At 58.6% G+C, this 57671-nt stretch carries 42 protein-coding genes (2 of these 42 cut by a window edge); 18 read left to right on the top strand and 24 right to left on the bottom strand.

What is annotated here, in order from left to right; all coding sequences use genetic code 11:
• The 3 genes from EC9_RS10115 to EC9_RS10105 form a co-directional block, all read left to right on the top strand.
• Nucleotides 1-1313, top strand: partial view of a pyruvate carboxylase gene (locus EC9_RS10115; protein WP_145344652.1) — the 3' portion only. The gene continues 2131 nt to the left of window position 1, outside the view; the window shows 1313 of its 3444 coding nt (coding positions 2132-3444); its start codon lies beyond the left edge, outside the window; it ends in the stop codon at nt 1311-1313.
• Between the two features lie 385 nt (nt 1314-1698).
• Nucleotides 1699-2265, top strand: a complete 567-nt coding sequence (locus EC9_RS10110; protein WP_145344650.1) for an ECF-type sigma factor — start codon at nt 1699-1701, stop codon at nt 2263-2265.
• The gene (locus tag EC9_RS10105) at nt 2262-4583 is read left to right on the top strand and encodes a serine/threonine-protein kinase (protein WP_145344648.1); all 2322 of its coding nucleotides are present in this window, start codon (nt 2262-2264) and stop codon (nt 4581-4583) included. The genes EC9_RS10110 and EC9_RS10105 overlap by 4 nt, the downstream gene beginning before the upstream one ends.
• Before the next feature lie 72 nt (nt 4584-4655).
• Here the strand turns inward: EC9_RS10105 and rsmH are convergent, their stop codons facing one another.
• Entirely contained in the window at nt 4656-5579 is a 924-nt protein-coding gene (gene rsmH, locus EC9_RS10100; RefSeq protein ID WP_246106049.1) for a 16S rRNA (cytosine(1402)-N(4))-methyltransferase RsmH, read from the bottom strand.
• A 744-nt stretch (nt 5580-6323) separates the two neighbouring features.
• A complete protein-coding gene (locus EC9_RS10095) occupies nt 6324-7436 on the bottom strand; it encodes a glycosyltransferase (RefSeq protein ID WP_145344646.1) in 1113 nt (370 codons plus the stop codon).
• A 219-nt stretch (nt 7437-7655) separates the two neighbouring features.
• Between EC9_RS10095 and EC9_RS10090 the strand changes: the two genes are divergently transcribed.
• The 3 genes from EC9_RS10090 to EC9_RS10080 all read left to right on the top strand — a co-directional run bounded on the left by EC9_RS10090 (nt 7656) and on the right by EC9_RS10080 (nt 10925).
• A complete protein-coding gene (locus EC9_RS10090; protein ID WP_145344644.1) occupies nt 7656-8444 on the top strand; it encodes a DUF5077 domain-containing protein in 789 nt (262 codons plus the stop codon).
• Between the two features lie 173 nt (nt 8445-8617).
• The gene (gene pyrE, locus EC9_RS10085) at nt 8618-9181 is read left to right on the top strand and encodes an orotate phosphoribosyltransferase (protein WP_145344641.1); all 564 of its coding nucleotides are present in this window, start codon (nt 8618-8620) and stop codon (nt 9179-9181) included.
• A gap of 1075 nt (nt 9182-10256) precedes the next feature.
• The gene (locus EC9_RS10080; protein WP_246106048.1) at nt 10257-10925 is read left to right on the top strand and encodes a hypothetical protein; all 669 of its coding nucleotides are present in this window, start codon (nt 10257-10259) and stop codon (nt 10923-10925) included.
• Between the two features lie 422 nt (nt 10926-11347).
• Here EC9_RS10080 and EC9_RS10075 read toward each other — a convergent pair whose 3' ends face one another.
• The 3 genes from EC9_RS10075 to ilvN all read right to left on the bottom strand — a co-directional run bounded on the left by EC9_RS10075 (nt 11348) and on the right by ilvN (nt 14526).
• A complete protein-coding gene (locus EC9_RS10075) occupies nt 11348-12343 on the bottom strand; it encodes a DUF1573 domain-containing protein (protein WP_145344638.1) in 996 nt (331 codons plus the stop codon).
• Nucleotides 12344-12874: 531 nt separating this feature from the next.
• Nucleotides 12875-13879, bottom strand: coding sequence for a ketol-acid reductoisomerase (ilvC, locus tag EC9_RS10070; protein WP_145344636.1), 1005 nt, complete (start codon nt 13877-13879; stop codon nt 12875-12877).
• A 143-nt stretch (nt 13880-14022) separates the two neighbouring features.
• On the bottom strand, nt 14023-14526 hold the full coding sequence (ilvN, locus tag EC9_RS10065) for an acetolactate synthase small subunit (RefSeq protein ID WP_145344632.1): 504 nt from the start codon (nt 14524-14526) through the stop codon (nt 14023-14025).
• Between the two features lie 433 nt (nt 14527-14959).
• Between ilvN and EC9_RS10060 the strand changes: the two genes are divergently transcribed.
• The 3 genes from EC9_RS10060 to hemW are packed head-to-tail and all read left to right on the top strand — an operon-like array spanning nt 14960 to nt 17777.
• Entirely contained in the window at nt 14960-15769 is an 810-nt protein-coding gene (locus EC9_RS10060; RefSeq protein ID WP_145344629.1) for a segregation and condensation protein A, read from the top strand.
• Nucleotides 15770-15777: 8 nt separating this feature from the next.
• Complete coding sequence (locus EC9_RS10055; protein WP_145344626.1) at nt 15778-16617, top strand: MBL fold metallo-hydrolase; 840 nt, start codon at nt 15778-15780, stop codon at nt 16615-16617.
• Nucleotides 16608-17777 carry a radical SAM family heme chaperone HemW gene (gene hemW / locus EC9_RS10050; protein WP_246106047.1) on the top strand — a complete coding sequence of 390 codons (1170 nt, stop codon included), beginning with the start codon at nt 16608-16610 and terminating at the stop codon, nt 17775-17777. Before EC9_RS10055 ends, hemW begins: the two co-directional genes overlap by 10 nt.
• Nucleotides 17778-17798: 21 nt before the next feature.
• Here the strand turns inward: hemW and EC9_RS10045 are convergent, their stop codons facing one another.
• From EC9_RS10045 to EC9_RS27155, 6 genes are all read right to left on the bottom strand, one after another.
• Nucleotides 17799-19109 (bottom strand): HEAT repeat domain-containing protein, encoded by a 1311-nt coding sequence (locus EC9_RS10045; protein WP_145344623.1) that lies wholly within the window; start codon nt 19107-19109, stop codon nt 17799-17801.
• Between the two features lie 68 nt (nt 19110-19177).
• On the bottom strand, nt 19178-19663 hold the full coding sequence (locus EC9_RS10040; RefSeq protein WP_145344620.1) for an FKBP-type peptidyl-prolyl cis-trans isomerase: 486 nt from the start codon (nt 19661-19663) through the stop codon (nt 19178-19180).
• Nucleotides 19664-19938: 275 nt separating this feature from the next.
• Nucleotides 19939-22599: a pyruvate, phosphate dikinase gene (gene ppdK, locus EC9_RS10035; RefSeq protein ID WP_145344617.1), complete on the bottom strand. Its 2661-nt coding sequence runs from the start codon at nt 22597-22599 to the stop codon at nt 19939-19941.
• A 358-nt stretch (nt 22600-22957) separates the two neighbouring features.
• Nucleotides 22958-23803, bottom strand: a complete 846-nt coding sequence (locus EC9_RS10030) for an NAD(P)-dependent methylenetetrahydromethanopterin dehydrogenase (RefSeq protein WP_145344614.1) — start codon at nt 23801-23803, stop codon at nt 22958-22960.
• 246 nt (nt 23804-24049) lie between these two features.
• Nucleotides 24050-24544: a formaldehyde-activating enzyme gene (gene fae, locus EC9_RS10025; RefSeq protein ID WP_145120827.1), complete on the bottom strand. Its 495-nt coding sequence runs from the start codon at nt 24542-24544 to the stop codon at nt 24050-24052.
• A gap of 63 nt (nt 24545-24607) precedes the next feature.
• The gene (locus EC9_RS27155) at nt 24608-24742 is read right to left on the bottom strand and encodes a hypothetical protein (RefSeq protein ID WP_261342925.1); all 135 of its coding nucleotides are present in this window, start codon (nt 24740-24742) and stop codon (nt 24608-24610) included.
• A gap of 132 nt (nt 24743-24874) precedes the next feature.
• Here EC9_RS27155 and EC9_RS10020 point away from each other — a divergent pair, with 132 nt between their 5' ends.
• Nucleotides 24875-25984 carry an ATP-grasp domain-containing protein gene (locus EC9_RS10020; RefSeq protein WP_218934709.1) on the top strand — a complete coding sequence of 370 codons (1110 nt, stop codon included), beginning with the start codon at nt 24875-24877 and terminating at the stop codon, nt 25982-25984.
• A 15-nt stretch (nt 25985-25999) separates the two neighbouring features.
• Here the strand turns inward: EC9_RS10020 and EC9_RS10015 are convergent, their stop codons facing one another.
• From EC9_RS10015 to EC9_RS09995, 5 genes are all read right to left on the bottom strand, one after another.
• On the bottom strand, nt 26000-26443 hold the full coding sequence (locus tag EC9_RS10015) for a GNAT family N-acetyltransferase (RefSeq protein WP_145344610.1): 444 nt from the start codon (nt 26441-26443) through the stop codon (nt 26000-26002).
• A 52-nt stretch (nt 26444-26495) separates the two neighbouring features.
• Nucleotides 26496-32393 carry an FG-GAP-like repeat-containing protein gene (locus tag EC9_RS10010; protein WP_218934708.1) on the bottom strand — a complete coding sequence of 1966 codons (5898 nt, stop codon included), beginning with the start codon at nt 32391-32393 and terminating at the stop codon, nt 26496-26498.
• A gap of 270 nt (nt 32394-32663) precedes the next feature.
• Nucleotides 32664-34154: an arylsulfatase gene (locus EC9_RS10005; RefSeq protein WP_145344604.1), complete on the bottom strand. Its 1491-nt coding sequence runs from the start codon at nt 34152-34154 to the stop codon at nt 32664-32666.
• 365 nt (nt 34155-34519) lie between these two features.
• On the bottom strand, nt 34520-36682 hold the full coding sequence (gene ligA, locus EC9_RS10000; protein ID WP_218934707.1) for an NAD-dependent DNA ligase LigA: 2163 nt from the start codon (nt 36680-36682) through the stop codon (nt 34520-34522).
• 48 nt (nt 36683-36730) lie between these two features.
• Nucleotides 36731-38095, bottom strand: a complete 1365-nt coding sequence (locus EC9_RS09995) for a Gfo/Idh/MocA family protein (protein ID WP_145344599.1) — start codon at nt 38093-38095, stop codon at nt 36731-36733.
• A gap of 201 nt (nt 38096-38296) precedes the next feature.
• On the opposite strand from EC9_RS09995, the gene hpt reads away from it, so the two are divergent.
• The 3 genes from hpt to EC9_RS09980 are packed head-to-tail and all read left to right on the top strand — an operon-like array spanning nt 38297 to nt 41156.
• Complete coding sequence (hpt, locus tag EC9_RS09990; RefSeq protein WP_145094715.1) at nt 38297-38851, top strand: hypoxanthine phosphoribosyltransferase; 555 nt, start codon at nt 38297-38299, stop codon at nt 38849-38851.
• On the top strand, nt 38848-40053 hold the full coding sequence (locus EC9_RS09985) for a glycosyltransferase family 4 protein (RefSeq protein WP_145344596.1): 1206 nt from the start codon (nt 38848-38850) through the stop codon (nt 40051-40053). Before hpt ends, EC9_RS09985 begins: the two co-directional genes overlap by 4 nt.
• The gene (locus EC9_RS09980) at nt 40050-41156 is read left to right on the top strand and encodes a glycosyltransferase (RefSeq protein WP_145344593.1); all 1107 of its coding nucleotides are present in this window, start codon (nt 40050-40052) and stop codon (nt 41154-41156) included. Before EC9_RS09985 ends, EC9_RS09980 begins: the two co-directional genes overlap by 4 nt.
• Here the strand turns inward: EC9_RS09980 and dnaB are convergent.
• The 4 genes from dnaB to EC9_RS09960 all read right to left on the bottom strand — a co-directional run bounded on the left by dnaB (nt 41150) and on the right by EC9_RS09960 (nt 46848).
• Complete coding sequence (gene dnaB / locus EC9_RS09975) at nt 41150-42610, bottom strand: replicative DNA helicase (protein ID WP_145120936.1); 1461 nt, start codon at nt 42608-42610, stop codon at nt 41150-41152. The genes EC9_RS09980 and dnaB overlap by 7 nt on opposite strands.
• Nucleotides 42611-42928: 318 nt before the next feature.
• The gene (locus EC9_RS09970) at nt 42929-43801 is read right to left on the bottom strand and encodes a DUF72 domain-containing protein (protein WP_145344591.1); all 873 of its coding nucleotides are present in this window, start codon (nt 43799-43801) and stop codon (nt 42929-42931) included.
• 6 nt (nt 43802-43807) lie between these two features.
• The gene (locus tag EC9_RS09965) at nt 43808-45307 is read right to left on the bottom strand and encodes a sulfatase family protein (protein WP_145344588.1); all 1500 of its coding nucleotides are present in this window, start codon (nt 45305-45307) and stop codon (nt 43808-43810) included.
• Between the two features lie 107 nt (nt 45308-45414).
• The gene (locus EC9_RS09960) at nt 45415-46848 is read right to left on the bottom strand and encodes a hypothetical protein (protein ID WP_145344585.1); all 1434 of its coding nucleotides are present in this window, start codon (nt 46846-46848) and stop codon (nt 45415-45417) included.
• A 144-nt stretch (nt 46849-46992) separates the two neighbouring features.
• Between EC9_RS09960 and EC9_RS09955 the strand changes: the two genes are divergently transcribed.
• The 3 genes from EC9_RS09955 to EC9_RS09945 all read left to right on the top strand — a co-directional run bounded on the left by EC9_RS09955 (nt 46993) and on the right by EC9_RS09945 (nt 50546).
• The gene (locus EC9_RS09955) at nt 46993-48222 is read left to right on the top strand and encodes a lactate racemase domain-containing protein (RefSeq protein ID WP_145120927.1); all 1230 of its coding nucleotides are present in this window, start codon (nt 46993-46995) and stop codon (nt 48220-48222) included.
• A 16-nt stretch (nt 48223-48238) separates the two neighbouring features.
• On the top strand, nt 48239-49180 hold the full coding sequence (gene ygfZ, locus EC9_RS09950; protein ID WP_145344582.1) for a CAF17-like 4Fe-4S cluster assembly/insertion protein YgfZ: 942 nt from the start codon (nt 48239-48241) through the stop codon (nt 49178-49180).
• Between the two features lie 250 nt (nt 49181-49430).
• Nucleotides 49431-50546, top strand: coding sequence for a polysaccharide deacetylase family protein (locus EC9_RS09945; protein WP_145344579.1), 1116 nt, complete (start codon nt 49431-49433; stop codon nt 50544-50546).
• Between the two features lie 118 nt (nt 50547-50664).
• Here EC9_RS09945 and EC9_RS09940 read toward each other — a convergent pair whose 3' ends face one another.
• The 4 genes from EC9_RS09940 to EC9_RS09925 all read right to left on the bottom strand — a co-directional run bounded on the left by EC9_RS09940 (nt 50665) and on the right by EC9_RS09925 (nt 55591).
• Complete coding sequence (locus tag EC9_RS09940; protein ID WP_145344575.1) at nt 50665-51330, bottom strand: hypothetical protein; 666 nt, start codon at nt 51328-51330, stop codon at nt 50665-50667.
• A gap of 8 nt (nt 51331-51338) precedes the next feature.
• Nucleotides 51339-53654 (bottom strand): ExeA family protein, encoded by a 2316-nt coding sequence (locus tag EC9_RS09935; protein WP_145344573.1) that lies wholly within the window; start codon nt 53652-53654, stop codon nt 51339-51341.
• Nucleotides 53655-53906: 252 nt separating this feature from the next.
• Nucleotides 53907-54749 (bottom strand): hypothetical protein, encoded by an 843-nt coding sequence (locus EC9_RS09930; RefSeq protein ID WP_145344571.1) that lies wholly within the window; start codon nt 54747-54749, stop codon nt 53907-53909.
• A 281-nt stretch (nt 54750-55030) separates the two neighbouring features.
• Entirely contained in the window at nt 55031-55591 is a 561-nt protein-coding gene (locus tag EC9_RS09925) for a glutathione peroxidase (RefSeq protein WP_449314241.1), read from the bottom strand.
• 283 nt (nt 55592-55874) lie between these two features.
• On the opposite strand from EC9_RS09925, the gene EC9_RS09920 reads away from it, so the two are divergent.
• Together EC9_RS09920 and EC9_RS09915 are read left to right on the top strand one after the other, a co-directional pair.
• Entirely contained in the window at nt 55875-57470 is a 1596-nt protein-coding gene (locus EC9_RS09920; protein WP_145344568.1) for an MFS transporter, read from the top strand.
• Between the two features lie 111 nt (nt 57471-57581).
• Nucleotides 57582-57671, top strand: the start of a protein-coding gene (locus EC9_RS09915; protein ID WP_218934706.1) for a methylated-DNA--[protein]-cysteine S-methyltransferase. 450 nt of this gene lie beyond the right edge of the window; 90 of the gene's 540 nt are visible here — the first part of the coding sequence; its start codon is at nt 57582-57584; its stop codon lies beyond the right edge, outside the window.

Genomic DNA, 57671 nt, shown 5'->3' with positions numbered 1-57671 from the left:
CGATCAAAGACATGGCGGGGCTGCTGAAACCCCAAGCGGCCCGCACGCTCGTCAAAGCGTTGAAAGAGAACGTCGGTATTCCGATCCATTTCCACACCCATGACACCGGCGGGATTCAAGGGGCTTCGATTCTGGCGGCTGCCGACGAAGGCCTGCAGATCGCCGACGCGGCCCTTGCGCCACTGTCGGGGGGAACTTCGCAGGTCAACCTGAACACGCTGGTCGAAGCGTTGCGAAACACACCGCGAGCCAGCAAGCTGTCGACCGAAGCGTTGACCTCGTTGGCCACCTACTGGCAAGCGGCTCGCGAGTTCTACACACCGTTTGAAAGTTTGGTCCTACCCGCCACCGGCGATCTGTACGAACACGAGATGCCGGGGGGCCAATACACCAACCTGTTCCAACAGGCCCGCGCCCTGGGGCTCAGCGACCGCTGGGCCGAAGTCTGTAAAACCTACGCGTCGTGCAACACGTTGTTAGGGGATATCGTCAAAGTCACGCCAACATCCAAGGCGGTCGGCGACCTGGCACTCTTCATGGTCGCCAATGAATTGACCGCTGACGATGTGCTGCAAGCGGAAAAACCGATCGCGTTCCCCGCATCGGTCGTCGATTTGGTCGGTGGCCGGATGGGACAACCACCGGGTGGTTTCCCCGAACGGATGCTCGAAGTCGTGCTGCAAGGCGAGACGCCGGTGACTGGCCGTCCGGGTGAATCGATGCCCCCCGCGGATATCGCAGCGGCTAAAGCGGAAGCGAAGGAATTGGTCGGCAGCGACGCCGATCGCTACGCCGCATCGATCCTGTTGTATCCCAAGGTGTTCCGCGATTACGCCGATTATCGCCGCGAATTCGGTGACGTCAGCCACATCCCAACCCCAAACTTCTTCTACGGCCAACAACCGGGCGAAGAGATCGCTGTCGATATCGAGCCAGGAAAACGCTTGATCGTCAAATATTTGGCGACCGGGCAACCCCATCCCGATGGACACCGGACCGTCTTCTTTGAACTCAACGGCCAGCCCCGCGAAATCGAAGTGATCGACAAGGCGTTGGAGCCAGAGAACGCCAAAGCGGTTAAGGCCGACCCGAGCGATCCCGCCCACATCGCAGCGAACATGCCCGGCATGGTCGTCAGCGTTGCGGTCTGCGAGGGTGATAAGGTTCAGGCCGGGCAAAAGCTGCTGGTATTGGAAGCGATGAAGATGGAAACGACCATCGCTGCCCCCCACAAAGGTACGGTTGGGAAGTTAGTTGTGAAGCCCGGTAGCCAGGTGGACACGGGAGATCTTGTGGTTATTTTGGACAGTTAAAACAACTGGATATTGACGGGGACGTCGATTGGCACCATCTTGGCGGTGCGGGTTGTTGGGATTGTGACGATAACACCCAGTCCAGCGGGATGGCTTCGCGTCCCGCTGGCGAGCGGGGTCGGTCTTCGCAAATGCTGTTTTTTTCCACGTCCAACGTTGGTGTCGTGGAGCTGATTTGTCGCAGCAGCTGAATCTGTCGATTCAATTCGGCAAGTTTTGATCGCTTCGTTGGATCGAGATAGTGAATTTTCGACAATTCGGGTAGAATAGGTGGAGTTTTCAAAGGTATCGATCGGCGGACATGGTGTTCGCAGTAGCGGCTTGGGAAATTGAGTTCGCGATTCGAAATTATGGGCCCGCAACAGGCAATCGTCCCCAAGAACTGATGGAAAATGCAACCGACGAACTTCTGAAGTCGCAGCGTGCCAAGGGTAACCCCAAAGCGGAAGGCCTGTTTACGCTGGTATACGAAGACTTGATTCGTCTGGCGGGCAGCTATCTGCGCGATGAACCCGATCGGGACAAGCTTAGCGCCACCTCGTTGGTGCATGAAGCCTATTTTCGGATGATCGATCAGAACCGCGTCGATTGGGCCGGCAAGACCCACTTTTTTGCGATCGGAGCGCGGGTCATGCGGCGAATCCTTGTCGATCACGCCCGCCGCGTCCATGCACAGAAGCGGGGGGGCGAATGGTCGCGGATCGAACTGGATGATGTTTCCACCTTTTCGATGGAACGCGATGCCGACGTGTTGGCGCTGGACGACCTGCTGGAAACCCTGGCAGGCCTCGACCCCACCCAAGCGCGGATCGTCGAGATGCGGTTCTTTGGCGGGATGACGATGAAGGAGATTGCCGGAGCGCTTCAGATGGGGCTTCGGACAGTTGAGAAGGAGTGGGCGATGGCCCGAGCCTGGCTGCGCAACACGCTCGACGAGGATGCTCAAGAATGACGCCGGAGCATTATGCACGCGTCAAGGAAATTTTTCTTGCTGTCGAAAGCGTGCCGACCGAACGCCAGCAGGATCAACTCGAATCACTCTGCGGTGACGATGCGGCGCTGCGACATGACGTCCTGAAGCTGTTGAAGCATCACGATTCCGAAGCGGCAACGCAGGAAGGACAGACACCGTTCCAGCAGCAAGCATCACAAACCATCATCAACGATTCATCGGTCCTCGCTCGCTTGCGTCCCGACAAACCAACGGTCTCGAGTTGGTTGAAGTCGCGTCTGCAAGCCGACACACGGGGGATCGTGTTTGCGTTGGTCTGCATCACGTCCCTGCTGCTCGCTTGGCTCGTCGACCGACGCGTTCGAGAATATTCGATCGATTCCGAACGGGCAGCGCTGCGGTCGAACGTTAAATCGGCAGCGTCCGAGGTGAAACTGTGGGCGACGCAGTTGGAGACCCAGGCGAAACAGTGGGGACGCGACCCAAAACTTTTGGCCTTGGCACAACAATATCTCGCCATGAGGCCAACTCCCGACAAGGATCAACTCCTCGATTCCGACCTGGCGCAGCAGACGCGAGAACGGGCCGACGAGCTATTTGGTGCCGGTGTTCCTTATATGTTATGGACCCCTCAAGGCCTGACCCTGGCTAGCGGACCATCCGACCAATCCGATGTCGGGACGCATTTGCCCCCCGAGGCGATGGTCGAATTGGCGAGGGCTGCCAATGGCGCGGTGCAGTTACAATTCCCAACTCATCCGAAACAGAGTTCCGATAGCGTTTCGCCCGAAGCGCCGAAACAGATGTGGGTATCGTTTCCGATCCACTCCACTGGTTCCGCTCCCGTGGCGGTGATGCGGGTGCGAGACACGGCATGGCTGCAGCACTTCCAAGCTTTTTTCGAAAAGCAAAACGTGGGCACGCTGGCCGATACGTTCTGCATCGATCGCGATGCCCATGTCTTGATGCGCACCCGCCATGCGGCGCTGTGGCCCGACCTGGGGATCGTTGACGCCACCGATCGGCCCGATTCCGAAGACGGTTTTGTCCGCGTGGTCGATCCGGGAGGTCCGCTGGCGGATGGCTATCGCCCCGACCGGTCGCGGCGGATGCTGCCCCTGACCGAAGCCGCGGCTCGGGTGACCGTTGGCGAAGACGGAACAAACATAGTTGGGTATCGCGATATTCGCGGCGAGCGGGTAGTGGGAGCATGGCGTTGGCTTCCAGAATTGGAACTGGGGATCGTCAGCGAAGTGAGCTTTGACAGCGCTTACGCATTCCCCCGAAGGATGCGGTACGGGCTGGCGGCGGTGCTGTTGTTGCCGTTGGGGCTGACGGGGCTAGCTTGGTTTGGCGACAGCTTCCTGCGCCCGAAACACTTGCCGACCAACGCGGGTGGACAGCAGGTTGGCGCCTACGAACTGCTGGAAAAGATCGGCGAAGGGGGAATGGGATATGTCTACCGTGCCCGTCATTCGCTTCTGAAGAGAGCGAGCGCCGTTAAAATCCTGCGGCCGGATCGATTGACGATGGTCGATGTCGGGCGGTTCGACCGGGAAGTCAAACTGGCGGCCCAGCTGACCAGTCCGCACACGATTCGCATCCTCGATTACGGCCGGACCGATGATGGTTTGATCTATTTTGCGATGGAGTACCTGGACGGACTGACGTTGAGCACGGTGATCATGCGCAGCGGATCGCTGTCGGCCAGCCGGACGCTGCACTTTTTGATTCAGTTGTGCAAGTCGATCGAAGAGGCGCACACGGCGGGGTTGATCCATCGCGACATCAAACCGGAAAACATTATCATCACCCGCCGCGGGAACGAAGCGGATTGGTTGATCTTGTTCGATTTTGGGTTGGCCAAATCGGTCGCTCCCAACAGCAAAGAGTTTCGCACGCGAGAGACGATCTGGGCGGGGACGCCGATGTTCATGTCTCCCGAACGCGTTCGCACTCCCGCGGCAGTCGACCCGCGAATGGATGTCTACGCGATCGGCGCAGTCGGCTATTTCATGCTGACCGGTCGCCCCCCATTCACGACCGCCAATCCCGAAATGATCTTCGAACAGGTGCTGGGGGTGATGCCGCTGCCGCCGAGCCAAGCGGGAGCGACGTCGTCGATTCCGGCTCTCGATGCGATCGTGATGCGGTGCCTTGCCAAATCGCCCGACGATCGCCCCGACAACGCCGCTCAGCTGCGGACGCGACTGGAAGAACTTGCCGCCAAACAACCCTGGACGGCCGACGAAGCCAACGCCTGGTGGCGAGCCAATTCCCAGCCGAAGCCCCAGCCGAAGCCCCAAGCGGCCACATAGGCCGTCGTTGTGGCAGCGCTCGGCGAAATCGTGTCCGGTGTCGACTCGCTACGCCGCCACTCCCCGGCCCCCCTACTTTTTCACCGCTACTCGCAGCTTGGCGCTACGAGCTCTTGCGTTCTCGGCGTTTTCGCGGTCCGATGCGAGAATCGGTTTGCGGGTTAGAATCTCCAGATCGTCCGCTTCGCGAAACGCGTGTTTGACCAACCGGTCTTCGAGCGAATGGAAACTGATCACAGCAAATCGCCCGCCGGGCCGCAGGCAGCCGGGAAGATCTTCCAACGCTTGCTTGACGATCCGCAACTCTTGATTGACCGCGATTCGCAAGGCTTGAAAGGTTCGCGTGGCCGGATCGATGCGATGGTTCTTGCTGCGTGGGACACATCCGCGGACAAGCGAAGCCAGTTCATCGGCGGTGCGGACGGCCCGGCGCTCTTTGCGCCGCTCGACGATCCGTCGCGCGATCCGGCGACTGCAACGCTCTTCGCCAAACTGATAGATCAGGTCGGCGATGTCTTTTTCGGGCAATCGCAACAACAGCTCGCTGGCCGATTCGCCGCAGGTTGGATCGAATCGGAGATCCAAATCGCCGCTGGTTTGGTAACTGAATCCACGCGACGGGTCGTTCAATTGATCGCTGGACAGCCCGAGATCCAACAGGATGCCGTCGACCGCATCGATCTCCAACTCCTGCATCAGTTGTGGCAGTCGATGGTAGCTGTCGTTGATCAGTTCGATTCGCGAAAAGGCTTCGCCGTCGGTCGCCGGCATCGAAGCATGCCACTGGGGCCCATACTCTTGAATCGCTCGAGGATCGCGATCCAGGCCGATCAATGTTCCGCCGGGGGCGATTTTCTGCAGGATCAACCGCGAGTGTCCGCCACCGCCAAAGGTTCCGTCGACGATTGTTTTGCCGGGGGCAAGATCCAACGCATCGAGCACTTCCGAAGGCAGAACCGGCACGTGCATGCTGGTTGAGGAAGCGGTATCTGACATGTGTGTTTTATAGGGATGCGATGGCGAGGGATGGAAAGAGCGATGTCGGGGCGAGCGAGAAAGCAAGCCTGACCGGGGCACATCCATGTGCCCGGTAGGTCAAGACTTGCACGGCGGACAACCGAAGTTGTTCACCGTGCGATCGCGACTGTACACATCATGTCTACAGTCCATGGACTCTTTCTTCAATATTTCAGACACATGCGATTCTGCGAATCACCGTTTGCCTGACCCATCGTGCCGTCAGCCAGTGGCCGTTGGCTGACCGCTGTCCAAATCCATGCAAGGCATTCCTCGCGGAAGGAGGATCGTGGTGCGAATTGGCACCTCCATGGACCCGAACTCGGCTCGACACGTCAAGTCGATCGATTCGTGCCTACCAAGGCGTCATCCGCAAGCTGATCAGTGTTCTGCCCGGCTCCATTAGAACTCCACAGCAAAGCAACCGTCCACCGCCAATCCTTGGGGTGCTCGTCGCCTTCCAGCATAATCTCTAATGGCTTGCCTGACAGGGTCATGTTCGCGTCCTGCAATCGATTTCGTCCCTTAAATGCGAGCGTAAGATAGGATCCGTGAAGATCTTACGTCGCGATGCGTGACCACCACAGAATACCGATCCCCGGCCGGTGGTCAACCAAATCCTCGCAGAAAACAGCGGCCCTGGCGACCTGCTAGCAAACTTAGGTCATTGCCTGACAAGCACTTCGGAACGTGGATTTTTTTCCAACCGGGCTCGTAGACGCTTCAGGAAGCGGACGCCAAGCGTTGGTATAGATCCCAATAACGATCGACCATCGCCCCAACCGAAAACACATCCGTCGCCCTAACATCATTACTGTCAACAACTTGTGACCGAAGCGCCGGATCGTTCAGAAGTGCCGACAGCTTCCCGCAAAGCGAATCGGTATCGCCAAAGCTGACGACTTGCGGATCTGCCATTTCGCCCAGCAACTCGCGAACTCCCTCGGCATCGGTCGAGATTACTGGAAGCTTCGCTGCCATTGCTTCCATCACGACGTTTGGCATTCCCTCATAACGACTAGGAAGCAAAAGCAAGCGTGCAGCTCGCATCAACGGTGCTATATCCGCCTGCAACGGCATCATCGCCGAGCGGCCCTTGGGCAGTTTAGCGAGACGCTCCGCCACCATCCCCCTCCACGGCCCCGATCCAACGATCACCAGAGCGGCTCGGGGATTTTCCAACAACAATCGCGGAGCCGCATCCATCAACCAGTCGGTTCCTTTCTGGGGGTGCAGCCGCCCCACATACAGGATCACATCGGCATCCGAGTCGAGCCCCAATTCCTCCCATACGAACGGCGTCGCCGTCAGGAAACGTTGGCCATCGACTCCATTAGGAATCGTGAGCATGGTCGCCTGGGGGGATCCGAGGTGCTGACGAGCAAATTGCTCGACCGATCGGCTGACACATACGATCGCTTCCATTTGTCGCGCCGCGCGTCGTTCCAGCCACAGTCGGGCTCGATTGGGTTGTGCGACCCTTACCCCTCCGACCCTGATCGGAATCCCCACCCGCGATGCGGCCCAGGTCCCGATGACATTGGCGTGAAACAGAAACGTCTGCACCAGATCGGGGCGATCGGCAACAAACAATCGCTTCAACCGCGCGATCGCTTGAGGAACGGCCCACTGCGACCGGCAGCCCAACGAACAGACTTCGATCCCGGCCTCCTGCAGCCGTCGCAACAATTGGTCCTGAGGGGCGGTTTGAGCCAATTCGTCCAACGAGATCACTCGCACCGTAGCCCCTCTCTGAGATAGTCCGATCGCCAGTTCTGTCAGCTGACGTTCGGCCCCACCAATAAACAATTCGGTGATGACCAGATCGATTCGCATCCCAAACGACCCTTTCGTTAAGTGGCTTCATGCGGTGGGCGGCGGATGGATAAAACGCTGCGGTTCCTAGGGGAATGAGCATAGTAGCAAACCAGCAAACGGGCAACGAACCGAACCCCAGCGGGCCGTTTTCTGCGGCGGCGGTTTGCGTCGCCCGATCCGGGTGAGTAGCATTTTGCTGGACCAGACGATTCTCCCACCAGGCAAACGAGCGAACCGATGATGGCACTTCTGCGCAGCAGCATAACGACGGCGGGCATTTTGATCATTGCATGTGCGCTCGCGCAAGCTGACGATCCGGCGACCTCCCCAACCACAACTCAAGAGACGTGGGGCGAGATCGTCTGGAAACCGAAGTCGCTGGAACTGCATGTCGAATCGCTGCCGGACGATCGCAAGATTTCGTTTCCGCGACTAAACAACCGCATGAAAAGTCTTCACTTCCAAGGGGAAGACCCCGAGCAGACGAAGCTGAAGTTCCGCCCCGAACCGAAGACGTGGGACATCACGTTCCCCAAAGAAGCTCAACCGCAGGGGAAGGTGGTTGTTTTCGAGACGCTCGAACCGGTGCTGTTGGCCGAAAAACCACACCGAATTTCGCAATCGGAGGACGGTTCGTTCACGCTTCCGGCTCACCATGCCGTCACGCACGGAACGCTGTTGCGATACGAACCCCAACCGCACAAGAACACGGTCGGCTATTGGGCCAATGCCAAGGATTGGGCTCAGTGGCATCTCCACATTTCACAACCGATGGAGTTCCAGGTGGAAGTCCTTCAGGGCTGCGGCAAAGGGCACGGAGGAAGCACCGTTGCGATCCAGCTGGGCGACCAAACCGTTCAGTTCATTGTCGAGGAGACCGGTCATTTTCAGAACTTCAAGCCGCGGCAGATCGGTAAACTTCGTGTCGAATCCGCAGGCGATTATTCGCTGGACCTGCGGGCGATCGAAAAAGTCAAAGGGGCCGTTTGCGATATCCGCCAAATCCGCTTGATTCCAGTCCGCTAACTTCCCCCTTCCCCCACTGCAGGCGACGGCGTCGCCTGCACATTTTTGGCGGGAATCGTTGGTCAAATCAGTTCGGGCAGCGATTTGGCGTGGTACCGGCTCGCGATTGGCATTAAGCTGCCAAGTCGTTGCCTCCACATTCGATTCCCCTTTCATCTTTCAGAACGGTGCCCATGTCAGCCGATTACGACCGCGAAGCCCTCAAAGCACTCGTCAGCGAATTTGCTCTGCAAACCGGAACTTTCACGCTGGCCAGCGGAAAAACCGCCTCTTATTACCTCGATTGCCGGCAAATCACGCTGCATCCTCAGGGTGCCAATCAGATCGCTGCAGGCATGCTGGCGATGCTCGGCGATCGCGTGAACCAGATCTCGGCGGTTGGCGGAATGGCAATCGGTGCCGATCCGATCACCGCGTCGATCGTCACGCTGGCCGGACAACAAGGTCTGCCGCTGCGTGGTTTTATGGTCCGCAAGGAACCGAAAGGGCATGGCGCCGGGCGTCAGGTGGAAGGGCCGGTTGCCGCCGGACAAAGCGTCTATATCGTCGAGGATGTGATCACCAGCGGAGGCAGCGCGCTGCAGGCCGTCGACGCCGCCGAAGCCTTCGGTTTGAAAGTCCTTGGCGTGCTGGGGATCATCGATCGATTGGCGGGTGGCGAAGCCAAGTTTGCCGAGCGTGGATTGAAATTGGAAACTCTGCTGACGATTCGCGACTTCGGTATCGAACCAGAATAAGCGCTCGCCAGACGAGAGGCCCTTTCGCCGCGAAGCCGAGAGGGCTCGGCTGTTGCTAGCTCAGAAGATTCCTAGCACCCTTGGGTACTAGCACGAAGCGCAAGCGAGTGGCGTCTGAACCACCAAGATTCCACTCGCTTGCGCTTCGTGCTGGTATATGGTCGCACTCGCTAAGCGAAAGGCGACCTCTCCACAAAAGTGCAATCGGGTATCACGCCCTATCGCAACAAGACCGATCATTCATTACCAGCACGAAGCGCAAGCGAAAGGCGACCTCCCCGCAAAAGTGCAATCGGGCACCCCCCCCCGATCGCGACAAGACCGATCATTCATTACTAGCACGAAGCGCAAGCGAGTGATCAACTGAACCACCTAGGTTCCACTCGCTTGCGCTTCGTGCTGGTATATGGTCGCACTCGCTACGCGAAAGGCGACCTCCCCACAAAAGTGCAATCGGGCATCCCCCCCCCGATCGCAACAAGACCGATCATTCTTTACTAGCACGAAGCGCAAGCGAGTGATCAACTGAACAACCAAAGTTCCACTCGCTTGCGCTTCGTGCTGGTATATGGTCGCACTCGCTACGCGAAAGGCGACCTCCCCACAAAAGTGCAATCGGGCATCACGCCTGCTCGCAACAAGACCGATCATTCATTACTAGCACGAAGCGCAAGCGAGTGATCAACTGAACCACCAAGGTTCCACTCGCTTGCGCTTCGTGCTGGTAATGGTCGCACTCGCTACGCGAAAGGCGACCTCCCCACAAAAGTGCAATCGGGCATCACCCCCGATCGCAACAAGACCGATCATTCATTACTAGCACGAAGCGCAAGCGAGTGATCAACTGAACAACCAAGGTTCCACTCGCTTGCGCTTCGTGCTGGTATATGGTCGCACTCGCTACGCGAAAGGCGACCGCCCCACAAAAGTGCAATCGGGCATCACCCCCGATCGCAACAAGACCGATCATTCATTACTAGCACGAAGCGCAAGCGAGTGAGCGTCTGAACCACCTAGGTTCCACTCGCTTGCGCTTCGTGCTGGCAATGGTCGCAAGACTCAATCCAAGGATGGAATGATGGAGACATCGCTGCACCGATCGCTCAAGGGAATGTATGCCGCGTCGGAAGCGGATACCGAGGTGCGGTTGGGAGACTACCGCATCGACGCGATCCGCGGCGATGAACTGATCGAAATCCAGTTCGCCTCGCTCAGCGCGATCCGTCCGAAGATCCAATCGCTGCTGCAGCGCCACGACGTTCGCATCGTCAAACCGATCATCAACCGCCGGCGGATCGTCCGGCAGGCGACTGCAGAGGGGCCGGTTTTGGGACGTCGACTGAGTCCCAAACGCGGGGCGCTGTTAGAGATCTTCGACGAACTTATTTATTTCACCCGGGTCTTCCCCCACCCACGGCTTACCATCGAGGTCCCGATGGTCAACGTCCAGCACTGGCGTCTGCCGCCGGATCGCCGCAAGCGACGACGTTGCGGCAAAGACTACAAAACGAAGGACTACGTGCTGGAGAGCATCGAATCGACACATGAGTTCCGCACGACCAAGGACTTGCTGAACCTGATCGGCAGCGACCACCTGCCCCATCCCTTCGACACCGCCGAGCTCGCCGGTCATATCGCCTGCCCACGTGGAACCGCGCAACAAATCGCTTACTGCTTGCGGCAGACCGGTGCCGTCGACACCTGCGGCAAGCGAGGCAACGCGATCCTCTATCGCGCTGCCTAAAGACTCGCACCGCATCCGCTGTCGCCGCGCGTCGAACCAGACACCTCTGCGACGGATCGCAGGCCACGCAGTTTCGCCAATGGAAGCTCACCGGCGACACCCGATCTCTATTTCGGGGGATGGCGCTGGACGCACCCTCTGTCGCACGGCGGCCAACGACGCTCCTGGCACCAATTCCGAAAACGAACTGAAGTACTAGCTATCGTTAGCCTTTGACGGCCAAGGACGATGGTTCGGCAAGGGAGAAAGCAACCCCTTCGGCGGCGCCAATCCACTGCCGCGCGACGATCGCTGGTAAGGGGGACCCGACAAAAAAAATGCCGGTCGAATCGATGAACGATTCGATCGGCAAATTGAATGGGTTCACATCGATCGCGAGCGACTGGGGATTGCGACCGCCGCGATCGTTGCAATTCGGCCAGTTACTTGGTGATGATCTGTCCAGCAACTAAAGCGCTACCTGTCAGATCGCCCGGCAGGTCCGTATGGACGATCAAACGCTGGCTCTTGGGGCCCGCTTTGTCACCGGCGGTGATCTTCAGCGGCAAGACGTGCATTTTTTTCGACTCTTCGTTCGACTTGTATTCGATGCTAAAGCCTTCGGCCTTGATGTCGGTCAAACGGAACGGTTTGTCGCTGCGAACGACCAAGCGTTGCTCGGACGATTCGCCCGGCTTCAGATTGCCGATCGCCATCACTTGCGGGCTAACGATCACTGCAGGGCGAACGTCATAGGTGACTTCTAATGGAACGCGTGGCATGGCGCGATCGTTGGTGACCACGACGATGTTTGTGTGAGCTTGTCCCGGTTCGGCCGCACCGTCAAAAGCGACGTTCAATTTGTAGGAAACCCGGCCGCCGCTGCGCGACAACTCTTCGAATCCTGCAGCGACGTTAGGGGACGACGATTGGACTTCTACGATCTGCCAATCGCTGCGGCCGGCATACGTGACACCGACCTCCTTGTGAACCGATTCGCCTTGCACGACCGATCCGAACTCGATCTGCCCAGGGTTGAAAACAATATCGCGACGGATGTAGCCGTCGACACGCAACTGAACTTCGGCGTAGTACGGCTTATCGATCACGACCGTCAGGGTTGCCCCCTTTTTGCCGTGGAACGAACCGGTGTTGAATCGCGCCAAGATGTGGCCGGTTTCGCCCGTCTTGAGCGTGTGGTTTTCAATGATCGGCGTCGTACATCCACAACTGGCTCGCACTGTCGCGATGTGGACATCCTCTTTGTACAAATTCTTGAACGGGAATCGAAACTCGGTCTTCGCCGCAACCGCAACCGTTCCGAACTCATGCTTCTTGACCGGAAACATGTTGTCAGCCCATTCGACTGCCTTCGCCTGCGGACAGATCAATGCCAACAGCACCAACCCCAGCAGGCCTTCTGTTCTTATTGTTTTCATCTCTCTCAAATCCCCATCCAAATTTTTTGTCGATCAAAGCCCTCGGCTCTGAGTCAGCCTTTCACTGCCCGATTGATACGGTTTCCGAACCGATTCCGGACAGCCTTAGCACGGACACCATGTCCAGCGATCGCATCCATGCAACTCAAAACCCACTAGAATCAACGAAGTCTAGGACGCTTCCCGATACCAAAAGGCTTTAGCTACTATTTTACGCAACAATTTTCTTGAAAAACGCGTGCAAGTTTCGAGAGACAACTCTGGCCCACAGCGGGACCGGCAGGATACGAAAGCTGGGAGGTCTACAATACTATAGCGACCACGATTGTTATACCGCACCGGGAGCGGTTCAACCGTCACACAAGCTAGCCCGCGTTACCCGACAGATCAAGACAAGGGGGGACGTATGAGCGTTGCTGCACGCGTTATGGGGGCATTCCCCAAGGGGAGAAAAGTTTCAAAAATTCCACAAAAAAAACCCAGGTCCGATGAGAAACCTGGGTGTTCGTTTTTTGTAGTCCGGCGTGTTACCTAGACTTGCTTGTCATCGATCCAGCTCATCAGCGAGCGCAATCGCTTGCCAACGTTTTCGATCTCGTGACCTTGCTCCAGACGACGGGTCGTCTTGAACATCGCCGCACCGCCGCGGTTCTCCAAGATCCAGTTGCGAGCGAAGGTGCCGTTTTGGATTTCGGTCAGAACGCGCTTCATCTCTGCCTTGGTTTCAGGCGTGATGATTCGCGGGCCGGTGACGTAGTCGCCGTATTCAGCGGTGTTCGAGATGCTGTAACGCATGTAGCTGAGTCCGCCCTGGTAGAACAGGTCGACGATCAGCTTGACTTCGTGCATGCACTCGAAGTAAGCCATCTCGGGCTGGTAGCCAGCTTCGACAAGCGTTTCGAAGCCCGCTTTGATCAGTTCGCTCAAACCGCCGCAAAGCACGACTTGTTCGCCGAACAGGTCGGTCTCGGTCTCTTCTTGGAAGGTCGTCTCGATCACACCACCGCGGGTGCCGCCGATTCCCTTGGCATAAGCCAAACCGATCTGCTTGGTCTCTTCGCTGGCGCCTTCGCCCAAAGCGATCAGACTGGGGACGCCGCCCCCCTTTTCGTATTCGCTGCGGACCAGGTGCCCTGGGCCTTTAGGCGCGACCAACAGGGTGTCGACGCCCACGGGCGGTTCGATCTGGCCGAAGTGGATGTTGAAACCGTGCGAGCACATCAACACGTTGCCAGGTTGCAAGTTGTCGCGGATCTGCGCCTTGTAGATGTCGCCCTGAACTTCGTCGGGGAGCAACAGGTTGACGACATCGGCCTTGGCGGTCGCTTCGTCAGCCGACATCGGTTCGAAACCGTGGCTCTTGGCCAAATCGTAGTTTGGTCCGCCAGCGCGTTGACCGATGATCACATCGCAACCGCTGTCGCGAAGGTTCTGCGCCTGGGCGTGGCCTTGCGAACCATAACCAATAATCGCGATCGTCTTGCCCTTGAGGTGGGACAGATCGGCGTCGTTGTCGTAATAAATCGTAGCCGCCATGTCAGGTGGTTCCTTGTGCTATCGTGGCGAAATTCGGTTTAGAAAATTGGACGGTGTTCAGTTTTGGTTTTCGGTTTTGTTTCGATTGGCAATTCCGTCCCGCAGTGGGCGAGCCAATCAAGCGGGGCGCGACTTGCACACCTCTATTCGGCGGACGTGTCGACGGCTGCACCGCTGCGGACCATGGCGATTCGCCCGGTTCGAACCAGTTCGATGATTCCGTAGGTTCGCATCCGTTCTATGAACGCTTCGACCTTGCTTTCGCGTCCGCTCATCTCGATCGTGATTTCGTCGGGACCGACGTCGACGATCCGGCCGCGGAAGATATCGACAAGTTCGCGAACTTCCGATCGCGAAGGGCCAGGGGCCGCTTGCACCTTGCACAACATCAAATCGCGTTCGACGAAATCGGTCGCGCTGATGTCCATCACGCGGACAACCGTCACGATCTTTTCCAACTGCTTGCGGACTTGCGCAAGCGTGTTTTCGTCGCCCATGACGACAAACGTCATGTGAGACAACTGGGGGTCGTCGGTTTCACCGACAGCCAAGGAGTCGATGTTGTATCCGCGCGAGGCCAACATCCCCGAGATGTGAGCGAGCACACCGGGAACGTTTTGAACGAGGGCCGAAAGAACGTGTCGCATGTTGTGTTTCTGGACCGTGGTTGAATCCAGGCGGTAGCCTGGTCGAGCGAGAAAAGACCGCATCATAGTAAGGGGTTTTCCAGGGTACAAGGGTTGGTAATCCGCCAAAAGTTGACGAAGTGGTTTGCAGTTGCTCTGCGCCTCCACAAATCGTGCTTTTCGGCGACCATCGGGGTGGGCGATCGGGCCGCCAAGCGGGCGATTGGGATGCCCAGATGAGACCCTTGCGGGGAGCGAAGGTTCATGCGATCGTGACCGACACAGGCGCTCATTCAGTCGCCCGATCTAGCGTGCAATGCAAAAATTCGCCACATTAGTGGTTTGGCTCGATTTCTCCGACAACTGGAATCGGCCGATTTTTGTCGAGCGGATCGGCGGAACCACCGCAGCGCCCCGACGCGCTGTTTGGCTAATGCCTTGAAAGCTATTCCCAATGACCTTCCGAATCGAATTGCCAGCCTACCGCGGCCCGATGGATCTGCTGTTGTATCTGGTCCGCCGCAGCGAACTGGACATCACCACGATGTCGTTGACCAATGTGATCGACCAATACCTGGAATATTTGGAAGTTTTGCAGGATCTGGACGTCAACGGCGTGGGCGATTTTATCGATCTCGCTTCAACCCTGGTCGAATTTAAGAGCAAAGCGGTCCTGCCGCAGGCCGACGACGAGCAGGAAGAAGAGGTCCTGGAAGACCCTCAGGACGAGCTTGTCGAACGGCTGTTGGAGTACAAGCGATTCCGCGACGCGTCGAGCATCTTGGACGAGATGGGAGAGCAGTGGCAGCAGCGGTATCCACGGATCGCCGACGATCTTCCACCGCGCCAGATCGATCCTGGCGATCAACCGATCGCCGACCTGGAGCTGTGGGATCTGGTCAGCGCCTTTGGCCGGATCATGCGCGAAGCCTCCGGCCCGCCGCCGACCCAAGTGGTCTACGACGACACGCCGATCCATGTCTACATGCAACGCATTCACGAACAATTGCTGAAGGTCGATGAAGTCCGTTTCTCAGACTTGTTCGATCTGGGGGCTCATAAGTCCGCAATGATTGGTATCTTTCTTGCGATCCTAGAGTTGGCAAGGCACTACGGTGTGTCGACCCGGCAGGAAGCCGGCGGCATAGATATCGTGGTCACTCGCGGCGAACGGTTCGAGACGGAGCTGAATGTAAGCGAGGTCGACAACTACGACGCCAGCGCCGTCGATGAAACGAACTTGCCCATTAAAAAGTCGTCTTGAGAGAGTTGATGTTCGAAAATATTCCGTTGCGGAAGTGCCAGCACGCCGGCCTGACAATCGAAGGTTATTCGCGCGCGGCAGTGCAAACCTGTTGGCGAATTCCCGAATTGAAGTGTGGATTTGATCTCGGCGTTCAGCCCTGGGATTTCATGGGCACGCCGACTTGGTTTGTCAGCCATACTCACCTGGATCACATCGCTGCGCTGGCCGTTTACGTTTCTCGCCGCCGGATGATGAAGATGGATCCGCCGGTGATCTATCTGCCAGCGGGTTCGATCGATCAATGCCTGGCGATGCTCCGCTGCTTCACGCGGCTGGACAAAGGGGCGATGCCGTGCGAGCTGTTGCCGGCCAACCCAGGAGATGAAATCGAACTCTCCCGCGAACTGGTCGTCAACGTCTTCCCCACTCGGCACACGATCGAATCGGTCGGATTCATGGTCAGCGAGCGGCGGAAGAAGTTGAAAGAAGAATTCCAAGGGCTGCAGGGGACCGAGATTCGCGATCTCCGCATGAAAGGTGTCGAGGTCTCGCACGAGACGCGGATGCCGATCCTCGCCTACACCGGCGACACCCAGCCGCGCGGGCTCGACGAAAATCCGGAGGTCTTCGATTGCAAGATCTTGATCGCGGAGATGACCTTCATCGCCGCCGACCACCGCAAGGAAAAGATCCATAAACACGGCCACATGCATTTGGACGATTGGGTCGCGCGGAAGGATCGCTTCAACAACGAACTGATCATCGCGTCGCATTTCAGCACGCGGTACAGCGACCAACAGATCCGCCGAATGGTCGAAAAGAAGCTGCCCGGCTTGCTCGGCGGCCGGTTGAACCTGTGGTTATAAAAAAGGATCCCCCATGGGACCTCGCCGCCCCGGCGCGATTGGATCCGCCGCGATCCGCGTACGTCCATGTGCCGTTCTGCCAACACCGCTGTGGATACTGCAATTTCAGCGTCCTGGCCGGCCGCGACGATCTCGTCGACGCCTACCTCGACGCCCTCGAGGCGGAACTGAATCGATTGGTCGAGCCGCGCACCGTCGACACGCTGTTCATCGGCGGCGGCACTCCAACCCACTTCGACAGTCCTGCCCTTACCCGTTTCCTGCGACTTGTTGGCCATTGGTTCCCCCTTTCCGGTGGCGCCACCGAGTTCAGTGTCGAAGCGAATCCAAACGATATCACTCAGTCAAAGCTGGATCTTCTGAAGCAATTTGGAGTCGATCGGATCAGCCTTGGCGTGCAATCCTTTAACGCAAACAAATTGAGCACGCTTGAACGATCGCATTCTCCCGACGAAGCGCGGCGGGCGATCCAGTTGTCGGCAGAGACGATCGGCAACGTTTCGATCGACCTGATCTTTGCCACCCCCGGCGAAACGCCCGACGTGTGGAGAGCCGACCTGTGCGATGCGGTCGCGATGCCACTGAGTCATCTGTCGACGTATGGTTTGACGTTCGAAAAGGGGACACAGTTCTGGAATCGGCTGCAGAAAGCGACGATCGCCACGGTGATCGAAGAGGACCAGTTGCAGATGTTCCGCGATGCGATCGCGATTCCCAAGGCCGCCGGTTTTGAGCACTACGAAGTTTCCAACCACGCGATGCCGGGGCGACGTTGCCAGCACAACATGGCGTACTGGCGAGGCGTCGGTTGGTATGCAGCCGGCCCCGGCGCTGCGTCGTTTGTCGACGGGCGGCGTGAAGTCAACCACCGCAGCACGACGACTTACATCAAACGCTTGTTGCGTGGTGAATCGCCGATCGCCGAATCGGAAACCTTGACGCAGGAGCAATTGATTCGCGAGCGGGTGGCGTTTGGGCTGCGAATGTTGGCCGGAATCGATCTGTGCGAAGTCGGACCGCTGGCGGTCGTCGACGCCCTGCTGGGCAAGAAGTTCCAGATGCTGATCGAGATTGGGATGTTGGCGCGGACCGGCGACCGGATCGGATTGACCGCCGACGGGCTGTTCGTCAGCGATTCGGTCCTGTCGGAGATTCTGTAGCCGCGACCAGGAGGCCAAACGTCATTCGGCCGGAACTTCATCCATGCTCGCCAGATAGCCCTTCATCCACTCCAGGATCTCTTCGTTGGAGATCGTTGCGTCGATGACTTCCATCGGGGCGGCGGCGACCGCGTGCAGACAGGCGGCTAGCGAGTCGATGATCTCATCTTCGGTGCGACGGAGCGCGGTGACTAACCGGCGACAGACACTGGGCCCCGCGGGGGCAGCTTGATGTCCGTATTGGGCCAGTGCGGTCGAGAGCGGAATCGCGGCGGACCAGCGGTTTTCCAACAGATCGCCGACATGCTCGAAGACGATTTCGTTGGGATCGATCGCCATCAGCGCGATCCCGGCCGAAGCGGCGATCATATCGACGCGGTGATTCAGCAGATGCTCCAGAGCGGGCGCTGCGGCCTGCGCGCGAGGTCCTATCGAATGCAGGGCTTCGGCCGCGACAAGGACTACCTGTTCGTCGCGTGAGCGCAGCATTTGCGTCAGCGCCGGAACAAAGGCTTCGCACGATTCACCCTGTCGCCCGGACACCTGCTCCGCTGCCAGGAACTGAAACGATTCATTGGTCGAAACCAGTTGTTCGGCCAACTGTTGTATCGAACTTTGCGGTCCGGGGACCGTCGATGCGTCGAGGACCATCGTGCAGGCCGCCGGCATCGATTTGTGAGCTTGTTTGAACGTCACCTGAGCATCGGCGCGCAACAACCGGCCCCACGCAGGATCGGATTCATTTCGCAATCGCGCCAACAGGGCCGCGGCGTAACCGAGGTCAGCCGAGGTCAGGTAGCCCAAACCGCGGAGTGTCTTCACCGTGGCAGCGGGTGTGCTGCAGCAAGACTCTTTGACGCTGCTGTTGCAAACGGCGACGACAAATCCGCCGCAAAGCGTTGCCAGTTCGGTGAGCCATTGTCCCTGGTCAGGCATCTCGCCCGGATCGAACTGTTTCAGGCGATAGTGCGAAATCTCGTGTGCCAAGGTCGTGACCAACCCTTGGCTGTCCGACAGGGCTGCCCGAGGGATGCGAATCTTGGGCGATTCGCCGATCTGATGAACCGCTGCTGTCGGGCTGTCATCGACAACTTCGACCGGCAAGCCGGCGATATCGACTTGCAGTTGTTTGGCGATTCGCGAGGCAACCGACGGCAGTTCGTCCTCAGCCACGGTTGTCGACGAGACGAAGGACGCAGGGTCTGTCACGATCGCCGTCTGTTGGATCACAGGCAATGTGAACCGTTCGACCAAATACCGCATTCGCAGTTCGATCTGCCCGCGGCGCGACGCCGTAAGCGGCGGCTTCGCCTTGCCAAATCCAAATAGCATCGTCAACAACCTCAAGCCCTTCGTGTTAAGTATCGCTGCCGCGACCGCGGCTCCAGTAGAACGCCACGTTAATCGTGGTCGTGACCACCTTCTTCGTGAGCATGTCCGTGCTCGAGTTCTTCATCGGTTGCGTCGCGGATTTCGCGAACCGTGACATCGAACGTCAACGTCTCTCCGGCCAGCGGATGGTTCCCGTCGACTTTGATCAATTCGTCGCCGACCTCGATGATCGAAAAAATCATCGGGCCGTCGGGGGTATCGGCTTCGAACTGCATGCCGACTTCGAAATCGTCGACACCTTCGAATTCATCGCGTGGGACTTCCTGGACCAGATCGTCGCTGCGCAAACCGTAGCCCTCTTCTGGCTGAAGCGTGATGTTCAAATGATCGCCGACCGTCAGACCTTCGAGCGCGCGCTCCAGGCCTTCGACAATTCCGCCCTGACCGTGCAGGTACAGCAAGGGTTCGTGTCCCTCGGACGAATCGATCAGCTCGCCAGCGTCATCGGTCAGTTTGTAATCGAACGCGACAACTTTGTCCGCTGTAATTTGCATCGGTTTGCTTTCTTAGATTGATGTCATTATTGGGGACGGGCATGATTCGTGTCCCCGCCTCGGCTCAAGATACCACGAATTGCAATTTCGCAACGCACAGGCACCCTACTTTTTGACCACTTTGCGAATGAATCTTCGTTCGCCGAAACACGTCGCACGCGACCGGGGCGACAGCCTGTCGCATCCCGATCGGGTCGGCATGCGACGGCATAAAAAACGGCCGCCCCGTTACCGGGCCGACCGTCGCTAAATCAAAAGTTAGAAGCTCTCAGAGATTACTTCTTCAGTGCAGCTTGAGCAGCGGCCAGACGTGCGATTGGCACGCGGAATGGGCTGCAGCTGACGTAATCCAGACCAACTTCGTGGCAAAATTGGATCGAAGCTGGGTCGCCACCGTGTTCGCCACAGATGCCGCACTTCAGACCCTTCTTGCTGCTGCGACCCTTCTTGACGCCCATCTCGACCAATTGGCCGACACCGGTGGTGTCCAGCGATTGGAAGGGGTCGCCGTGCAGGATGTCCTGCTTCAGGTAATCGGGCAGGAAGGTGTTGATATCGTCGCGGCTGTAACCGAACGTCATCTGTGTCAGGTCGTTGGTACCGAAGCTGAAGAAGTCGGCGTCTTGAGCGACTTCGTCGGCGGTCAACGCGGCGCGAGGAATCTCGATCATGGTACCGATCAGGATGTCCAATTCGCCGTCGAACTTCTTGGCGGCCTTGGTCGCTTCGATGGTCGCTTCGACCTTTTCGCGAAGCATCGACAATTCGGCGCGAGTACCAACCAACGGGATCATGATCTCCGCCTTGGCATCGACCTTCTTGTTGACACAAGCGATCGCAGCTTCGGTGATCGCGGTGACCTGCATCTCGAGGATTTCGGGATACGTGACGCTCAAACGGCAACCGCGGTGACCCAACATTGGGTTCATTTCGTGCAGCTGTTCAGCACGCTTCTTGACTTCGGCAGTCGAGATTCCCAACGCTTCGGCCATCTCTTTTTGAGCGGCTTTTTCGTGTGGCAGGAATTCGTGCAATGGTGGATCCAACAGACGGACGGTTACCGGCAGTCCCTTCATCGCGGTGAAGATGCCGACGAAGTCCTTGCGTTGGAACGGCAACAACTTAGCCAATGCCTTGCGGCGATCCTCTTCGGTCGTCGCCAGGATCATCGCACGCATGTGACCGATACGGTCGCCTTCGAAGAACATGTGCTCGGTGCGGCACAGTCCGATGCCTTCGGCGCCAAACGCGCGAGCACGCTTGCTGTCTTCAGGCGTATCGGCGTTGGTGCGAACCCCCAGGGTGCGATACTTGTCGGCCCATTCCATCACGGTACCGAAGTCGCCGCCCAACTTAGGCTCTTGGCGATCGACAGCACCTTCCATGACTTCGCCGCTGGTGCCGTCCAGGCTCAACGTGTCGCCAACACCGTAGGTCTTGCCGTTGACGGTGATCTTCTTGGTCTTCTCGTTGATGTCGACATCGCCGGCACCCGCGACGCAGCACTTGCCCCAACCGCGAGCAACAACTGCCGCGTGGCTGGTCATACCGCCGGTGCTGGTCAAGATACCCGCAGCGGCGTGCATGCCGTCGACGTCTTCGGGGCTGGTTTCTTTACGGATCAAGAGGACCGATTCGCCAGCTTCCGCACGCGCCTTGGCTTCCGCAGCGGTGAACGCCAATTGGCCAACCGCAGCACCTGGCGAAGCGGGCAGCCCCGTTGCCAAGACGTTGGCTTTCTTTTTCGCCGCAGGGATGAAGCTTGGCAGCAGGCACTGGGTCAAGTCGCCAGCGGGGATACGCAGAACAGCGGTCTTCTCGTCGATCAGGCCTTCTTTGACCATGTCGACGGCGATCTTGACGGCAGCGATACCGGTTCGCTTTCCGTCGCGGGTCTGCAGCATGTACAGCTTGCCCTTCTCGATCGTGAACTCGATGTCTTGGACGTCTTTGTAGTGCGATTCCAGCTTGTCTTTGATCGCGATCAATTCGGCGTGGACAGCTTTGTTCCACTTCTTCATCTCGATCACAGGCTGTGGTGTACGGATACCCGCGACCACGTCTTCGCCTTGAGCATTGATCAAGAACTCGCCGAAGAACTTGTTTTGACCGCTGGAAGGATCGCGAGTGAACGCAACGCCGGTTCCGCTGTCGTCGCCCATGTTGCCATAGACCATCGATTGAACGTTAACCGCGGTGCCCAACAGGCCGCGGATGTTTTCGATCTCGCGATAGCGAACGGCGCGTTCAGTGTTCCAGCTGCCGAAGACAGCTTCGATCGCCAGTTGCAACTGGTGGATTGGATCCTGAGGGAAATCTTCGCCGCCGTGCTTCTTGAAGACAGCTTTGTAAGCTTCGCACAGTTCCTTCAAGCCTTCAGCTGGCACGTCGGTGTCCAGATCGACTTTGTATTTGGTCTTGATCTTGTCGAACGCGTGCTCGAATTCTTCGTGATCGATTCCCATCACGACGTCGCCGTACATGTTGATCAAGCGGCGGTAAGCGTCGTAAGCGAAGCGTGGGTTGTCGGTCGCTTTGGCCAAACCTTCGGTGGCGGCGTCGTTGAGGCCCAGGTTCAAGATCGTGTTCATCATACCGGGCATCGAAACCGCAGCACCCGAACGAACCGAAACCAACAATGGGTTTTCGTCGTCGCCGAACTTCTTGTCCAATTCCTTTTCCAGGATGGCAACCGCTTCGTTGACTTCGTCCATCAAGCCCTTAGGCAATTGCTTGCCGTTCTTGTAGTACGAATCGCAGCAGGCGGTGGTGATCGTGAAACCGGGAGGAACGGGCAGGCCGATGCGAGTCATCTCTGCCAGGTTGACGCCTTTGCCGCCCAACAATTGCTTGCCTTCGCCTTGGCCTTCGGTCTTGGTCTTACCGAAGTAATAAACCATTTTGCTGGAAGCACCAGCCGCTTTCTTCTTTGCCATCTTCAATAGCCTCTGCGTGAGTATGGGGTAGTTGTATCGATCAAACGAGTGAAATCTGTACGCTCAGCGCAACGTTGCTGTGGCTAGATAGGGCCGGACGTTCCGAGCGGAACATCGATGAGCGCGATAGAATTTTGTTAAGTTCGCAATCGGAAGCGAATACCTGGTGTCGTGGGTTCGACTTGTTGGGTAATCATCCAAACGGAAATCCGGAGAGCACTCGACGCGATCCGTAAGGCTCTCGAAGGAGCCGATCGCCCCCTTCGGAGGTCCATTAGTTGGGAAAATGTAATTTGTAACGCCAAAGACGTCAATATCCCGCGATTTTGCCCTCTCGCTCCTAAACTGCTTAATCGGCTTAAACGGTTTGCCCGATTGCATAGATTGCTTCGGCATCGAGCTGCTGATCGTTGGATTCGAAGAGTCGCTGGATCGCGGCGCGATGAATTTTCATCTTCGTCCCGCCGACCCCAATCGCTCCATAATCAATCCGGTCTTGCCGCGATTTGCCGCGATCCATCACGTCGATCCCCTCGATGCCAACCGGGGGCACCGCGTTCAGATCGATCGCCAAACGAACGTCGGAGCCGGCCAATTCGTCGCTGCTCAACAGCTGAACACCCGCCGCGCCACAGGCAAACACCGCGTCGCAGCCGCCGATCGCTTCGCTGCCGACAACCGCACTCAATCGCTGGCCGCAATCGATTCTCGCGGCAATCGCATCGCAAACCGCCCTCGCGCGATCGATTTGCCGCGAAGACAATCGGACTGTGGCCCCCGCTTGCAGCAGTAGCCGAGCGACGCGTTGCCCCACTGGTCCGGTACCTCCCAGAACCAAGGCAGTTGTTTGGCTCAAATCGAGATGTTTTGCGGCGCGCAGCACCGCCGCGGCAGCCGTTGTGTTGGCGCCGTTGGAATCGAGCATCACCGAGACCCGCATCGGACCAAAAAAGCACTTCTCAATTCGTTCGTAGACAGCTTCCCCCGCCGCTACGTCGCTGCCACCGACAAAAATTGCTGTGCGATGCAGATCCTCGGGGCCGCGAGTAAACATCGCTCCGTGAACCAGCCCCTCGACGTTTTCAGTGTTCACCTTGGCGTATTGCAGAAGCGTATCGACCCCTGCATCGGTCGCAACCACTGCATCAAACGAACTGGCATGCGAATCGGTGTCGAACTGCAACAGGATCTTTGGCTTTGTCATCGGGAGCTCGATCGGGTTGGCGGGGTGGAAATTGGGCACCGGGCAACAAAAAACCCTCGATGAATCATCACCGAGGGCATTTACAAGTGCATCTCGCGAGCACGCTGCGGCGGACGAACGGTTCCCGCCGGCCGCGTTCTTCGCCGCTTCGACGCACGTCTGGCGCGCGTCGACGGGGATGCAGAGGGTCGGCAAAGCAGAGGCGGCTGGCAAATCGGCCCACCGCCATCGTCGGTAAGACTTTGCTTAGAAGCCCTTGAATGGATGATCGACATCCTTTTGAGCCAGCATTTCGTCGGCCGATGGCTTGTTGCCCATCGCATTGACGATCGCCATCTTGGTGGCGCTGTAGTTGTAGTCGTAGATCTTCTTGTTGTCTTCGGCTTCGGGGTGAATGAAGACACCGCAGACGATCACGAGGTTTTCAGCTTGGTCGGCTGGGATCACGCCGTCGCCAACCGAATCGGCAACTGCTTTGGCAACCGCGGCTTGTGCGGGGCCAAACATTTGAACCGCTTGCTTCATTCCCTTGATGGTTACTTTGGTGACCATCACGGTAGCTGGTTTAACGGCAACGTTAGGAGCCAAAACGGCCAGCAGGTTGGTGTGACCTTCGCTTTGGTTTGCCAAGGCGTTGGCGAACGCGACGCCAACAGGTCCGTCTTTGCTACCGATCATCAGGTCGATGTGCGCGATTTCGTTGCCATCGCCATCAAGTGCTTCGCCGATGTAAAATTGCATTCGAGTTTTCTCCAGCCAACGGTTGTTGAATTGCTCGCCTGGGAGTCGGCGAAACATGGTGGACTACGAGCCAGCGGCGATCCCCAACAGAAGGTTGGTCAGTCCAAAGATCGTCGGCGAGATTCCCAGCAGAGTTCTGATCGGAATGCCTCGCTCGCGCTTCGGGCTGGTGAAACACAACAAATTGTTGCCTTCCACGGTGACTCCACTCAGCTACTAAGAACCACAAAAGTTACCAGAGTCGCTGGCCAATGCAAATCCCCGAAGCTAGCGATTTCCACCTCTTGCGGTGCAAAAGAATCAACAGCCCTCGTTATTGAAGTACCAGTCGTGTCATCTTCCGCCGCCGGGAATATCGTTTTCGTGGGAGCAACCGCCCGCGCCGCGGCTCAGTCCGCACGCCGCAGCGGGCTGCGCGTCGCTGCGATCGATCTCTTTGGCGACCGCGATCTACGCGACGTCTGCGATCGTTGGTCTCCGCTGCGCAGCGACCGATCGCTTACCGAACAGTTAGCTGGCGAGTCCGTCGACGCGGTGGTTCCGCTGGGCGGACTGGAAAGTCGTCTTCAAGAACTCGATGCGCTGCGGGAGACGCATCGTGTTTTCGGCGCTACCGCGCAACAGATCCGCCAGTTGAACGATCCTGCTTGGCTCGATCGAGCTGCCCAAGTCGCGGGACTCGCGCGTCCGCCACGTTGCACGCACAAGCCGTCGCCGGCGAGCGGATGGCTTTTCAAACGAGCGCTCTCTACCGGAGGGCTCGGCGTTTTCATTGCCGATTCAATGCCAGCGGATTCCGATCCAGATGATTGGTTCGAATGCCAGATCCCCGGTCGCAGCTTCGGCGTCAACTTTCTCGCATCCCGCGACCGTGTCGATTGGATCGGTGTCGCGGCGAGTTTGCGGAGCCGCCAGCGGCCGAAACCGTTTCAATACGAGGGATCGATCGGTCTGCCGATGCTTCCCGATTCGCTGCAGCAACGTCTGCAGAGGCTGGCGGAGTACATTGTCCAAGAAACCCAACTCCGCGGCCTGTTTGGGATCGATGTGATCGTCGATCCGGCGCAGCGGATCTGGTTGTTGGAGGTGAATCCACGCTGGACCGCATCGATGGAATTGTTCGATCACGGCTCCACTTCGCTGCTGCAGCTCCACGTCGCCGCATGTCAGGAAGAGGAAGTTGCGGCGATTGAAACATCAAAAACGTTGATGGGGAAGCGCGTACTGTACGCCGATCGCCCGATCCATTTCGTATACCAGCGCCTGCGCGACGCGATCCCGGCCGCGATTCAAATCGCCGATGTGCCAACGGAAAACAGTGAAATTCCCCAAGGGCAACCGATCTGTTCATTGATCGTTCTGGGAGCGTGCCCGCGCGAGATCGCTCGGCAGCTGGCCGCCGCCTGCCGAAACAAGCGGGTGTCCGTCGACCGAAGGTGAATTCGGATCGGGCACTTATGCCGATCGGGGTGCGACCGATTCCAACACCGAATATTGGCCATGTTCATTTTCGCCGGTGTCGATCCAGCGCCAACCTCGAGCGAGGTAAAACGCTATCGCCGCACGATTTGCGTTGGCGCACTTGAGAGTCCAGGGACGGGGGAGCCAGCCTTCGAGCGAATCCAACAACAACGTGCCGACGCCCTGGTTTCGAAAGCGGGAATCGACATAAAGGTGATGGCTAAACGCATCGGGGCGCCAGACCGCAACAAACCCTTGGCTCACGTTTTCTGCGTCGCAGCAGACGAAGACCTCTTCGCCGACCGATGCGGCGGCGAAATCGGTCTGGGATCGCGATGCGGCGGGCAGCCAATGGGCGCTGCTCACGACATCGCGATAGATGCGTCCCGCAACGATCTGGTCCGCTGGCGTTGCGCGGCGGATGCTTTTCATCTGCATCGCTTCACCTCACCCCATCGTTCACCCCGCGAGGGAACCCGAGACGCATTTCCTAAAACATGTCCTGCAGTGCTTGATCGACATCGGCATCCGATGGCGTGCGGCGAGTTCCCGCAGCCAGACTTTCGAGCATCAGTTCGCTGTCGCCATGATCCAATCCCAACAGATGGCCTTGCTCGTGCAGGATCACCGACAACAGATCGATCGACGCGGCGGCTGCGGGATCGCCGTTTTGCTGGAACTCGCTGTCGTCGTCGGGAGTCGCGTCGACAAACCAGCCGAATCCGGCGGCATTCAAATCGATCGCGATCCGATCTTGTTCAGCGAGCCCTAACAGATCGCCGTCGAGGTCTTCGATTTCGACGCCGAGGTCACGCAACCGATCGAGTCCCTGGTCGCTCAGGCCAGCCCGTTGCCAAATATCGATACTCGCGGCGTACAGCGCAGAGAGTTCATCCGAAGTGACCACCGCACCATCGCCGGAGAGTGGAGTCCCTTCAGCACGCAACGGGAACGAGACACCATCCTCGTTGCGGATCGTGACCGACGTCGACGTATTCAATCCAATCGCCGTGATTTCAATAACGCGGTCGACGTTTTCGATCTCTTGGTTGTTGATGGCTTGCACCAAGATCGACCCGGACGTCGCTTCGGCAGGGATGATGATCCGGGAACTCTGTACGGTGTAGTGCTGCCCCCAAACAGCCGTCCCCGCAAACGACAGGTCGACGATCGTCGGAATCGATTTTGCAGAGCTAAGTTGCGCCGTGATTCGGGCGATGCCACCATCCTCGCCGATCAAATTGAGATCGGCGGCCAGCGAAACCGTAGGCGCGTCGTTGTCGACGATCGCAACATCGAACGAAGTCTCACCGCTTAGCGTTCCTCCCTGGGCCGCGCTAAACACGACGGTAAATGACTCGTCCTGATCGTCAAGCAGATCGTCGATCGCATGCGCGGCAACCGATCCAGCCAAGCTACCCGCGGAGATCACCAACTGGCGCGGAAGCCTGTAATCCTCGTCCAACGCAGCGGTGCCACTGGGAGTGAGATCGAGAACCACATCGTGATCGGTCGTTTTGTCCAATGTCGCAGTGAAGGTTACAAAGCCTCCCATCTCATCCATCGAATTTGCCGATGCGGTCAGGGTTGCCACGGGAGGTATTCCGTTGTCGGTGTCGCCATCGATAATTGTGACGGTGGTGCTCAAGACCCCCGCTTCGGTCGCTCCACTGACACCAACGACCTCGACGATGATCGATTCATCGATTTCGTTCGCCAGATCGTCGAGCGTTTCCAGCGTCAGCGTTCCGGTGGTCTGCCCCACCGGAACGACAACGGATAACGGTGCGGTAAAGTCTTCGTCGAGGGTTGCGGTTCCGGTCGCATAGTCCAGCGACACCACAACCTGTTCGCTGGCCGGTTCGGAAAGCGTCACCGTCACCGCGACCGACTCGCCTTCGTCGACCGAGGCCGATGCCGCGGAGATCTCCGTCACCAGCGGCAACGATGCCGTATCGTCATCGACAATCGTGACAGTCGTCGGCGGTGCGTTACCATCCAACGCCCCAATCACGCTGTCGATCGTCAATTCGATCGACTCGCCAGCCCCTTCGTCGATGGCATCGTTGATGCTCGTGATCGTTGCGGTCGCGAACAATTCCCCCGGTGCGATCGTCAACTGACGCGGCGATAGTGTGTAATCCGCTCCCAGTGTTGCCGATCCGCCAACTCCCAGCGTCACGACGACGGGATGATCGAGCGCTGTCGACAAAGTCGCCCACACGGTCGATGAACCGGACGAATCGTTTTCGGTAATCGCCGCTGAGGTAACCGACAACGAGACCGTCTCGGTCGGATTGGTGTCGAACTGGAAGTTGCCAAAGTCGTTGCCATCCGACGCTTCGCCATCGGACAAACTCACCAAATAGAAGCCTGGGGCTTCCGAGACGCTGCTGGTATGGATACTGACACCACCGGCTGCGAAGGCGACGACGTAATCGAGTTCGGCATCGCCATCGAGATCCGCGACGGCGATCGATTTCGCTAGCAGCGGGTTGAAGTTCGGCATCGACGGCATCAACAGGTTCGAAGCGTAGCGGAACGTTCCGTTGCCATTATTGATCCACAGCGATTCGCCCCCTTGGCGATTGGCGATCAACAGATCGACAACCCCATCGGCGTTGAAATCGGTTACATCAATCGCCTCGGGACGTTGCCGCATATCGCCACTGACACCGCTTTTCACCGCTCGGACATCGAATTCGGTAAACTTCCCTTTGCCATTGCCCAGATAGGTGCGAATCGTGTCGGTACCCGAATCGGCGACGACCAGATCGTCCTTCCCGTCGTTGTTGATATCGACCAACAGTAGATCGGTCGGATTGGTAAGATCGCTGATCGTTTCGCGCAGTTCAAAGGAACCATCGCGACCGGTGAAGATCGAAACGCTGCCCGACTGGTAATTGGCCACGGCCAGAAGATCGCGGCCGTCTTTTGCCAGTTGAGTCAACGCAAGGGCGACCGGCTCTTCACCGGTTGCCAGTCCGATCGGTGCGGCAAAGTTCCCGCCACCGGTTCCTAACAAGATCGAAACGTCGTCCGAACGATGGTTGGTGACCAACAGATCGACGATGCCATCACCGTTCAGATCGCGAGCCACCAGATCGGACGGCCCCTCGCCTGCGGCGATCGATCGCCAAACCGGATCAAACCCCAATTCGGTTCCGACGAACAACTGCAAACCGCTCGCTCTGGAACTACCGATTGCGGATCCCACCACCCCTGCCGATGCGACAACCATATCGGCGATCCCATCCCCCGTCAGATCTTGGTCGGCGATCACCGCTTGGGGGCGTGAATCATCGGGCAGCGGAAGCGTTGACTGTGCGAAGTTACCGTTGCCATTGTTGGTCAACAGAACGATGTTCGATTCATGCTTCTTGGAATCGGAGTATTCGTTGGCAACGATAATGTCCAGATCGCCATCGCGATCGATATCGGCGACAGTCGTGAAGCCGGCATAATCACCGGTTTTGACCGAAACGTTCCCCGACGTGACCATCGTGGGGAAACTCTGACGCCAGCCCGCTTGGCCCAATTCGCGAACGGTGTAATCACTGGCCAGCAAATCGTCGAACCGATAAACGCCTTGATCGTCGGTGATCGATGTCGGTTCGCCCACATCGAAGTTGGCGTTGTTATTCAAATCCAAATAGATCGTCCAATCGGGCAGCGTCGGTTCGCCGGCATCGCGGGCCCCATTGTCGTTCAAATCGTGGAACTTGACGCCGCTGATCGAAGCCGTTCCCCCGGTGCCACCACCGCCGATGTCGACAATCGTAACCGTGATCGTTCCCACCGCTTCGAGCCCCAATTGATCGGCAACGGTATAGGTGAACGTCTCGGTTCCCGTCGTCCCGGTCACAGGTGTGTAATCCACTCCCTGTGCGCCGGGGGCGATGCTCACCTGACCGCCGAGATCGCCTTGGCTGACCTCGCTGACTTGCACCGTTTCGCCCGGCACGCCTTCTTCGCCGATCCCAGGACTGATCGCGTTGGTCAGGTCGATGGCGATCTGACTGTTCGTCGCGGTGTTGATCGTTGCGGAGACGTCGCCGGCAATCGGTGTCGCGTTGATTCTCAAGATGTCGACCGTCACAACCACCGGATCGCTCTGGTTGGTGCCATCGGACATCACATAGCGGAACGAGTCGGCAGCGGTACCAAACAAATTCGCAGGCGGAGTGTAAGTGAAGGTGCCGTTGGCGTTTCCGGTAACGGTCCCCTTCGTCGCGGCCATACCATCGGTGGCATCGGTTTCAAAGCGAACCACGCGTTTGAACCCCGTCGAGACCGAATCGTTGTTCAACAGCACAAAGTCGGTGCTGAACGTCGTCGCCCGATTTTGGTTGACAGCGATCCGATCAGCGACCGCCATGGGAGCCGATGGATCGATGATCTCGATATCGATCAACACCGTATCGGTCGCAGTTCCATCGGAGAAAGTGACGCTGATCTGATCGTCGTGAACGCTGCTGGTCGGCGCGTGATAGACCAGATTCCTGCCCGCCGAAGTCGCGACATCGCCGTGGACCGCCGACACCTGGGTGACACCGACCGTATCGTTTTCGTTGGCCGGCTGAGGCAGCAGGAACGAATTGTACGGAATCGCAACGGTAGCCCCACGCACCGTCTTCACCAAAATCCGTTGTCCGATCGGTGGATCGTTGACCGAACCCACGTCGACCGTCACGGTTCCCGTGGCGATGTTCGTTCCGTCATTGATCTCGTAGGTGAACGTGTCGGGACCAAAATAATCAGCGGCAGGTTTGTAGAAGACCTCGCCTTGCTCGATCCTTGTCGTGCCGTGGCTCGCAGGGCCAACCGAAACCACGTTCAGATCGGCCGGCGACGGCAGATCGTTGCTCAGAACGTCGATCTGACGTTCCGCGGCATCTTCGGGAATATTAACATTATCGGTCACTGCAGTGATCGGCAACTCGGTCGGAATCACAAACCGGCCGATCACAAGTCCCGTTCGTTCGTCTTCGATCGTCTCCGGATCGTCGGCCAACAAGATCGAAATCAGTTCGTCGGTCAACGCGACATCCGAACTGGCACTGGTCCCATACAGCGCGATCTCCGAACCGATCGGATTGTCGGGCAGGTCGAGCGTGAAGGTGACGTTATCCTGGGCGCGGACCGCTTGCATCTCGATGCTGAAGGCTTCAAAGTTCTGCAACACATCTCGATTCTCCGTCACCGGCAGACCGTTCTCCAAGGCCGGACCGACACCACCAATTTCATCGAACGTTTCCTGGTTGCCGGGGTTGTAAACGCCCGAGCGAACATCGCCATAAACCACGCGGTTCCCCATCGTCGAACTGCGGAAGTCGATGTTGTACAGCAATGAGTTGGGATTGATCTGCGACTGATCCGTGGTCGAGTAAACGGGGACTTCGACCAAGCTGCCCGTGACCGCTGCATCGGTGATGGTATCGGTGTTCACGATCAGGTTCGGTATGTCAGCGAACTCTGCGTTTTCACCGACAAAACGAATGATGTACTGGAAAGGATCGCCGGTTCCAACAATTCCCCCACCACCGTTGTCGGTATCCCGTCCGCTGCGAACTGCTTGGTTAACCGAAACGGTGCCGGCTCCCAATCCAAGCCCTTCTTCGATGGCGATTCGGATCGCATTTTCGGGATCATCCTCAAGGCTCGAAACGCTGGGGTCGCCGCTGCGAACAGGGATCTCCGCCGTCCGATCGGGATCGTTGCCAAAGGCGATGGTCAGCACTCCCGAAGCGTCTTCGAGATTTTCCGACAGTTCGATGATCTGCGTTTCGCTGAGCACCGGTCGGAACGAATCGATACCGCTAGCCAAGATATCGACGTACAACGAAAAGACGCCCAAGCGGTGGTCGACCGGTGTACGGAGATCGGCATAGCGGACTTCGACGTCAAACTTCTCCCCGACGTTGACTTCAAAATTTCGCGTGTTCTCGGCGAGGATCGACTCGCCATCTTGCGTCACGTCGAGCTTGATGTTCAACAACGGATCGACTTCACCTTCGCCACGATTGACGCGATTCAGCACGATCAACGCGTCGACGGGTGTCAGCGCACCATCGGCATTCACATCGGTGAAGCGATTCGCCGCGCTGTTGTTGGAACCGAGTTCCCCCGCCCCGTGGCGAGCCAGATCATTGAGCACCATCAAGGCATCGCTGGGGGTGACTTGAAAGTCGGCGTTGACGTCTTCGGCGACCAGATAATTGTGGTTTGCCATCAGCGATACAGGCGCCAGATCAGCCGCCAGCAATTGTCGCGATTCGAGCGATTCAGCCAACAACATACGCAGCTGACGATGCTTTCCCCCCTGTTCCAACCGGCGTGCAGTTTTGCGATCGTTGCGCGAACCAATAAAGCGTCCAATGTTCTTCATCGACATAACGTCTTTTGCCTGTCTAAATTGGGGGTTGGGGCCGCTGTCGGCAGCCTGCCTCGCGGGCGAATGGGGTTCGATGAACTGGGGGGGGAACACTCAAAATGAGTCCAAACGACACGCCTGGCAGTTTTCCCAAACGCACGCCTTCCCGAGGCACAATCTAATCAAAGGTGGGGATTAAAGCACCGGTTTAACCGGAAAAAAACATCCAATCGGACCCCCTTCCCGGTGCGTCAAAGCAAAGATGCTCCCTCGGCGATCGACCGCCTAAAAGCGAGGAGACTCCCATTTGGGAATCCCCGTACCTTGTTTCTGCCGCTCGAATGCCTCGTGGAATGGGCGGGTCTTGGACATCGGAGCCGTCTCGTTGACCATCATCGGACGGGTCTTTTGCCACCAAGCGTCGTAGGCGTCGCGCATCGCTTGGACGACTTCCGGATGCTGGTCGATCACGTTTGTCTTCTGCCCCGGATCGGCTTGCATGTCATATAAAGCCTTCCCCTCGACCCAACGGAACCGCTGATTGCGAACCGAAAAGTTCTTCCATTGAGATTCGTTTGGCTCCTCGCCCGTCTTCCAACGCCCCTTGTGGGTGAACAGATAGCGATCCTCCCAATCCGCCTGCGGGTTTTCGATCAGCGGCAGCAGGCTGCGACCTTCGACCTGTCCCTGTGGCAGCGTCCCGCCAGCCAATGCGACAAGCGTCGGAAAGAGGTCCAGGTGAGCTGCGATCCGGTCGACGTCTTGCCCCGCCGCGACATGTCCATCCCAGCGGACGAAAAACGGCACCCGGCAGCCGCCTTCCTCGACACTCCCTTTCAGTCCCTTCATACCGGCGTTGTAGGGACGCATCAGTGTTCCATCGGCTAGCGTTCCCATCGGTTGGTTGCCGCGCCCCGATCCGCCGCCGGTCATCCCGTTATCGCTCATGAAGATCAACAGCGTATCTTCCTCGAGGTTCCATTGCTCCATCTTCGCCAGCAGCTTGCCGACGTTTTCGTCGATGTTTTCGATCATCCCGTAGAACCCCGCTTGGTCGTCGGTGAAACCGAGGTCGGTAAAGCGTTTCGCGTTTTTGGCGGGGGCGATAAATGGACTGTGTGGCGCGTTGGTCACGATGTAGGCGAAGAACGGCTGCTTCTGATCGTGTTGCTTTTTAATCCAGCCCAACGCGGCGTCGAAGAACAGATCGGTGCAGTAGCCTTCGGTTTGAACGAACTTCCCGTTGTGCCGCAGCACGGGATCGAAGTACTTGTTGCCGGGGGCGTCGGCGCAACTGCAGTCGTACGCTTGGCCGATCCCACCGGCGCCATGGATGAACGCTTCGTCAAAGCCACGGTTTTGGGGCTGATACTCATCCTCGTCCCCCAGGTGCCACTTACCGAAGATTCCCGACCGATAGCCCGCTTTGCCAAGCACTTGGGGCAACGTGGTCGCATCCAACGTCATCCGCTCCCGTTCGAGAATCGTATGCGTGACGCCGTTTCGCATCGGGTGTCGGCCGGTCATCAACGCCGATCGCGTTGGCGCACACGTCGGTGCGACTAACATCCGCGTAAACCGGGTGCTTTGATCATAGAGAGCGTCGAGGTTGGGAGTCTGGATCCAAGGATGGCCGTGGCGGCCGACGGGACCGTACCCCTGGTCATCGGTCATGACCAAGATGATGTTCGGTTTCGAATCGGCCAAAGGCACCGCGGCGAACAAGCCTTGGGCAAGCGTCAACGCGGCGACGATCGTTAAGAGTGCTCGAATCATAGGACGTAACGTTCTGCAGAGGATAAAGTGAAGATAGGAACGAGCGTGCGGGGTGAGTGAAAACACAACAACGGACCAGATGCACCCGCACGAACACCCACAAAGGCTAGTCGCCCGCCTATCGTAAACCACGCCGTCGTCGAGGACAAACATCCAACGGCTCCACAGCAAAGCAAATCTGAAATTCAATTCGAGGTACGCTCCGGCACGCGCTATCGCGTCGATCTTCACATGGCCGAAAGACTCGCTGCCAGGGACAGCCCCCAAGAGTTCAGCGCGACGAACACATGAAGAGACTCCGATGTGGATCGATCGCAAATCAGCGACCGCTAAGAGTGCGGCCGCAGGGCCAGCCGAATCGAGTGTCAGCCCGTGGGATCTGACATGGCTTGGATCATCTTTTGAAGATCGTCGGTATCGATGATTGGAATCCCAAGCTTCTCCGCTTTTTCGCTCTTCGATCCGCTGGCGGTTCCGGCGACCAGGTAGTGAGTCTTCTTAGAGACGCTCCCCGAACACTTGCCGCCGAGTTCTTCGACGCGCTGTTCCCAGTGACGCTTCCCCTCGGGAAAGCCGCCGCTGAAGCAGAAGTTCTTGCCGGTCAGCAGCCCCGTTTTCGGCGACTGCGGTTCGACGTAATTCAGCAGATCGTCGATCGCTGCGGCGTTGGTCGCCAGATAGCTGGAGACGGTCTCGGCTGTCTTCTCACCGACGTCGCCGACTTCGATAAGTTGCTGGACCGTGGCGGCGCGGATCGCATCGAAACTGCTGAAGTGATCTTCGAGCGCTTTGCCTGCCGACTTGCCCGCCGCTTCGATGCCGAAAGCGGCAAACAATTGCCACAGCGGAACCTGCTTCTTCGTTTGCCGAGCCGTCGCGATCGCGATCCCCAACTCGTTGTTTTCCTTCTTGTCGGGAGCGGGAATCATGTGGATCGCTGCCAGTGCCAACAGCGACTGTCGTTCGGTCAGCCCACATTCCATCGCGTCGTCCAAGTCCAAGCGATAAAAATCGGCGTGCGTCGCGACCTTGCCTCCTTCGACCATTGTCCGCACCCGGCTCTCCCCCAGCCCGACGACGCCAAAGGTGCTCAGATAGTGGCACAGGCCGTGGACGTTTTGCGCCGAGCAATCGGGGTTGGGACAGACAAGTTCCAGCATCTCTTCGGTTCCCCCTTGCTGTAGCTGGGTCTTCGCTTTGCAAGCCGGACAATGATCGGGAAACTGCGGCTCGCCTTGCCCCGCAATCACGCCGGTCACTTTGGGGATGATCTTCCCCGCCTTGCGAACCGCGATCGTCGACCCGATCGTGATCTGATTGCGGAGCATAAATCCGGCGTTGTGCAGCGTCGCCCGGGTCACGTTGGTGCCGGCCAAACGAACGGGATCGAAGATCGCCACTGCGACGATCTTGCCGGTCCGGCCGGTCTGCCACTGAATGTCGCGGATCACCGGCGTCGCTTCCTCCTCGCGGAATTTCCAGGCGATCTTCCCCTTCGGATTTCCGGTCCTCGGATCTCCGTGGCGGCCCAGTTGTTCCTGGTCCTCGAGAGTGTTGACTCCGATCACGACGCCGTCGACTTCGAAATCGAGAGTCGGCACGGCGTCTTCCATCGCCTGCAGGTTCTCGAAGCGAAACGGTTGCGGCTCGATGTAGTTGATCCCCAACGTCTCCTGACACCAGCGAGCCCTCTCGATCTCCGTCTTATAAGGCGGATGGTCGAGCGCTTCGATCGTGTAGGCGATGAAGCTGATCCGCATCCTCGCGGTTTTCTCGGGGTTCTTGAATTGGCGAATCCCACCGGCTGTGTGGTTCCGCGGATTCGCTCTCAACTTCTCCCCTTCGTCGGCCAATTCGGCTTGCACCTTTTCGAAGTCGGAGAGCTTGCAGATCAGTTCGCCCCGAATCGAACAAGTGATCTTCTTAGGAAGCTTTTCCGGAACACCGGCGACATAACGAACTTGCGCCGTGACATCTTCGCCGTTAATCCCGTCGCGCGGTCGCAGCCCGGCGCGGACAAGTTTTCCCTGTTCGTAATAAAGAGCGATCGCCACGCCATCGAGCTTGTAGGCGGCGTAGAACCGATCGGGGCTGTAGACGACCGGCTGGCCGTCGTAGCTCATCCCCGCGACGGTAATCAAATCGTCGGGCAACGCGTCGGCAAACAGCTCGCCCGCGGGAGCTTCCGCAACGGCCGGGGCATCGGCGCCGCGGAGCCATTTGAAAAGCATCTGTTGCTGCACGGCGAGATCTTCGTGGCTCGCCTTCTCGATCGACGTCAGCGGTGGGTGGTGAACGACCTTCGCAACCGCACTCTCCAGCTGCGACGCGGTGGCCGTCTCGAAAAGCGTCGACTGGGGATTCAGCGTCTGCAGCTCGCGACGCAGCGCATCGTATTCGCCATCGCTGACCAACACGCCGGTGTCGGGATGCGTACACGCGATCCCTTGTTCGTACTGCGTGTCCAGATGGGCGATGATCCGTTCCAGCGTTTGCACGCGATCGGATTGCTTTGTCGCTTTCGCCACAGCGGTGTTCCTCGTCCTTGAAGCCTTGGGGAATGTCGTTCTGATCGATCAGACGACGATGGTTTTACCCGGCACCGCGACGGGATACGAGCCGTCGTCGGCAGGCAGGACCGGCGGAACATCGTCCCACGATCGCAAGGAATCGAAATCGGCCAAGGCGATGTCGCTGTGAATCGCATCGTCCCAGCGAACGACTTTGCCGCCGTAGGTGGCCATTCGCCCCATGATCGCGGTCATCGTGCTGTGCGCACCATAATCGGCTTCGTTCGGCGATTCGCCCCGTCGCAGCGCGGCGAACAGATCGTGATGCTGTTGCTGCCAACCCTTTCCCTGTTCGACCGCCGCATCGCTCTTCCAGATCAGATTGTCTTGGTGATCGTAGATTTCGGCTTTGTTGACGATCGCGTAGCCGCGGGTGCCGTGAACGTATTCGCCGACGCTGTTCCAACAGCCTTTCATGTGCCGGCATTGGCTGATCAGCTTCGCCCCGCCGTCGTAGGTGTATTCGACAAAGTGGTGATCGAAGATCTGCCCGGTGTCCTCGCCGGTCCGCACTTGGCGGCCGCCTTGGCCTTGAGCTTCCACCGGGAAACCGTCCATCACCCAGTTGATCACGTCGAGATTGTGGACGTGCTGTTCGGTGATGTGATCGCCGCAGAGCCAGTTGAAGTAGTACCAGTTGCGACACTGGTACTGCAGTTCGGTATCGTTTTGCTGCCGCGGACGGACCCAAATTCCCGATCCGTTCCAGTAGGCGCGGGACATGATCACGTCGCCGATCATGCCGGCGTGCAGTTGAGCAACGCACTGGCGATAGCGGGCTTCGTGGTGGCGTTGCAGCCCGACGCTGACCGCCAGACCGTTGTGTTTTGCGATTGCGTTGGCCGCCAGCACACGTCGCACGCCGGGAGCATCGGTCGCAACCGGTTTCTCCATGAAGACATGTTTCCCGGCGTCGACGGCCGCTTCGAAATGCAAGGGGCGGAAACCGGGAGGGGTCGCCAAGATCACGACGTCGACATCGGCTTGCAGCACTTTTTGATAGGCGTCAAAACCGACGAACCGCGTGTCGCGGGTGACATCGACGCGGTCGGGATGCTTGCTCTTGATCGTCCGAAACGCTGTCTGCATGCGGTCTTCGAACAGATCTCCCATCGCCGTCAAACGGACTTCGCCATCGACGGTGCTCAATGCCTGAGTCACCGCGCCAGTTCCGCGTCCGCCACATCCGATCAACCCGACGCGGATCGTGTCGCTGCCGAAACTGTGCGCCGCCCGAGCCACGCTCAGCCCGCCCGCAACCGCACCGCCGGCCAACAACAGGCTGGAGCTTTGCATGAACTTCCGTCGCGATGAATCCGAACGCGTGGCGTCGGTGGAGACTGTTTTCTTTGTGCGATCGGGTTTCGACATCGGCGTTATCGATTACCAGCTGGAGAGAGGCGAGCGGAGTCTTGAGCGGGCTTCATGCCCGAGTCAATCTTAGCGGCCAGCCATCGTTTTTTCAATCAACTGGTTCAACCGTGGGGCAACATGTTAAGATGTCGGCGTGTTCCCTGGCCGGCCCGGATTCCGCCTGACATCACCGCTTTTTCGCACCCTCGACTGTTAAATATGAAGACATTGCTTGACGAACAACAGTTGGAGCGCGGTGTCAGCGAATTGGCTCAACGGATCAACGATCACTACGGCTCGCGGCCGCTGACGGTTGTCGCGGTCATGACGGGCAGCTTGATTCTGCTGGCCGATCTGATTCGCCGGTTGAACATGCCCATCCGGGTGGGCGTTGTCCAAGCCAGCAGCTACCGCGGCGGCACCCGCAGCGGCGAACTGTTGGTCAACGCGGCGATGTTGATCAACATCCGCGACCGCGAGGTGCTGTTGATCGACGACATCTTCGACACCGGCCGCACGCTGGAACGATTATTGGAAGACATGCGACAGATGGGTGCCCAGGACGTCAAAAGTGCGGTGCTGTTGCAGAAGAATCGCCAGCACGACGTGCAAGTCCGCCCCGATTTTGTCGCCTTTGAAATCCCCGACGAATTTGTCGTCGGATACGGATTGGATTACGAGGACATGTATCGCAACCTGCCTTATTTGGGCGTGTTGGAACAAGCCGATCTCGACCGCCACCACGCGTTGCACGGACCGGCCATCGATCGATGAAACGATTCCAAGTGCTGATCGTCACTCGACGCTACTGGCCGCATTGCGATGATGCCAGCAGTCGCTTGACCGCGTTTGTCAGCGGCCTTCGCCGCCAAGGATGTTACCCGACCGTCTTAACGCCACGCTATCAAGCGACTTGGCCGGCGGAGTTCCAACATCGCGAGATACCGGTGCTGCGTCCGTTGGCTGCGCCGCGAGGCGAATGGTCGATGGCTCGTTATGTTCGGAACTTGGGGAAGTGGTTGCGAGAGCAATTGCCGCGGTTCGATCTCGTCTATTGCGACATGATGCGGGAAGAGGCGGCAGCGGTCGTCGAGACCGCCCGACAAGTCGGCGTGCCAAGCGTCGTCCGCTGTGGAACGTTGATGGGGACTCAAGATATCGTCTGGCAAGCGTCGCTGCGTGCGCGGCGGAACACGTTTGTCCGCAGCTTTGCCGCCGACGCCGTGATCGCTCCCCGCGCCTCGTGCCAGCAAGCGTTATTGGTCGCCGGAGCCAAAGCGGCAACGATCGTGCGGATCGCCGACGGCATTGGCGATCCGATCCGTCGCACTCCCGAATCGTGTAAAGCAGCGCGTCTGACGCTCGGCAATATGAATCACGACCTGATGGTGCCGGTCGATGGCAAAGTCATTCTGTGCATGAATCGGCTGTCGCCCGAAGGAGGCGTTTTGACCTTGGCGTCGGCCCTTTGGCCGCTGTTGGAGGCTCAGCCCGACCTGCGGTTGTGGATGATCGGCGACGGACCGTGGCGTCAGAAACTTTTTAACGACTTAAAACATAACGGCGTCGGCCAAGCGGCGTTTCTGCCGGGCAACTTTGATCATGTGGAAGAATTAATGCAAGCTGCGGATATGTTTGTGCTGCCATCGGCGGCTAGCGGAGCGGAGTCGTTTTGGCCGGCGGCGATTGCCGCGGCGCTCCCCACCGCCGTGGTCGATTGCGCCGATACGCGAGCCTTCGCGATGGCAGCGTTTTCGGAACTACACAGCTTTCCAGCCGATTCGACCGACAAGATGCGGGAAGCGGTCCAAAACGTCTTGGACGATCTACCGATAGCTGCCGCGGGAGCCCAGCGGATGCGGAGCCAGTTGTCCGCGGCGGCGTCGTTCTCCGATACGATCCGCCGACATGTCCAGTTATTTGAACGCTTGGCGGGGAATTCCTCCGCCAAAAATGTGAGTGGAGCAACGGGATGACCCAACGGATTTGCCATATCATCCCGACCTTGGTTCGCGGCGGTGCCGAGAAGCAACTGGCTCTTTTGGCCAGCGGTTTGCCGCGCGATCGCTTCGACGTGCACGTCGTCGTGTTAACGCACGATGGTCCGCTGCGAGCGAACTTGGAAGCTGCGGGGATCGAAGTCACGGTGGTCGGCAAGCGATTTAAAGCCGATCCGTCGGCCTACTTTCGCTTGAAGCGAACGCTCAAGAAACTCTCTCCCGATCTGGTCCACACGTGGCTGTTCGCAGCAAACTCTTACGGACGCGCGGCCGCTCGCAGCTTGGGCGTCCGGCGAATCGTTGCCGGTGAACGCTGCGTCGATCAATGGAAGACAACACGTCACTTTGTTATCGATCGCGCGTTGGCCAAACGGACCGACGCGATCGTCACCAACAGCAGCGGAGTCCGCGATTTTTATGCCGCTCACGGAATCGAGCCCGATCTGTTTCGAGTGATCCCCAACGGGATTCCGCCTCGCACAGCGAGCACGATCACGCGGGAAGAGGCCTGCCAGCGTCTGGGCATCGATCCTAAACGCCGCCTGATCGTTGCCGTCGGCCGGCTGTGGCCTCAGAAACGACTTCGCGATCTGATCTGGGCAGCTCAGCTGATGGAGTCGGCTCGCAACGATTCGACCTTTGTCATCATCGGCGATGGGCCTCAGATGGGCGAACTGCAGCGGTTCCGCGATTCGGTTACGACCGGGCAAGCTGTCACGTTTGCGGGGGCACGCGACGACGTCGCCGAACTGCTTCCGCACTTCGATCTGTTCTGGATCGGCAGCGGTTACGAAGGGCAGAGCAACGCGTTGATCGAAGCGATGCAGGCCGGACTGCCGGTCGTGGCGTCGGACATTCCAGGCAACCGCGATCTGATCGAAAACGGCGTCACGGGGATGCTAGCCCCGGTAGGCGAGTCGGCGGAATTCGCCAAACACGCCTACCAGTTAATGTTCACCGACACCGAACGCGCGGCCCGACTGGGGCAGGCCGGGCAGGAACGGATCGCTAGCGACTTCACCGTCGCCCAGATGATCGACCGGCACGTCGATCTGTACAGCGAACTGCTGGATCAATAATCGGTCGGTCCGCTGAATTCGGCGTACTGATCGAATTCGCTGTGCCGTTCGGGAGCCTTGTTGTGGAAGCGAGTGAACGCTCCTTCCCAGGTCAATTCGACATCGCCGACAGGTCCGTTACGCTGCTTGGCGATGATGATCTCCGCCTGGCCTGCGTATTGTTCCTTGTCTTCGCCGCGATGGTAATACTCTTCGCGATGCACAAACATCACGATATCCGCATCCTGCTCGATCGCCCCCGATTCCCGCAGATGGCTCAGCTTTGGCCGGTGATCTTTGCCCTCTTCGGACTGCCGATTCAACTGCGACAGGCACAACACGGGGACTTCCAATTCACGAGCCATACCTTTCAGACGCCGCGCGATTTTCGCAACCTGCTCCTGCCGCGGATCGCGCGAGTTATCGGGCTCGATCAACTGCAGGTAATCGATCACGATCAATCCCAACGCGCCGTCGCGACGTTTAATACGCCGCCCCGCCGCGGCGATTTCGCTGACCGTTCGGCTAGGCGAATCGTCGACGAATAGTGGCGCGGAGTGGATCTCGTTCGCCTTTTCCACCAAGCGTTCGCGCTCCTCGCTGCTGATCGTACCGTTTCGCAGCTTGTGACCGCTGACTCGGGAGATCGAACACAACATACGATCGGCCAACTCGATCCCCGACATTTCCAAACTCAGGAACAAGACGGGGTAGCGGAGCTGCATCGAAACGTTTTCGGCGATGTTCATCGCAAACGCGGTCTTACCCATCGAAGGCCGAGCCGCAAGAATCGCCAATTCACCGTTGTGCAAGCCGCCGGTCATCGCATCGAAATCGGTGTACAGCGTATCGCAACCGCCATCGGTGTGCTCGCCTCGCAGACGGGCGTCGATCCGGTCCATCGCCTGGTGCAAAATATCGCTGATGCTGTTGACCGAATTGGATTGTTTGCCGTCCATGATGGCAAACACCTTCTGTTCCGCACTGGCGACCAATTCGCGAGCTTCCTGCGTTTGATCGTAGGCGTCGCGCAGAATGTCGGTGCTCGATTCGATCAGCTTGCGGTAGATCGCCTTCTCGTTAACGATCTTCGCGTAATAGACCGCGTGAGCCGCATTGGCGACCGATGTACTAAGCCGTCCAAGATAGGCCGGTCCGCCCATCAGATCGTATTGCTTCGCCTTCTTCAACCGACTGACTAACAGCGTCACGTCGATCTTCTCACCCATGTCGTGCATCTCTTGCAACTGGGTGAACAGGATCCGGTTGGCATCGTCGTAGAAATCGTCGGGACGCAGCAGCGTCGCCAGGTCATCCAAGCATTCCGGCAGCAGGAGAATACTCCCCAACACGCCCATCTCGGCTTCCAAGTCGAATGGAGGCTGGCGTTGCAGAATTTCGCTAGCTGTCGACTTGGGCTTCTTCTTGTCGCGGCGTGAACCTTTGAATTTGTCGTCGTTGCCTTCTGCAATCACAGCTGCCTGCCTCCTGAGCGAGTCGATTCCGTTGAGTCTAATTATGCTGTCGTGTCGGGCGTCGATTGACAAGCCCGACGGCCCTCGGATTCCCCGGCGGCCGTCGACTGCGACGATTCCGACCGACAAATATCGGGGTAAAAACTAATTTCCAATATTCGGTCCGCTTCAACTGCGGGAACCGCTGCGGTGGACAAAGTGTTCGAAAACGGAAGCCCGTGCCGCGATGAAGAGATTGGCCAGCCGCTGCCGAACCGGCGGGCGACTTTACAGTCGCGGCGCCGTCCCCAATCTTCAATTCTGTACTTTTTCAATGGCTTAGAAAAGCTGCAACTGCACCGCCAGCCCGCGGCCGGGCCATCGAGGCATCGCCGCCACCTCGGGCAACAGAGCTTGCACCCGCTCGTGAAACATCTCTGCGATCACCGGTCCGTCGCTCACATTTTCGACGTCGATGAACACGTAGGGTCGCTTCTTTTTCACGATCCATTCGGCGACGACATCGGCCCAAACGTCGAGCCAAGTCGGGACCAAAAGCTGATCCAACCTGGCACCGCAAAGTCGTAACATCGGCATCGGGCCGGTCGCATCGCAGCGAACTTGTTCGGGAAAGCGGATCCGCCGCGATTCGTTGGCCGCGGCCTCCGTGACCGGGTCGTCCGGATCCCACTCCGCCACGATCGACCGATCCAGACGCAGCCGTTTCAGCAACCGATGCAACTTGCGACCCGCCGGAGCGTCGGCGAAGAAGTCGGGATGCTGCGCCTCCACCGCGATCGGAAATTCGACCGGCATCGACTCGAGAAAATGTTCCAACACCGGTAGCTTCGGGCCGTCGAACGCCGGCGGCAACTGCAGGCGCGAAGGGCCCAAGCGATCGTGATCTTGCAACACGCTTAAGAGATCCAAAAACGGATCGAGATCCAACAGTTCCCCTTGCAGCATCGCGTCGTCGGTGACGCTGCGTGGGAAGGGCAAGACAAACCGGAAATCGTCGGGCGTCGATCGGCACCAACGCTTCACTTTTCGCAGATCGACTTTGCCATCGCGGCTGATCGGTTCTTCGACGGTTCTGAAGACGCGGCTGTATTGACTCAACCACTGCGCAGCGGGAGCGCCAGGTTTGTAGAGGCTGCCTTGCCAATCCGGGCAGGCCCACAGCGGACATCCGAGTCGATAGAGTGGGCTCACTCGCGGTTACCTTGGACCTGGGTTGTTGACCGTTGTCGCATTCCGCTGGGTCCCGGCAGGCGTTCCACGAAAAGCGTTCTTTGCGATCGGCAGACGATCTCCCGTTTCGCGATCAAACGAATCGGACGAGATCTGATCGGGAACCGTATCCCCCGTCGCGACCGACCACTCGTCCAACAGCTTGCGCAATCGGTCGGCATCCGCAGCGTAACGCTTGTCGTCGATCAAGTTGTTCAGCTGATCGGGATCCGCGTCGACAAGATACAACTCTTCGGCGGGTCGCGGTGCGGTGAAGACATCCTGTTGTGCGGCGGTCAGTTTGTTGCCGTCGCGTTGCAAACGCAGTTGTTCGTGCGATGGGGAGTTAACCGAATCGGCGGGGCCTTGCCAAGGAAACTGTGGGCGGTTGTTTTGAATAAACAAAAAGCGTCCGTCCCGGATGCTGCGGCCGTGGGCTTCGAAATCGTGCCAGTTGTGTTCGGAGAAGGCGTATCGTCGGATCGTCGCCGACGGGTCGGAAAACAGGGGCAACATGCTGACACCTTGCACCGTTTCGGGAATCTCGGCTCCCGCAACGCTCAATACCGTCGGCGCGATGTCGATCGCGCTGACCAGACTGTCGCTGACCTCTCCCGGTTTGATCGTCGCGGGCCAATGGGCGACAAGCGCAGTCTTCATCCCCGAATCGTGCAGCCGCGTTTTGGCGCGTGGGAAGGGGCGACCATTGTCGGCCAACACCAGAATCAACGTGTTATCCAACACCTTTTGCTCGGCCAACTCCTGCACCACTTCGCCGACGAAATAATCGAACCGCGTCACCTCGTTGTAATAAGATGCGAGATCCTGGCGTGTCGGCAGATCGTCGACGAGAAACTTTGGAACGCGAACGCTCTCAGGCGTGTGACGGGGACCGTATTTTTTGGCATCCCATTGCCTGTCCCCATCCCAAGCGCGATGGGCGTCGTACGCTGCGTACCAGAAGAAGAAAGGTTTGTCGCGCGGGCGATCCTTGGCGATTCGAACCCAGTTCGCATGGCCGCCGCCGTTATTTTTGTTGCGTCCTCGATCGATCAAATCGAATGCTTTGGGACGTGCCGATTGGCCCGGTTCCAACTTCCCGACCGACATGTGATTTTTGCCCGACAACGCGGTGTAATAGCCTGCGTCGCGGAGCCGTTCGGGGAACCAAGGGAGATTGGCAGCGATCGGCAGATGAAGTTCCGACGCCGGGCCGTTGTTGTGCGGATAGCGTCCGGTGATCATGCTCGCCCGCGACGGGCTGCAACTGCTGGCGGTCAGATAGGCTTGATCCAACCGCAGCCCGCCGGCAGCCAAGCGATCGATGTTCGGCGTGCGAGCTTGCGGATTTCCATAGCAGCCGAAATCGTTCCAACTGACGTCGTCGGCGATGAAGACGATCACATTGGGCCGCGCGTCGGCAGCGTTGACAATACAAGGCGAGAAGCAAAGAGCAAGGAATAAGCAACGCACGGTCGAACGAATCATCGGAGTTTGCCTGGTTGTCGGTTCTAAAGTCGCGAGGGAGCGGAATCGAAGATGGGACCACTTAAGATAAATCTCTCCGCCGCGACAAGCCAGCATTAAACCTTAGCTTAACGAAGGTTCTGGTTCGATCGAATCTTTGCGGTCAACAGGTTCGATTCGGTCGACAACGGGAACTGCAGCCCGCTGCGCTGCGACAACAGACGGCGATAACTGGCTTGGCTGGCAATATACTGCTCGCGAGCCCGACGGCCGACCGGCTGACGATCGGCGACTTCGGTCAAGATCGCCGGCAGAACTTGCAGCAGGGCATCGTTCAAACGCTGCTGATGCAGTTCGACCGAACCATCGGCTCCCATCACGACCAAACAAGGGGCTTCGGTGATCTGGAAGACGTCCCGACCAACGGCCAGCGTGTCGTCGATCCACGGCATGCCCACGCCCCACGACCGCAGCATCCTTCCGGTGTCGGCCGACGATTGCGGTTCCGCCATCACGACCGCGGGATGGATCCGCTGTTGAACCTCTTGCGGCAACGCGTCGATCGCTTGTTGCAACGCCACCGCCGCCTGCTGCGACGAACCGTGGTTGGCGATCCACATCAAGACGGTCGCCGGACGGCCGCTCCCCGATTCGTTGACGTCAAAGCGTCCGGTCGATTCGGGCAAACGAAAACTACTGACGCGAGAACCGACCAACGCGTGCGGCGCCGCGGGTGGCGGATTGATTAGCGTCGTCACCTGGACCGACATCGGCGGCGTTTGCAGGGCGAACACCTTCGCTGGCAAACGCCGCTCGAATTCCGCGCCCGCCAATTCGATCGTCAGCGACGCGTCGGTCAACTGCGGATCGTTAGCCAATCCAGGAGCGATCGCCTGCCAGGGCAGCTCCAACCGGCGGATCAAATAATCTTCGGCGTCGATCCACAAGACGTAGCGGAGAGGTTCGGCGTCGATCACGACCGATTGGCAGGCGTGCCCGTCGACCGATTGGCGTTCGCCCAAGGCGAGTTCCGCGGGAGCTTGCAGCCATGCGGCGAGCGGATTATCCGACAGCAGCAGCTCCAACTGAGGGGCCGGTCCGCCCATGCCCGAACCCGCAAACTGAGCGACCATCGGGTCGGCGTAGACCTCTTCTAATGTCAGTCGATCGGAAACCGGAACCGACAGGCACTGGCCATCAAAATGATTCGTCTGCGGATCCTCGATCGTCGCCTGCAGCCGCTTGCCATCGCTGGACAGCTGAACCGCGTAGGCGTCGATCGAAAGTAGGTTGGGGGCTTGGAAGCTGACCGCCAGCGGAGCCCGATCTTCGAACGGTTCGCCCGCCAGCGAATAGGCCAGCCGCACGTAGCCCTTGTCGCGATAAGCCGACGCGGTCTGGTAGGCGTTGGCTGTCAGATCGATCAGCGCGCGAGCTTCCGCAGCGGTGTCGGAGCCCTCGCCCGACGCGGCGGTCGGCGCCTGCGTGGACGAACTGCAACCGATCGCGCCGATCAGACACGCCACCATCATCCACGAACCGAATGTCTTGATCTGCACCATTAAATCCTCAAAGGTTGGCCTGCCCTACCGCTTCGAACCACCCAGTTCTAAGATGCTGGCAACAGGCGGCAACGGCCGCCGTTTGAATTCGCATGCTTAAACCCGATAATTCCTACTATCGTCACCCTGGAGCCCGAAGATTTGATGTCTACCCCGGAACCTCACAGATTCTGGCAGGATGGCCCGCTAGCAATCCACGGCGGCTGCGAAGCGGAGGTGCTGACGCTAGCACCCGTCGATTTGCAAGCGTTGCCCGATCCGCGGCGGTCGATCCGCGACGCGCTGCAGCACGCCGAGGATTACCCGCCGATTCATCAAGCGATCGTGCCGGGAGATCGGATCGCGGTGGTTGTCGATCCGAATCTGCCCAGTCTCTTCGACTGTGTCGCCGGCGTTTTGGACGCGATCGCTTCGGACGCAAATGGTGAGATCGAAGTTGTTCTGGGGGAGGATGCTAGCGAGGCGACGCTGCAGCGGTTGACCGAAGTCGTCGGCAACCAAGCGAAGGTCCATCGGCACGATCCCGACGATCAAGCGACGCTGGGCTATCTGGCGGCTTCCGAAGCTGCCGACCCGATCTATTTGAACCGCATGATCCTGGAAGCCGACTTTGTCATCCCGCTGGCGATCGCCCGTCCCGATGGGGCATTGGACCCTCGCTGCGAAGCGGGTGGCGTGTTTCCTCAGTTTGCCGATCGCCGCAGCCAACAGCGGGTGCGAGACGCTCAATTTTTCGGGCGTCCCTCGGAAGCCGCTCCGAACACGGCTCGGAAGCAGGCCGACGAAGCGGCTTGGTTGCTGGGGATCCAGATGGTCGTCGAGGTCTTGCCGACCGTCGATGCCCGCGCGGCGGAAATCGTCGCGGGAACACCCGGTGGCGTGCGGCGGAAACTGACATCGTCGATCGAATCATCGTGGCAACGCTCGGCGCCCAATCCTCCTTCATTGGTCATCGCCTGCATCGACGGAGACGATCAACAACAGAACTGGAACAACGTCGCCCGGGCGTTACACGTCGCCCGTGGACTGGTCGAAGTCGGCGGTGCGATCGCGATCTGCTGCGATCTGACCGACACTCCCGGCCCGGCGCTGCGTCGATTGGCGTCGGATGCTTCGTACGAAGATCTGCAGAAAGCAACTCGCAAGGATCTCACCCGCGAAGGGATGATCGCCAACGTTCTGTTGCGAGCCCGCGAGGAATCGCGGATCGTCGTGGCCAGCGGACTGCCTCGCGAACCGTTGGAGGAGATGGGGCTAGGAGCGATCGAAACTCGCGAGCAGCTGCAAAACCTGGTCGACCAATATTCACACACCGTCGTCGTGCGGGCCGCACAATTCTGTGTCGCGACCGTGGGCGAAGCTGACGAAAACTAAACACGAGCAACATCCGATGACGACCGAATACGAAGCCTTTACCGCGGGCCGCGCGTGCGTGCGGATCGACGACCTGTGTGTCGTTGAAATGACCGGCGACGATCGCACGACCGTCCTGAACAACTTGACCACCAACGACTTCAAGCGGTTGGAAGTCGACCACGGCTGGGAGACCTTCATCACCGATGTCCGTGGCCGCGCGATCGGTCACGTCTGCGGCTTCAATGAATCCCAGCGGATGCTGATGTTAGGATGCGGATCGCAGGGAGAAACCTTGGCGTCGCATATCGATCGCTACATCATTCGCGAAGACGCGGTGATCACCGATCGCAGCGAAGCCTTCGTCGGTTGGTTGATCAGCGGCCAGCAGGAACCGGTGATCGAAGGCTTCACGCCCGCAGAGGCTCCGCGTCTGGCATGTGGGACGTTGGCAATCGGCGATGCCTCGGCATCGTGGTTCCAATTGCCATGGACCAGCGGGCAGGATTGTCTGGTTGTCGCCAGCGCCAACGCTGCCGAAGCCGTTGAAAAATGGTTGACCGAGCAGGATTTTCCAGTCGTCGATGGGCAGGTCTTGGAATCGGCGCGAATCGCCGCCGGCTGGCCTCGCTTTGGCATCGATTGCAGCGACGCCAACTTGCCTCAGGAAGTCGACCGCAACGAGCAAACGATCAGCTTCACCAAAGGCTGCTACCTCGGTCAGGAAACGATCGCTCGCTTGGACGCGTTGGGGCAGGTGCAAAAGAAGCTGGTGAAAATGCAAATCAGCGGCGACGCGGTTCCCGCGACGGGAACCAAGCTGATCGATACGGACAAACCGTGCGGCGAGATCCGATCGGCAATCGCATCGCCGACCGACGGCCAAGTGATCGCCATCGGATACGTCCGCCGCAAGTGGTTCGACGCCGGATCACAGCTGCAAGTCGCCGATTCGGACCAAACCGCCACCGTCCTGTAGTTCACCGCGTTGACCTGGGGAGATTCCCCATCGCCGGCATACTTGCAGGTTGCATTGCACAATCTACACGGGTTGTTACGGGAGATTTGATCAACGTCAGGGAGGAAGCCGGAAATCCGCAAGCTAGTGATCCTCGGTGTCTCATTTGGACTATGCTGTGGAAAACTGAAGACAGTGAACGAACGGAACGCCTCCGCTCGCGTTCCACCCTTGCAATCTCTCCATCGCCTTCCCCATCAACATTCCTCCAATGGACGACGCCAACCAACCCGCGATCCCGTTTCGATTCGCATTTGATGGACCACTTGGTCGGGTCTTGCAACAGCATGCCGTCGCGGACATCGCCGCGGCGCGGCTCAGTTGGAAATTCAAAGCGTATTACCGCTTACGTCCCTGGATTCCAATCGCGCTGCGACAGCAACTGCAGCGAGGACGCAACCGTTCATTGGACGCACCGGCCGACTGGTATCTGCCGACGCGATTCATCCACGATTGGCGGCAGGCCGTCGTTCAAACGCTTGCGTCGACACCCAACCAACGGACGTTGCATCCTTGGCCCGATGGTTTTCGAGTCGGCACGGTACTGACGCACGATGTGGAAACACGCGTCGGTGCGAAACTGGCCCCCGCGCTTGCCAGCTTGGAGGAAGAATACGGATTTCGATCGGCGTGGAATTTTGTCCCCTACAAGTACAAGATCGACGCGGGACTTTTGGATGATCTGCGCGGTCGTGGTCATGAAATCGGCGTACATGGATACAACCACGACGGCCGTCTATTTGAATCGCAACGGACATTTGAATGGCGCAAGCAGCGGATCAACCAAGCGATCGAAGACTTCCAATCGACGGGCTTTCGAGCCCCAATGGTCCATCGCAATCTCGATTGGTTGCAGGGACTGAACGTCGATTACGACGCCAGTTGTTTTGATGTCGATCCGTTTCAAGCGATGCCTGGCGGGATCGGTTCTCCCTGGCCATTTATCGCGGGTAAGTTTGTCGAACTGCCCTACACGCTTCCGCAAGACCATACGCTGCTGATTGCGTTGGGAGAGAATTCGCCGCAAGTCTGGATCGACAAGATGCAACACCTGCGCGAGATTGCCGGTATGGCGATGCTGATCACACATCCCGACTACCTAGACACCGCCGCGAGACTGAACGTCTACCGCCAGTTTCTGGAATACCTGCGAGAACAAACCGATCTGTGGCACGCGTTACCGCGCGACGTTGCCGCCTGGTGGCGCCAGCGCGATCAATCCTCGATCTCCTCATCCGGCGATTCGATCGACGGCCCCGCAGCGGATCGCGGCCGTGTGGTTGCAATCGACGAACTGTTTGCGGCGAGCGGTTGTCCAACGCACTAGACGTTGCACCTGAGTTTGCGTCGCTGGCCGTCGGCATCGGAAGCATTCGACGTATTGCGGCGACGAACCGCGGTCGGCTGAAGCCTCCAATCCAACAGATCCCCGCTAGACCACAACATCAACCTACACGGTGACCGTTGTTGTAGTGGCGAGTCTTTGTGCCGCCGCTGACGGCCGTCAGATGAAAGCGTTCGACCGAGGCCTGCGTCCCTTCGGGAAGCGACGTACGAGTTCCCGATTCTAGCATCAGGAATCGGTAGCACGACGCGGTGGGCAACCAACGCAACATCGCGCTGCTGGTCGCCAGCCCGATAAACAGCGGCCGCTTGGGACCCGCCGGACGGCTGATCCGGTTCATCTCGATCACTTCGACGTCATAGGGAACGTCGGCGGACAATTGGCTCACGATTCGACGATGGCCGCGAAGCAGATGGATCGCCCCCCAGCCTCCCGCAGCAGGCGAAAGGGCTTCGATGCGGATCGTCCGTCGCGCGATATCGATCAGCTCGCTCGACAACGCAACAAATAGTTGCGGGTCCAAGACGACTCGCCTTCCCGGTACCAAGATCGGCGTCTGCGCCGACTGATCCGCTGCGTTGACGATCGATTCAGCAAGGCTGCGCAGCGATGCCGTCGCTGCGGTTGGCGAGGCCGTCGCGTGTGGTGGATCGATCGCAACCGTCGCCGCCGGTTGTTCCGTTTCGCCCGCGGAGGCCAATGCCTTTAAACGGGCGGAGACTCGCATCGATGCCGGAATCCGTGGGCTGGTCGGCAGGCTTGTCATAGGACCACTCATCCCTTGCGGATTCGGCTGAACAAGGTCGTCAGATCGTTGAGTGTTTTTGCCGCCGCCGGAATCGCCGGTTGCGGCACGATCCCATCGATATCTTGCACTTCGTCTTCGATGATCAAGAGATCGCGATCGTCGGCGACTTCGATGTCTCGGGCGGCCTTCGGTTTGACGTTGGCATGAGCCGCATGCCCGCGGGCTTGCAGGCCTTGGAAGTGCCCCGAAACAACTCCTGGGTTGGTATCGATTGCAGCTCGATTGATCGAGATCACCTCGGTTCGCAGCAAGTCCTCGTGCTCGCTGCGCGGTGGATCGTTCGCGTCATCAACACCCGCAATCCACAAAGCTGGATTTGCTTCGGCGTCAGCAAGAGGCGCGACGGATGAATCGTTGACCGCGGGGAACAAAAGGTTGCCGGGCTGATGCACTTCGATCGCGATCTCGTCGTCGAAGTCGTCGCCAAACGGATCGATCGGCTGTGGAGCGGAGCCGATCGGTTGGTCGGACGTCTCGGGGAGATCGGTTGCTGCGATCGCGTCGCGATCGGCGAAGTCGGCGTTCCAGACGCTGTCATCGATCGTACCGAAAGCCGATTCGCTGGTGACCGGTTCGTCGGTGACGTTGTTCATCTCGAAATCGGTGGCGACCTGTTCAGCGATTTGCAAATCGACGTTCGCAGCGATCTCTTCCCGGAAACAAACCGTCTCGGAATCGAGTTCGTTCTCCGACGCCGCGGTTTGGACGTCCTGCAGGTCACAGGTTGGCTGGTCCTGATCGTCGCTCGTGTGGACTTCGGCGACAGGTTGATCGTTGGAACACGCGTCCCCTTCGCATTCGCTCTCCGAACAACATCCCTTGGTCGACAGATGGACGACGGGAAAGTCGCGGAAAGTTAGCGAAGCGACTTCGCCGGCGACGGATTGATCCGCTTCGGCGGTCGGTTGGTCGGTAACCGCATCGGCCGCGGTCGCTTCCACCGAATCGGCGTCGGTTGCTGCGATCGATTGGCAATCGTCAACCGCTTCGGTCGCGTCGTTGGCTTCCGCAGCGCCGTCTTCGTATTGGCCGAGCACATAGTTCGGCTGTTGCTCGTCTTCGCTCGATTCGTGTCCCTCGGCGATTACCGATTCAACGCCAAAGGCCGCGGCAAAGGCATCCGCCAACGAAGTCTCCGATGGGGTGCCGGCGTCGAAAGCAAAATGATCGCGTTCGTGCTCGGCCACCAATTGAACGCATGCCTCGAGCATCTCAAAGCTCTCGCTAACCACCTGATCTCGATCGATCGGTTCGAGTTCATCCGAATCGTTTTTGAGCTCTGCCGATCGTTCCAGATCGTCATCCAATGGCTCCGAATCGAAATCGGCGTCCGTATCGATATCGGAAAGTTCGCCAAACTCGATCGATCCCGCTTCGTCGTCGCTGCCGAGCGGTCCAAAATCGACAGCCGAAGTCGCAGCCGTTCGCGTCGCCGGACGCGACGGTACAGGCAATTGTTGCAAGTCGGCCCAAGCGTCCTGAACGATTTCGGGCGTGATGATCTCGATCGCCTGTTGCTCCGCGAAATAGAGCACATGGTTCATCAATTGGTTGATCAGACGTGGGATCCCGTCGGACGCGCTGTGGACGCTGGAGATCGCTTCGTCGCGGATCAGTTCCTGCGGTTCAGCGCCAACGCGTTGCAGTTGCTGGCGGATGTAGTCGGCGGTTTCGCCAACCGACAACGCGTGCAGATAACATCGTGTCGCCACACGTTGCGAGAAGGAAGCGAGACGCGGGTCGGCCAGGTTTTCATCCAACCGCAATCCACCCGCCAACAGCGTTCGGACGCGCGGCTTGCCATCGCGAACAATGCTGCTGATCATCCGGATCTCTTCCAACAACTCCGACGACAGCGATTGCGCTTCGTCGATGATCAACAGGGTGCCGTTGTCTCCCGAGTTCTCTTTGGGACGCAGGAAATCGATCAACGCCAGCCGCAATTCACCCTCTTCCTGGTCGCGGTAGGGAAGGTCCAGTTGGAACATGATCGCTTGCAACAGCTCGCGGCTGGTATCGATCTGCCCTTCGGAAAGGAATGCAACTTTGTAGAGGCTGCGGTAATCGTTGGCGATCAGATTGCACAACAACGACTTCCCCAAACCTGGGCCGCCGATCACGATCGATGGGCCCTCGGCCCGTTCGATCGAACGCTTGATCCGGCGACGCGTTTCTTCGACCGAACCGATCCCACAATACGATTCCGCTTGCGGCGTCGCTGGAAAGGGAGAAGCAGCAAAGTAGAACTTTGATTCAACGTGAGGATCGTTCTTTTCAGCCATGGTCGTCTACTGTTTTGATTGCGGAGGTAAATCCGAACATACGGTCTAATCGGTTTGTTCGGCACATCTTGCCAGCCGACTGAAGCGAATCGGGACGATTCACGACGGTCTAATCGGGGGGCCCATATATCGCGATGGCGAGGGAGACAATTGCATCTCAGTGGAGACGATTTGCGAGCGCTGCTTGCATTTCCGACCGAGCCCACGAGCGGTGATCGCCGCCACTTGCGGAACCACAGCGACGGGGATGGTTCAGACCAGGTCGGCGAGTTCCGCCAACGGCCACTTCGTCAACCGTTGCATCCCCATTTCCTTGCGAGCCGAACCGACCAACAACAGGCCGGTGACAACGATCCAGAGAATACAAACCGTCCGAATCGCTTGAGCCAACCGCTGGAACGGGGTCCGGCGCACATGGAACCACGATGCGGGTAGATGTAGCGTTTCGTCGTGCCCCGCTTCGTCGCGTGGTTGTTGTCGATAGGCCAGCCAATCGACGCCTGCCATCGTCAAACCACCCAACAAGCCGCAGAGTGCGGCGAGCCACAGACCGCGCGTCGTCGGAAGTCCGGGGAGCGTTGTAACCGGGGTTGCGACGGCCGTTGGTTTATCCAATGCCAGCAATTCTTCGTACGCTGCCGCCGCCCGATCGTGCTGACGCGTCCAGAAATCGTGTCCGGTCAACAGTTCGTCAGGTTGGCCCGAACCAGCCGGAACATCCCCCTCGGGAGAACCCGATTGGCGATAACTGGTCAACGTCATCGTTGCTTCTGTTGTCGCCGGTTCGTCGGCCGATTCTTCGACAGCTGCGACCGCTTGGTTGAACTGACGCGTCATATCCCGATCGGCGTAGTGCTGGGTCATCCTCAAACGCCACCGCAGACGTGCGGTCAGCAATTGGGGAAGTCGCGATTGCGAGCGAATCGGCGTTACCGCGGTTCCCGACGCGATCACGCGCTGCGGTGCGTCGGCGTGATTGGCGTCGGCGATCGACCAGACGGTGCGCGGCGAGTCGGTGGGCACAAACAGAATGGCAAGCAGAAATGCAGCGATCGATGCAAACAGGGCGTGACGAATTCGCCGCAGAATTGTCATCAGATCGACTCCCGTTCGTCCATCGCAAGCAAGCAGAATGTATCGGTTATGCCCGTTGTATCGGCAACCGACCGACCGCCGCTTGACACCAGTCGCTCACCAAGGGGCGAATGCCCGAACAAAATCGGCCGGTCGCAGAAATGCCAGGCTGTTGCGGGAAGAAACTTTGGCTGCGGCCCAGGCAGTAGACCATCGCGCCAGCCCAGAGCCGGACGCGATGGTGGCGTTGAGATACGTCACCAGCGGGGGACGTTGAATGAGAGGCCTGGACTTGGCGGCGATTACTTCAGCAGCGATTCGATCTGCTTGGTCAATTCCGCGTCGTTGGGTTCGGTCTGTGGGGCGTAACGACCGACCAGATGCCCGTGGCCATCGACAAGGAACTTTTCAAAGTTCCACGAGACGTTCCCCGGTCCCTTGGGCTTGGTCTCGGCGGCTGACAAATACTTGTACAGCGGAGCGGCGTTGGCCCCTTTGACTTCGACCTTGGCGAACATTGGAAAGGTGACGTCGTAATTCGACTTGCAAAACGATTTGATCTCGGCCGAGGTGCCCGGTTCCTGCTTGCCAAATTGATTGCATGGGAAGCCCAAGACGACCAATCCCTTGTCTTGGTACTTTTCATACAACGCTTGCAAACCAGCGTATTGCGGGGTCAATCCGCATTCGCTGGCAACGTTGACGACCAACAAGACCTTCCCTTTGTATTGGCCGAGGTCGACGGTTTCGCCATCGATCGATTCGACCTTGAAATCGGTCAGATGATCGTGGGCGTTGGCATGGTTCATGGCGAGGCCTAAGAAAAAGCTGGCAACAAGCAGCGAAAACGAAATTTTCGACACGGATTTTCTCCAGAGCAAGGAGTGGGTGGGAAACGGCCAACCTCCGCCGCAGGCGAGCGGAAAATCGTTGGCAAACGCGATGCAGTAAGCATAATAGCAGGCTTCGATCGCGTCTGCGCTTGGCGTCCCCCGAGTGATCGCGACGCGACGGACCGATTTGGGAAAAATTATCGACTGGGCAAGGCGAGCAGCCAACTTGACGTGGCGGCTTGACAATGGCAGCATTTGCACCACAACCCCAGGCTTCTTCAAAAGCATTCCTCCTTTCCACGGAATTTAACAAATGTCGAACGATTCGGACTCAGCGGCGGCGGCCCCCAACGCAAAACGGCTGCTGTGGGCAGGCTTCATGGCGATCCTGGCTGCCGGTGTGGGCTTTTCGGTCCGCGGTGGCATCTTGGGGCAATGGGCCGAAGACTTTGGCTTTACGATGACCGAACTGGGAACGATCACCGGTGGTGGTCTGACCGGTTTTGGCGTGGTGATCATCGTCACCAGTCTGTTCGCCGACGCGATCGGATACGGCAAATTGATGACCGGTGCGTTTGTCCTTCACTTCATCTCGGCCGTGATCACGCTGGCCGCCCCGGCTGCCTTTGAAGCGGGGGGTAAAGACGCGGCGTTCCAGTGCCTGTTCTGGGGCATGTTCATCTTTGCCGTCGGCAACGGGGTTTGCGAAGCGGTCGTCAATCCGTTGACCGCCACGCTGTTCCCCAAATCCAAAACACACTACTTGAACATCCTGCACGCGGGCTGGCCGGCCGGTTTGGTGATCGGCGGTTTGGCGTCGGCCTTCATGGCGGCCAAAGTCGACACCGACGGGACGATCCTGAAAGCCGCTGTCGATTGGAAGATTCAGATGTCGTTGTTCCTGGTCCCGGTGATCATGTACGGCATGATGCTGCTGGGGCAACGTTTTCCGAAGTCCGAAGCCGCTGCCGCGGGCGTTTCCACCGGCCAGATGCTCGCTTCGGTCGTCACGCCGTTGTTCTTCATCCTGTTGGTCCTGCACGCCCTGGTCGGCTATGTCGAACTGGGAACCGATTCGTGGATCTCTAAGATCACCGGTTCGATCATGAACGATCCCCAAAAGGGTTTGATGCTGTTCGTCTACACGTCCAGCCTGATGTTCGCGCTGCGATTTGTCGCCGGCCCGATCGTTCACCGAATCTCGCCGCTGGGGCTGCTGTTTGTCAGCAGTATCCTGGGCGCTATAGGACTGACCCTGCTGGGAACTGCCACGTCGGTGATGATGTGCGTCCTGGCCGCGACCGTTTACGCGTGTGGCAAAACCTTCTTGTGGCCGACGATGTTGGCCGTTGGTTCGGAACGCTTCCCCAAGGGAGGTGCTGTCGCGATCGGTCTGATGGGTGGCGTCGGCATGTTGTCGGCCGGTTTGATCGGCGGTCCAGCGATCGGTTACAAGCAGGACTACTACGCTTCCCAAGATCTCCGCGACAACGCCGAACCGACCTACGAACGCTATTCGGTTGAAACCCCCGAAGGTTTCCTGTTCCTTCCCAAGATCAAGGGTCTCGACGGTGCGAAAGTTGGCGTTTTGGGAGACCAAGGCAAGGAATTGGCGGCCGTTGGTGAAGCATTGGCGGCCGATGGCGAGACCGATGAGAACTACAATAAATTGGCCGCTTGGTGGAAAACGGCAAAACCGTACGCTAGCGAAGACAAAGCTCCCGTCAGTGCAGCGACGCTGGCTGGTGGCCGGATGGCGTTACTGTTGACCGCTGCGGTCCCAACGATCATGGCTGTCCTCTACTTGCTGCTGATCCTCGGCTTCAAAGCGACCGGTGGCTACCGTGCGGTTCACATCGACGACGCCGAAAAATTGAGCGGTGGTATCGAAGGACCGATGGAAGCGTAACCAGCCGAGACGATCGCACGGCGGGCCGCCGTCCCAACGACCGGCCCGCCTCGTCGATCTTTTCTCAACTGGCGCGATCGGACCAATACCTTCCGCGGAGCCCCGGATCTCTTGAAGTTGCTACCGATCGAATCTGCAGGTCTTTGCAAAACGCCACTCGGCGTTTTGCTGCACCAATGGACTGCGGAGGGTTTGTTTCGC

This window comes from Rosistilla ulvae, from assembly GCF_007741475.1.
In the GTDB taxonomy this organism is placed as follows: Bacteria; Planctomycetota; Planctomycetia; order Pirellulales; family Pirellulaceae; genus Rosistilla; species Rosistilla ulvae.
The sequence above is the reverse complement of the archived record's forward strand: the minus strand, read 5'-3'. Positions and strand labels throughout refer to the sequence as shown.

Bases quoted from the DNA above. Each gene is read 5' to 3' on its own strand.
- EC9_RS10110 (WP_145344650.1), top strand. From the start codon at position 1,699: ATGGAAAATGCAACCGACGAACTTCTGAAGTCGCAGCGTGCCAAGGGT.
- EC9_RS10105 (WP_145344648.1), top strand. From the start codon at position 2,262: ATGACGCCGGAGCATTATGCACGCGTCAAGGAAATTTTTCTTGCTGTC.
- rsmH (WP_246106049.1), bottom strand. From the start codon at position 5,579: ATGTCAGATACCGCTTCCTCAACCAGCATGCACGTGCCGGTTCTGCCT.
- EC9_RS10095 (WP_145344646.1), bottom strand. From the start codon at position 7,436: ATGCGAATCGATCTGGTCATCACCGAATTGTTTATTGGTGGGGCCGAA.
- EC9_RS10090 (WP_145344644.1), top strand. From the start codon at position 7,656: ATGATGGCACTTCTGCGCAGCAGCATAACGACGGCGGGCATTTTGATC.
- pyrE (WP_145344641.1), top strand. From the start codon at position 8,618: ATGTCAGCCGATTACGACCGCGAAGCCCTCAAAGCACTCGTCAGCGAA.
- EC9_RS10080 (WP_246106048.1), top strand. From the start codon at position 10,257: ATGATGGAGACATCGCTGCACCGATCGCTCAAGGGAATGTATGCCGCG.
- EC9_RS10075 (WP_145344638.1), bottom strand. From the start codon at position 12,343: ATGAAAACAATAAGAACAGAAGGCCTGCTGGGGTTGGTGCTGTTGGCA.
- ilvC (WP_145344636.1), bottom strand. From the start codon at position 13,879: ATGGCGGCTACGATTTATTACGACAACGACGCCGATCTGTCCCACCTC.
- ilvN (WP_145344632.1), bottom strand. From the start codon at position 14,526: ATGCGACACGTTCTTTCGGCCCTCGTTCAAAACGTTCCCGGTGTGCTC.
- EC9_RS10060 (WP_145344629.1), top strand. From the start codon at position 14,960: ATGACCTTCCGAATCGAATTGCCAGCCTACCGCGGCCCGATGGATCTG.
- EC9_RS10055 (WP_145344626.1), top strand. From the start codon at position 15,778: ATGTTCGAAAATATTCCGTTGCGGAAGTGCCAGCACGCCGGCCTGACA.
- EC9_RS10045 (WP_145344623.1), bottom strand. From the start codon at position 19,109: ATGCTATTTGGATTTGGCAAGGCGAAGCCGCCGCTTACGGCGTCGCGC.
- EC9_RS10040 (WP_145344620.1), bottom strand. From the start codon at position 19,663: ATGCAAATTACAGCGGACAAAGTTGTCGCGTTCGATTACAAACTGACC.
- ppdK (WP_145344617.1), bottom strand. From the start codon at position 22,599: ATGGCAAAGAAGAAAGCGGCTGGTGCTTCCAGCAAAATGGTTTATTAC.
- EC9_RS10030 (WP_145344614.1), bottom strand. From the start codon at position 23,803: ATGACAAAGCCAAAGATCCTGTTGCAGTTCGACACCGATTCGCATGCC.
- fae (WP_145120827.1), bottom strand. From the start codon at position 24,544: ATGCAATTTTACATCGGCGAAGCACTTGATGGCGATGGCAACGAAATC.
- EC9_RS10015 (WP_145344610.1), bottom strand. From the start codon at position 26,443: ATGCAGATGAAAAGCATCCGCCGCGCAACGCCAGCGGACCAGATCGTT.
- EC9_RS10010 (WP_218934708.1), bottom strand. From the start codon at position 32,393: ATGAAGAACATTGGACGCTTTATTGGTTCGCGCAACGATCGCAAAACT.
- EC9_RS10005 (WP_145344604.1), bottom strand. From the start codon at position 34,154: ATGATTCGAGCACTCTTAACGATCGTCGCCGCGTTGACGCTTGCCCAA.
- EC9_RS09995 (WP_145344599.1), bottom strand. From the start codon at position 38,095: ATGTCGAAACCCGATCGCACAAAGAAAACAGTCTCCACCGACGCCACG.
- hpt (WP_145094715.1), top strand. From the start codon at position 38,297: ATGAAGACATTGCTTGACGAACAACAGTTGGAGCGCGGTGTCAGCGAA.
- EC9_RS09985 (WP_145344596.1), top strand. From the start codon at position 38,848: ATGAAACGATTCCAAGTGCTGATCGTCACTCGACGCTACTGGCCGCAT.
- EC9_RS09980 (WP_145344593.1), top strand. From the start codon at position 40,050: ATGACCCAACGGATTTGCCATATCATCCCGACCTTGGTTCGCGGCGGT.
- EC9_RS09965 (WP_145344588.1), bottom strand. From the start codon at position 45,307: ATGATTCGTTCGACCGTGCGTTGCTTATTCCTTGCTCTTTGCTTCTCG.
- EC9_RS09960 (WP_145344585.1), bottom strand. From the start codon at position 46,848: ATGGTGCAGATCAAGACATTCGGTTCGTGGATGATGGTGGCGTGTCTG.
- EC9_RS09955 (WP_145120927.1), top strand. From the start codon at position 46,993: ATGTCTACCCCGGAACCTCACAGATTCTGGCAGGATGGCCCGCTAGCA.
- ygfZ (WP_145344582.1), top strand. From the start codon at position 48,239: ATGACGACCGAATACGAAGCCTTTACCGCGGGCCGCGCGTGCGTGCGG.
- EC9_RS09945 (WP_145344579.1), top strand. From the start codon at position 49,431: ATGGACGACGCCAACCAACCCGCGATCCCGTTTCGATTCGCATTTGAT.
- EC9_RS09940 (WP_145344575.1), bottom strand. From the start codon at position 51,330: ATGACAAGCCTGCCGACCAGCCCACGGATTCCGGCATCGATGCGAGTC.
- EC9_RS09935 (WP_145344573.1), bottom strand. From the start codon at position 53,654: ATGGCTGAAAAGAACGATCCTCACGTTGAATCAAAGTTCTACTTTGCT.
- EC9_RS09930 (WP_145344571.1), bottom strand. From the start codon at position 54,749: ATGACAATTCTGCGGCGAATTCGTCACGCCCTGTTTGCATCGATCGCT.
- EC9_RS09920 (WP_145344568.1), top strand. From the start codon at position 55,875: ATGTCGAACGATTCGGACTCAGCGGCGGCGGCCCCCAACGCAAAACGG.